The organism is Moorena bouillonii PNG (genome assembly GCF_001942495.1).
Classification (GTDB): domain Bacteria; phylum Cyanobacteriota; class Cyanobacteriia; order Cyanobacteriales; family Coleofasciculaceae; genus Moorena; species Moorena bouillonii.
The window spans coordinates 5,276,313-5,333,661 of sequence record NZ_MKZS01000001.1; the positions used below are offsets into that span (position 1 = coordinate 5,276,313).

At 43.9% G+C, this 57,349-nt stretch carries 49 protein-coding genes and 2 pseudogenes; 25 read left to right on the forward strand and 26 right to left on the reverse strand.

From position 1 onward, the window contains the following. The 3 genes from BJP37_RS41980 to BJP37_RS21480 form a co-directional block, all read left to right on the forward strand. On the forward strand, positions 1–206 hold a 206-nt coding region (locus BJP37_RS41980; protein ID WP_214607768.1), incomplete at its 5' end, for a hypothetical protein. Positions 207–236: 30 nt separating this feature from the next. After that, positions 237–1,414 (forward strand): IS630 family transposase gene (locus BJP37_RS34770; protein WP_143727726.1). Its coding sequence is split into 2 segments (ribosomal slippage): positions 237–669 and positions 669–1,414, totalling 1,179 coding nucleotides; the frame shifts between segments, so codons are not numbered across the junction. A gap of 228 nt (positions 1,415–1,642) precedes the next feature. After that, complete coding sequence (locus tag BJP37_RS21480) at positions 1,643–2,542, forward strand: glycosyltransferase family protein (RefSeq protein ID WP_081431277.1); 900 nt, start codon at positions 1,643–1,645, stop codon at positions 2,540–2,542. Positions 2,543–2,642: 100 nt separating this feature from the next. Here the strand turns inward: BJP37_RS21480 and BJP37_RS21485 are convergent, their stop codons facing one another. The 5 genes from BJP37_RS21485 to BJP37_RS39730 all read right to left on the reverse strand — a co-directional run bounded on the left by BJP37_RS21485 (position 2,643) and on the right by BJP37_RS39730 (position 8,151). Then, entirely contained in the window at positions 2,643–3,407 is a 765-nt protein-coding gene (locus tag BJP37_RS21485) for a DsbA family protein (RefSeq protein WP_075901822.1), read from the reverse strand. Positions 3,408–3,531: 124 nt separating this feature from the next. After that, positions 3,532–3,654 (reverse strand): hypothetical protein, encoded by a 123-nt coding sequence (locus tag BJP37_RS43780; protein WP_269087041.1) that lies wholly within the window; start codon positions 3,652–3,654, stop codon positions 3,532–3,534. A 181-nt stretch (positions 3,655–3,835) separates the two neighbouring features. Continuing rightward, a complete protein-coding gene (locus BJP37_RS21490) occupies positions 3,836–6,784 on the reverse strand; it encodes a zinc-dependent metalloprotease (protein WP_229415400.1) in 2,949 nt (982 codons plus the stop codon). A 718-nt stretch (positions 6,785–7,502) separates the two neighbouring features. Beyond that, on the reverse strand, positions 7,503–7,853 hold the full coding sequence (locus tag BJP37_RS21495; RefSeq protein ID WP_075901826.1) for a phage holin family protein: 351 nt from the start codon (positions 7,851–7,853) through the stop codon (positions 7,503–7,505). Positions 7,854–7,995: 142 nt separating this feature from the next. Then, positions 7,996–8,151 (reverse strand): hypothetical protein, encoded by a 156-nt coding sequence (locus BJP37_RS39730; RefSeq protein WP_158069701.1) that lies wholly within the window; start codon positions 8,149–8,151, stop codon positions 7,996–7,998. A gap of 179 nt (positions 8,152–8,330) precedes the next feature. On the opposite strand from BJP37_RS39730, the gene BJP37_RS21500 reads away from it, so the two are divergent. The 3 genes from BJP37_RS21500 (at position 8,331) to BJP37_RS21515 (ending at position 11,028) form a co-directional block, all read left to right on the forward strand. After that, a complete protein-coding gene (locus BJP37_RS21500; protein WP_158069702.1) occupies positions 8,331–8,711 on the forward strand; it encodes a pentapeptide repeat-containing protein in 381 nt (126 codons plus the stop codon). A 225-nt stretch (positions 8,712–8,936) separates the two neighbouring features. Next, complete coding sequence (locus BJP37_RS42775; RefSeq protein ID WP_229415401.1) at positions 8,937–10,259, forward strand: 5-(carboxyamino)imidazole ribonucleotide synthase; 1,323 nt, start codon at positions 8,937–8,939, stop codon at positions 10,257–10,259. 139 nt (positions 10,260–10,398) lie between these two features. Next, positions 10,399–11,028: a CAP domain-containing protein gene (locus BJP37_RS21515; protein WP_158069703.1), complete on the forward strand. Its 630-nt coding sequence runs from the start codon at positions 10,399–10,401 to the stop codon at positions 11,026–11,028. A 212-nt stretch (positions 11,029–11,240) separates the two neighbouring features. Here the strand turns inward: BJP37_RS21515 and BJP37_RS21520 are convergent, their stop codons facing one another. From BJP37_RS21520 to BJP37_RS21530, 3 genes are all read right to left on the reverse strand, one after another. Next, entirely contained in the window at positions 11,241–12,341 is a 1,101-nt protein-coding gene (locus BJP37_RS21520; protein WP_075901832.1) for an RNA-guided endonuclease InsQ/TnpB family protein, read from the reverse strand. Continuing rightward, the gene (locus tag BJP37_RS21525; protein WP_075901834.1) at positions 12,328–12,957 is read right to left on the reverse strand and encodes an IS607 family transposase; all 630 of its coding nucleotides are present in this window, start codon (positions 12,955–12,957) and stop codon (positions 12,328–12,330) included. Before BJP37_RS21525 ends, BJP37_RS21520 begins: the two co-directional genes overlap by 14 nt. Positions 12,958–13,069: 112 nt before the next feature. Then, positions 13,070–14,101, reverse strand: a complete 1,032-nt coding sequence (locus tag BJP37_RS21530) for a zinc-dependent alcohol dehydrogenase (protein ID WP_075901836.1) — start codon at positions 14,099–14,101, stop codon at positions 13,070–13,072. A gap of 189 nt (positions 14,102–14,290) precedes the next feature. On the opposite strand from BJP37_RS21530, the gene BJP37_RS37115 reads away from it, so the two are divergent. Beyond that, positions 14,291–14,491 (forward strand): hypothetical protein, encoded by a 201-nt coding sequence (locus BJP37_RS37115; protein WP_143727729.1) that lies wholly within the window; start codon positions 14,291–14,293, stop codon positions 14,489–14,491. Here BJP37_RS37115 and BJP37_RS21535 read toward each other — a convergent pair. The 4 genes from BJP37_RS21535 to BJP37_RS21550 all read right to left on the reverse strand — a co-directional run bounded on the left by BJP37_RS21535 (position 14,410) and on the right by BJP37_RS21550 (position 20,918). Next, positions 14,410–16,710, reverse strand: a complete 2,301-nt coding sequence (locus BJP37_RS21535; RefSeq protein ID WP_075901838.1) for a dynamin family protein — start codon at positions 16,708–16,710, stop codon at positions 14,410–14,412. The genes BJP37_RS37115 and BJP37_RS21535 overlap by 82 nt on opposite strands. 22 nt (positions 16,711–16,732) lie before the next feature. Further along, entirely contained in the window at positions 16,733–17,554 is an 822-nt protein-coding gene (locus BJP37_RS21540) for a hypothetical protein (RefSeq protein WP_075901840.1), read from the reverse strand. Between the two features lie 75 nt (positions 17,555–17,629). Continuing rightward, complete coding sequence (locus BJP37_RS21545) at positions 17,630–20,068, reverse strand: dynamin family protein (RefSeq protein ID WP_075901842.1); 2,439 nt, start codon at positions 20,066–20,068, stop codon at positions 17,630–17,632. A 385-nt stretch (positions 20,069–20,453) separates the two neighbouring features. Continuing rightward, positions 20,454–20,918, reverse strand: a complete 465-nt coding sequence (locus BJP37_RS21550) for an ABA4-like family protein (RefSeq protein WP_075901844.1) — start codon at positions 20,916–20,918, stop codon at positions 20,454–20,456. Between the two features lie 457 nt (positions 20,919–21,375). Here BJP37_RS21550 and BJP37_RS21555 point away from each other — a divergent pair, with 457 nt between their 5' ends. From BJP37_RS21555 to BJP37_RS21565, 4 genes and pseudogenes are all read left to right on the forward strand, one after another. Continuing rightward, complete coding sequence (locus BJP37_RS21555; RefSeq protein WP_075901846.1) at positions 21,376–22,782, forward strand: aminopeptidase P family protein; 1,407 nt, start codon at positions 21,376–21,378, stop codon at positions 22,780–22,782. Between the two features lie 515 nt (positions 22,783–23,297). Beyond that, positions 23,298–24,181 (forward strand): annotated as a pseudogene (locus BJP37_RS21560) (Rpn family recombination-promoting nuclease/putative transposase). A 99-nt stretch (positions 24,182–24,280) separates the two neighbouring features. Beyond that, the gene (locus BJP37_RS39740) at positions 24,281–24,442 is read left to right on the forward strand and encodes a hypothetical protein (protein WP_158069705.1); all 162 of its coding nucleotides are present in this window, start codon (positions 24,281–24,283) and stop codon (positions 24,440–24,442) included. Positions 24,443–24,497: 55 nt separating this feature from the next. Then, on the forward strand, positions 24,498–24,806 hold the full coding sequence (locus BJP37_RS21565; protein ID WP_075901848.1) for a hypothetical protein: 309 nt from the start codon (positions 24,498–24,500) through the stop codon (positions 24,804–24,806). 156 nt (positions 24,807–24,962) lie between these two features. On the opposite strand, the gene BJP37_RS21570 is transcribed toward BJP37_RS21565, so the two are convergent. Beyond that, on the reverse strand, positions 24,963–26,186 hold the full coding sequence (locus tag BJP37_RS21570) for a DUF3095 domain-containing protein (protein WP_075901850.1): 1,224 nt from the start codon (positions 26,184–26,186) through the stop codon (positions 24,963–24,965). A 170-nt stretch (positions 26,187–26,356) separates the two neighbouring features. On the opposite strand from BJP37_RS21570, the gene murJ reads away from it, so the two are divergent. Further along, the gene (gene murJ / locus BJP37_RS21575; protein WP_075901852.1) at positions 26,357–27,979 is read left to right on the forward strand and encodes a murein biosynthesis integral membrane protein MurJ; all 1,623 of its coding nucleotides are present in this window, start codon (positions 26,357–26,359) and stop codon (positions 27,977–27,979) included. A 131-nt stretch (positions 27,980–28,110) separates the two neighbouring features. Here the strand turns inward: murJ and BJP37_RS21580 are convergent, their stop codons facing one another. The 3 genes from BJP37_RS21580 to BJP37_RS21590 all read right to left on the reverse strand — a co-directional run bounded on the left by BJP37_RS21580 (position 28,111) and on the right by BJP37_RS21590 (position 32,888). Beyond that, positions 28,111–29,334: a glycosyltransferase family 4 protein gene (locus BJP37_RS21580; RefSeq protein WP_075901854.1), complete on the reverse strand. Its 1,224-nt coding sequence runs from the start codon at positions 29,332–29,334 to the stop codon at positions 28,111–28,113. A 102-nt stretch (positions 29,335–29,436) separates the two neighbouring features. Continuing rightward, entirely contained in the window at positions 29,437–30,924 is a 1,488-nt protein-coding gene (locus tag BJP37_RS21585; protein ID WP_075901856.1) for a M16 family metallopeptidase, read from the reverse strand. Positions 30,925–31,265: 341 nt separating this feature from the next. Continuing rightward, positions 31,266–32,888, reverse strand: coding sequence for a M16 family metallopeptidase (locus BJP37_RS21590; RefSeq protein ID WP_143727730.1), 1,623 nt, complete (start codon positions 32,886–32,888; stop codon positions 31,266–31,268). Between the two features lie 957 nt (positions 32,889–33,845). Between BJP37_RS21590 and BJP37_RS21595 the strand changes: the two genes are divergently transcribed. Next, on the forward strand, positions 33,846–34,460 hold the full coding sequence (locus tag BJP37_RS21595; RefSeq protein WP_070396818.1) for a TetR/AcrR family transcriptional regulator: 615 nt from the start codon (positions 33,846–33,848) through the stop codon (positions 34,458–34,460). Positions 34,461–34,565: 105 nt separating this feature from the next. On the opposite strand, the gene BJP37_RS21600 is transcribed toward BJP37_RS21595, so the two are convergent. Continuing rightward, positions 34,566–35,027 carry a DUF4332 domain-containing protein gene (locus BJP37_RS21600; protein ID WP_075901858.1) on the reverse strand — a complete coding sequence of 154 codons (462 nt, stop codon included), beginning with the start codon at positions 35,025–35,027 and terminating at the stop codon, positions 34,566–34,568. 155 nt (positions 35,028–35,182) lie between these two features. Between BJP37_RS21600 and BJP37_RS39745 the strand changes: the two genes are divergently transcribed. The 3 genes from BJP37_RS39745 (at position 35,183) to BJP37_RS21610 (ending at position 35,948) form a co-directional block, all read left to right on the forward strand. Then, positions 35,183–35,341 (forward strand): hypothetical protein, encoded by a 159-nt coding sequence (locus tag BJP37_RS39745; protein WP_158069706.1) that lies wholly within the window; start codon positions 35,183–35,185, stop codon positions 35,339–35,341. Further along, a complete protein-coding gene (locus BJP37_RS21605) occupies positions 35,341–35,640 on the forward strand; it encodes a hypothetical protein (protein ID WP_081431279.1) in 300 nt (99 codons plus the stop codon). Before BJP37_RS39745 ends, BJP37_RS21605 begins: the two co-directional genes overlap by 1 nt. Before the next feature lie 65 nt (positions 35,641–35,705). Next, positions 35,706–35,948: a hypothetical protein gene (locus BJP37_RS21610; protein WP_075901860.1), complete on the forward strand. Its 243-nt coding sequence runs from the start codon at positions 35,706–35,708 to the stop codon at positions 35,946–35,948. Positions 35,949–36,042: 94 nt separating this feature from the next. Here BJP37_RS21610 and glcD read toward each other — a convergent pair whose 3' ends face one another. Continuing rightward, positions 36,043–37,506 (reverse strand): glycolate oxidase subunit GlcD, encoded by a 1,464-nt coding sequence (gene glcD / locus BJP37_RS21615; RefSeq protein ID WP_075901862.1) that lies wholly within the window; start codon positions 37,504–37,506, stop codon positions 36,043–36,045. Between the two features lie 402 nt (positions 37,507–37,908). Between glcD and BJP37_RS21620 the strand changes: the two genes are divergently transcribed. Together BJP37_RS21620 and BJP37_RS21625 are read left to right on the forward strand one after the other, a co-directional pair. Continuing rightward, positions 37,909–38,568: a GNAT family N-acetyltransferase gene (locus tag BJP37_RS21620; protein ID WP_081431280.1), complete on the forward strand. Its 660-nt coding sequence runs from the start codon at positions 37,909–37,911 to the stop codon at positions 38,566–38,568. Positions 38,569–39,136: 568 nt separating this feature from the next. Beyond that, positions 39,137–39,718, forward strand: coding sequence for a hypothetical protein (locus BJP37_RS21625; RefSeq protein WP_075901864.1), 582 nt, complete (start codon positions 39,137–39,139; stop codon positions 39,716–39,718). 624 nt (positions 39,719–40,342) lie between these two features. Here the strand turns inward: BJP37_RS21625 and BJP37_RS39750 are convergent. Then, positions 40,343–40,498: a hypothetical protein gene (locus tag BJP37_RS39750; protein ID WP_158069707.1), complete on the reverse strand. Its 156-nt coding sequence runs from the start codon at positions 40,496–40,498 to the stop codon at positions 40,343–40,345. Positions 40,499–41,085: 587 nt separating this feature from the next. Between BJP37_RS39750 and BJP37_RS21630 the strand changes: the two genes are divergently transcribed. After that, positions 41,086–41,994: an H-type lectin domain-containing protein gene (locus tag BJP37_RS21630; protein WP_075901866.1), complete on the forward strand. Its 909-nt coding sequence runs from the start codon at positions 41,086–41,088 to the stop codon at positions 41,992–41,994. A gap of 203 nt (positions 41,995–42,197) precedes the next feature. Here BJP37_RS21630 and BJP37_RS21635 read toward each other — a convergent pair whose 3' ends face one another. Next, a complete protein-coding gene (locus BJP37_RS21635; protein ID WP_070394201.1) occupies positions 42,198–42,536 on the reverse strand; it encodes a DUF2973 domain-containing protein in 339 nt (112 codons plus the stop codon). A gap of 147 nt (positions 42,537–42,683) precedes the next feature. After that, positions 42,684–43,031 carry a DUF2605 domain-containing protein gene (locus tag BJP37_RS21640; protein WP_075901868.1) on the reverse strand — a complete coding sequence of 116 codons (348 nt, stop codon included), beginning with the start codon at positions 43,029–43,031 and terminating at the stop codon, positions 42,684–42,686. Positions 43,032–43,587: 556 nt separating this feature from the next. On the opposite strand from BJP37_RS21640, the gene thrS reads away from it, so the two are divergent. The 5 genes and pseudogenes from thrS (at position 43,588) to BJP37_RS21665 (ending at position 51,853) form a co-directional block, all read left to right on the forward strand. Next, positions 43,588–45,405 (forward strand): threonine--tRNA ligase, encoded by a 1,818-nt coding sequence (gene thrS / locus BJP37_RS21645; protein WP_143727731.1) that lies wholly within the window; start codon positions 43,588–43,590, stop codon positions 45,403–45,405. Positions 45,406–46,267: 862 nt separating this feature from the next. Next, positions 46,268–47,692, forward strand: a complete 1,425-nt coding sequence (locus BJP37_RS21650; protein WP_075901870.1) for a DUF11 domain-containing protein — start codon at positions 46,268–46,270, stop codon at positions 47,690–47,692. A 125-nt stretch (positions 47,693–47,817) separates the two neighbouring features. Continuing rightward, positions 47,818–47,961, forward strand: a pseudogene (locus tag BJP37_RS44680) (hypothetical protein); the annotation flags it as partial. A gap of 51 nt (positions 47,962–48,012) precedes the next feature. Then, positions 48,013–51,060, forward strand: coding sequence for an SdrD B-like domain-containing protein (locus BJP37_RS21660; protein ID WP_075901872.1), 3,048 nt, complete (start codon positions 48,013–48,015; stop codon positions 51,058–51,060). A gap of 85 nt (positions 51,061–51,145) precedes the next feature. Next, a complete protein-coding gene (locus BJP37_RS21665; RefSeq protein WP_075901874.1) occupies positions 51,146–51,853 on the forward strand; it encodes a Uma2 family endonuclease in 708 nt (235 codons plus the stop codon). A gap of 137 nt (positions 51,854–51,990) precedes the next feature. Here BJP37_RS21665 and BJP37_RS21670 read toward each other — a convergent pair whose 3' ends face one another. From BJP37_RS21670 to BJP37_RS21685, 4 genes are all read right to left on the reverse strand, one after another. Beyond that, a complete protein-coding gene (locus BJP37_RS21670; protein ID WP_075901876.1) occupies positions 51,991–52,560 on the reverse strand; it encodes a Uma2 family endonuclease in 570 nt (189 codons plus the stop codon). Positions 52,561–52,905: 345 nt separating this feature from the next. After that, the gene (locus BJP37_RS21675) at positions 52,906–53,475 is read right to left on the reverse strand and encodes a Uma2 family endonuclease (RefSeq protein WP_075901878.1); all 570 of its coding nucleotides are present in this window, start codon (positions 53,473–53,475) and stop codon (positions 52,906–52,908) included. A gap of 61 nt (positions 53,476–53,536) precedes the next feature. Next, positions 53,537–53,734: a hypothetical protein gene (locus BJP37_RS21680; protein ID WP_075901880.1), complete on the reverse strand. Its 198-nt coding sequence runs from the start codon at positions 53,732–53,734 to the stop codon at positions 53,537–53,539. A gap of 96 nt (positions 53,735–53,830) precedes the next feature. Then, entirely contained in the window at positions 53,831–54,169 is a 339-nt protein-coding gene (locus BJP37_RS21685) for a 2Fe-2S iron-sulfur cluster-binding protein (protein ID WP_075901882.1), read from the reverse strand. A 449-nt stretch (positions 54,170–54,618) separates the two neighbouring features. Here BJP37_RS21685 and cimA point away from each other — a divergent pair, with 449 nt between their 5' ends. Next, positions 54,619–56,481 (forward strand): citramalate synthase, encoded by a 1,863-nt coding sequence (gene cimA / locus BJP37_RS45145; RefSeq protein WP_075901884.1) that lies wholly within the window; start codon positions 54,619–54,621, stop codon positions 56,479–56,481. A 28-nt stretch (positions 56,482–56,509) separates the two neighbouring features. Here the strand turns inward: cimA and BJP37_RS21695 are convergent, their stop codons facing one another. After that, on the reverse strand, positions 56,510–57,082 hold the full coding sequence (locus BJP37_RS21695; protein ID WP_075901886.1) for a DUF1131 family protein: 573 nt from the start codon (positions 57,080–57,082) through the stop codon (positions 56,510–56,512). Between the last annotated feature and the right edge of the window lie 267 nt (positions 57,083–57,349).

A 57,349-nucleotide genomic window follows, 5' to 3' on the forward strand; every position in this document is an offset into this window, starting at 1 on the left:
TCACTGGTGGCAGGATGCCAAGGCTTAACAGTAACTATTTAGCCGGATTTCATATTAGCTGTGCCACGCCACTACTGTTCTTTTTGACTAAAAGCTTTTTGACGCGGTGGTGCGTTACAGGACGGAATGTGATAACACTGGCTACCGAAAAAATAAGGGATCGCCCGTCCCTAACGCACCCTACTGGCGTGGCCAGGTTAAAATAGTGCAATAGATAGTAAAAGGATTTGCCTTTTATGGGAAGAGGTCGTCGGGATAAAGTTCGTCTGAGTCAGGAACAAAGACAAAAACTCGAATCAATTAGTCGCAATGGCTATGCTCCAGCTAAAAAAATCTTGCATGCTCAAGTATTGTTGATGTGCGATGAAGCTGGGGATCGCGCTCAAAAATGGACAGATGAAGAAATTGGTGCAGCCTTAAACCTACATCGCAATACAGTTGGGCGTATTCGGAAACGATTTCTCAAAGATGGAGTTGAACCAGCTCTCAATCGTCGCCCTCGCATCGTCCCACCAAATCCACCATTACTTGATGGAAAACAAGAAGCACAACTAATTGCTCTATGTTGTTCACAGCCACCATCTGGAAGAGCACACTGGAGTTTAAGATTATTAACCAACGAATTAAAAAAACGAGGGATTGTCACAGAAATTTCTCGTGAGACAGTACGCTGCCATTTAAAAAAAACCAACTACGTCCTTGGAAAAAACAACGCTTCTGTATCCCGGAACGAGATTTAGCACGTTTTGTCGCTCAAATGGAAGTAGTTCTAGATCTTTACAGTAGTCAATATAGCGCTTCTGAACCACTTATTTGTATGGATGAAGCAGCTATACAACTAACTGGACATGTCTTAGAACCGATCGAGATGCAACCTGGTCATGATGCCAAGGAAGATTATCATTACACTCGTGAAGGAACTCAAGCTCTGTTTATGTTTTTTGACCCAATTCGTGGTTGGCGAAGAGTAACTAATCGTGACCATCGTACTAGTAGTGATTGGGCAGAAGAAATTCGTCAATTACTGGAAGTGGACTATCCTCAAGCCGACAAAATCAAATTACTATGTGATAATCTCAACATTCATGAGATTGCTTCATTGTACAAAACTTTTCCTGCTGATGAAGCTCATTCCTTGGCAAGAAGACTAGAAATTTATCATACTCCTCGCAACGGGAGTTGGCTCAATGTCGCAGAAATTGAACTAAGTGTTTTGACACAGCAATGTTTGAGACGACGTATTGCCACTCCTGAGAAACTGACATCTGAATTAGAGGCGTGGGCAAATGAGCGTAATCGCACAGCCAGCCAAGTGATCTGGCACTTTACCACTGAAGATGCTCGAGTGAAATTGAAACATCTCTATCCTGTTTTTGAGGAGTTAGATCACTCAGATTCTAATGCATCAAATTAAGCTTGCCACGCCACTACGAATTCACCTTAAATCTTACCAAGATAAGCTGCTATGAAAATAATGCACAATGGTCTCCAAGACCTACTTTTGATTAATTTTTACTCTCAGGAAATTAAGCTCGATTTTTTATCTATTGAAATTCCGATACCTGATTCCATCAAAAATTTTACTAACCTGTTTACCTATAGGATAGGCTTACACTTACGTCGGTAATATCGTCATATTGCTATGGCGATCAGGTCTTTTACGAGTAAAGAATGTAAAGACTATGATGGACTTTTTATCTTTGAAATTGATCTCCAAAATATCTATTTCCTTCTCCCTTTACTGGCATGGCATCGCAAACCTGTTTGGATTTGTCTTCACTGGAATCAACAATTAGCCATGCACAGTAACTTAAAGTTTTTTGGTTTACTGTATCTAAAGTTTTTCCTCAAGTATTTTAACCTTAAGGCAGTTTTATTTGAAATTGATGATGATGTTTTACCCAAACGGTTTAGATTACCAGCGTCTGCGAAAGTTAAAATACCGATGCCAATCCGGAGCGATGCTTACCCGAATTTAAAGCCAGGAGAAAGGCTGCCTACCGATAATAAAATTAAAATCGGTGTGGTTGGCATGATTCGTAAGGATAAGCCAATCGCTAAGATAATTGACATCTTGAAAGACTATACTAAATCTGACCAAAAATGTGAGCTAGTGCTTGGGGTTCCATTTTGGCAGAAGCCTAAGGATTTAGATAACTTGGGCGTAACGATGTATGATACAACCACTGAAAAACAATATCTTGATTTGTTAAATGAGGTAGATATTTTAGTCGCCCATTACGAAAAACATCGCTATTATTATCGTACCAGTGGTGTATTGAGTGATGCCGCTTGCTGTGGTTGCTATGTGATTACTTCTGATTATCCGGTACTCCGGCATCAAGTTAATTGGCCAGTTTCTGTAGGTTCAACCTTTAAAACTTTTGATGAAATTCCATCATTACTGGATGAAGCTATCTCTTATATTCGGGAGCATGGTCAGGATAACCAGTGGCTGTGGCGAGAAAAAAGAACAGCGGAGGAAATAGCAACTGTTTTTAGTAAAGGGAACAGGGAACAGGGAATAGGGAATAGGGAGTAGGGAGTAGGGAGTAGGGTGGGCAAAAACAATTTGGTTATTGTGAGTATTCGAGATTAGATTAGTTTGCCCACCCTACTTTATTTACTTCTATTCCCTAACTTCAAGAGTTGCGCACTCGTGCCAATATCGCTTCTATCTGTTCTAGGGGCACCGCACCAGAGAAGGATTCACCATTCATAACAAAGAATGGTGTGCCACTTAGTCCCAATAGTTGTGCTAGCTGCATGTCTTCTGCAATGGCACGATCAGCTGCGTTCCGGTCTCGGTTAAACTGCTCTAGGTCTAAATCTAGGTCTTGGGCAATGGCAAGATATAACTCTTCTCCTAATTGCTTTTGATTAGCGAATAGAGCATCATGGTACTGCCAGAATTTGCCTTGTTGAGTGGCGGCCCAAGCGGCTTGAGCAGCTGGCAGGGCTTGGGAATGAATGCGGGTCAGGGGGAAGTGTTTGTACACTAAGGTGACTTCATCACCATGGTTTGCTATAAACTCCTTGACGGTGTCGTGAGCTCTGGCACAGAAGGGACACTGAAAGTCTGAGAATTCTACTAGCACAATTTTATCTTCAATGGCGCTAGTGGTGGGGGAGGAACCAATGAAGGCTTGGGGATTGGTTTTGAAGCCCTGCAAGATTGCTTGCTGTTGCTGCTGGCTTTCCCGTTCCAGTTGCTGCTGGTATCTCTGGACCGATTCTAGGATTACTTCTGGGTGGTTGCGGATGACTTCGAGTATTTGTTGTTCTAGTTGAGGACTAATTTTGGAGGCTGCTGTGGCTGGCAGTGACCAGGTTGAGAAGGACAGGAGTAGTACTAATCCTGTGAGTGATAGGGCTTTCTGGAGAATGCTAAGGAGCTTAGTGACCATGATTGTTTTAAATTTAACCAAGGCATAGGGTATCTCAGATCAGGCAACATGGGCAACGGATCGGTAACGGATGTAACAGATGGATTAATGGCTGGGAGTTTGGTGCCTCACAGGGGTAGATTTTTTACATTTGGGTCGGGAGTCGGGAGTCGGGAATCGGGAGTCGGGAGTCGGGAATCGGGAATCGGGAGTCGGGAAGACCTGAATCCCCCGAATTCAATTCAGGGGAGTGGCTTAAGGTAAGCATATGCGCTACGCGCACCCTGCGCGAACAGCGGTCAGTGGTCAGCGGTCAGTGGTCAGCCCTCAGCCCTCAGCCCTCAGCCCTCAGCGGTTGGCCTTTGGCTGAAAGCTGATAGCTGATAGCTGAAAGCTGATAGCTGAAAGCTGATAGCTGAAAGCTGATAGCTTACGGCTCAAGTCATGATTCATTCCGATTGCAACGGTGCATCCAAGACTTTAGTAATGCGATCGCGTGCGCCTTCTAAGTGGGCTAAGCTAGCAGTATCAAGGTTTTTCCCTTGTTTGTTCAAGGTCTTTGCGATCGCATCCCGCAATTGACGGAGTTTATACCGGGCTAACACCCGAGCATCCTCGGGAGTATTAAAGGTTTGGATAGCAATAATAAATTCAGGGAAGGTGCGGGCAGTTTCTAGACTATTGGAATTGCGCAGTGCCATGTTCACTAAAAGACTCATATACTGCCGTTGCAATCCCCGACGCAAGCTAGAGATTGGCTCAATCTTAGCTTTAGTATCTAGTTTCCAGATGCTATCTTGAACAGTGTCAAACACTTCTGCCATGGTCAAGGCTTCCCCGGAACTAGTTTTGAGTTGAGCATCCCGCAAACGAGCCAACCGTTCTGATGAGAATAAATCCCCGAGCACCATAGTTTGAACTAACATCACTCGGTCATGAATGGGATAATCTAGGGGGAAAATAGTGGGAAAAGTACCCCAGTGAGTCCAGCGAGATGGGGCTAACTGGTTGAGGAGTTGGGGTGAGAAGTTAAAGGTATCTTCAGCAAACATATACTCCCCGAGCATGGCTAGAGCCTGACGCTGTTTTTCCACAGGGATGGGTTCAAAGGGAAGTGTGCCAGTCTTGCCACCAGTGTAGTTTCGATTAAAGGTTTGTCCCCCAATATAACCAGTAAGGGACATAGCGTTTTCAAAGAAATAGGAGAAGACCGTATCAAAGCGATCGCGTAAATCCCCAGCACTTTCTTCAGGAAGCAGGTAAGTGGTGTTCAAGCGTTTCCAAATTCCCTTAGCATTCTCCATTTGCCACTGAGAGTAGCGCAATGGATCGCCACTAAGGTCCCAAACTTTAGCTTCTGGGTCAATAAAATCGAAAGTATCCTCATCTGTAGCATAGGATAGTCCCATTTCGGACCCTTCAGCCGCAATTTTGCGCAGTGTGCGTAATTCTTGTTGAGGAGTCAGAGCATCAATAGGACTGTAGCCATACTTAATCACCCACTTATCATAGGGACCAACCACTGTGGAGAAATAATCTCCCTGTTCTATTCCCTCTGGCGCTAGATTAACTGGCACATAATCCATTACTGACGCCACTAGCCCTTGGTTGCGGGTAATCTCAGTATTATTCAATTCCTCCGGAGTCAACATGGTGCTGCCCCGGAAATTGTGGCGCAATCCCAGAGTATGCCCCACTTCGTGAGCCGTCAGGTAGCGCAAATACTGCTCGATGAAGGTTTTCATTTCCTCACCACTGGGCAACTCGTGGTTTACCATCGATAGAGACAATGCTCCAAACTTAGCTTGCTGAGCTGATGCCATGGCAAAACAGAACTCATGGTCTGGGACTTGGGTTAGTCCGCTCAGGAATTGCCCAGCTGGTAGGCTCAACTGAGCCGCTTTGCCAGGATTGCTCTTGAGGATTTCCTGCCATTTGAGGTAAGGAACTTTCATGCCATTACTACACAGGGAACCATTCAACGGGAATTGGGATAACCCAGATAATGCCTGGGATTGAGGCTGGGAACCAATAGCCTGGTATTCCGCTTTGATCCAGCGCACCGCATTAGCATCAATAATCACGTCTGCATCCAAGATTTCCCCAGTCAAGGGGTTTACTCGGGATGGGCCCATCGCGATAATTCCTGGGAATGACGGAAAAGAATTGGACCAGCGAATGGTGTTGTAGCGAATATCAGCCGGGTCCCAGGTGGCATCATCTGGCATTTGCCGCACTTCAATGGCATTGTCAAACCCTGCCTCCCGAAACGCTTCATTCCACATTAAAATCCCCTCCCGAATTGCATCTCGGTACTCTAGAGGTACAGTATTTTCAATCCAAAATACAATCGGTTCTTTTGGGGGGGATATAGTAGCAGTAGGGTCTTGTTTTTCTAAATGCCAGCGCCTGATATAACGGATAAAGGGCTGTTTGCGGTTTTGATTGGATAGATTTTGATAAGCACTGATGAAATAGCCTACCCGTTCATCCGCGAGTCGATGACGGTAACCATTGTTAGTCGGTAGTTGAGAAAAGCTATAGCGGACACTAAGATTAAATGCCCGTTGATCTGGGAGACTCCTTAAGGGAAAGAATAAATCTCCCCCACCAGAAAAGCCATAAACCGACTCAATCTCTACATTCAACGGAAATGCTTGAGCGTCACTGACATAGGATTTTTGAGGGTCTACTCCATAACTTCCTCCTAATATCCAAGGAAAAGCCGATGCTAGTCCAGAGAAAGACCCATCGCTGACGAGGAGTGGTGTTAAATCCACCAAGAGAGTCTTTCGTTCTGGATGAATACTGGTAATGGGCAGGGAATATAGTACCGAATCACTGAAGGAACGCTTAACAGAACGCTCTTGGGGGTCACCGGGTTGAGTACGGAAGTAGATATTTGGTATAACTAAATCTATGGTTTTCTGTCGGCGGCGGAATTGGAACAAAAAATCATTAACTGGCCAACCGGTTTGGAGCCCCAACTCCCCAATTCCCGAAGAAAGGGTGACAACACATAGGAAATTTTGATTTAGTTGATCGGGCTCAATTTCTAAATAAATTTTGTCTTTTTCTTTATTACGGTAGAGGGTGAGTAATCCTGCTAATTCTTCGGCATCTTCTACCACCTTATCAAATGGCTTTAACTTGGAATCACTACTATCTGAATCGGATAACTCCTCTGAGGGTGCCTCTGAGGGGCCTTCAGCAATTTCTGTAGTTTGAACTTGGTTATGGGCTAAGGTTAGCTGGGGCGAGTAAACAATCTGTTGATCCAACTGTTGACCCAAACTATTGCGGTTTGGAGTAGATAGAGCTATGGTTTGGAGGTACAACGGGGATAGTACCAAGACGAATGCACACAGACAGAATATCAAGAACTTTTGTCTTTTCATCGATTAATCACTAATTTTGTGTTCCCAAAAAAATATAAATTATGAATTATTATCGTTACGAATCATGAATGATTAAAACAATAAAATTAATATCATAATCACCAAATTATTGAATTTTAAAATTGATTATAGCGTTTCTTATCCTTATAATCTACTTCACTTTTATAGCAATTACTCCCTACTTTCTACTCCCTACTCCCCAAGACGAAAGTCCCTCAACCAATTGATAGCTGCTATAGTTACAATTGATTTAGTTATTGATTAGTTTAATCTTTATAGCTTCTGATTCCTAAGTATTACTTAAGGATTACTATCAATGGGAAGCACAGAGCAGAGCCATGGTTTTAGATGTTCTATTTATTTTTAGTCAAGATGGTGTGATTTTACTATAGTGGTTTTACTATAGCTTTTTTTAATTAAATAGACGAATCAATGGACTAACCCTTCAAGCACCCCGAAATTTACACACCTTGGGTTAGTCTATATCTATAGTTCCTGTACTTTGAGCCTTGGCAGTTCAAAAAAACTGTACAGTAACTTTAAGTCAAGCTATACTTTCAGCAGTCAGCTTTCAGCTATTTACTAGTCAGCCCTTGCAGCTGAAAACTTAAGCTCAGAAGTATAGTTTATTAAAAGTAGTGCCAGCTAAATTAGGTAAGCATTTAGTTAATGCGCTACGCGCACGCTGCGCATTAGCTGAATGCTGATAGCTGATAGCTTAAACTTGATTAGAAGCCAAGCTATTGATAACACTAGACACCAAAGTCAGAACGATGGCTCCGAAAAAAGCTGGCCAGAAACCGTTTACCATAAACGCCGCAGGAGTGAAATAGGATGCCAGGGATAGGGTGATAGCATTAATCACCAACAGAAATAGTCCCATGGATAAAATTGTGATGGGCAAGGTCAGAATCACTAGAATCGGTCTAATGATGGCGTTAACTAAACCAATGACTACTACCGCTACAGCAGCTGCACCAAAACCACTAATGGTAATTCCTGGTACCAGGTAAGCAGTAATCATTAGTGAGATAGCACTTAGCAGCCAAGTCAAAAATATATTAAGCATCGATCTCACAAAAATATCGCTCACTATGATTTTAGCGATTCTGGCGAGATTAGCCTGTAAGCATTCAGGCGTCAGCTATCAGCGTGTCGCGTATCAGCTATCAGCGTGTCGCGTATCAGCGTGTCGCGTATCAGCCATCAGCTTATGTGCTACAGATGGTGCTACTTGAGGTGCCATTGGCGGTAGGCCAAGCTATGGGACAGCTTTTGAATAAAATAAGTTGACCGCTGACCGCTGAGCACTGAGCACTGACCGCTGACCGCTGACCGCTGTTCGCGCAGCGTGCGCGAGCGCGCATATGCTTACCTTTGGTATAACTCAAGTGATTATGCATCACAGTATGATTGAGTTGAACGATTCCAGCAATAAATCTTTATGTTTTTCCGGCTACTGGTTACATTCTTATTTGCGTGCTCTGTTTTTTGTTATCCCTTACCTGTTCACGCCAAGAGTATAGCCTGCGATGGGAAACAACTCGTGGGAGCAGACTTATCCGGTCAAGACTTACAGGAAGTCAAAATTACCTATTGCAATTTGGACCAGGCTAACTTAGCCGATGCCAAATTGATCAAAGCATCTATCCAACATACTACCCTGAATAATGCTAATCTCCATGGAGCAGACTTTACCAACAGCGACACCTACAACATTAGCTTCAATGGTGCAGATTTAACTGATGCCATCTTTACTGGTTCCTTACTGCAACGTGCCAGTTTTGATGGGGCTAACATCACTGGTGCTGATTTTAGTAGCACCCTGATCCAACCGGTCAGACAACGGTTAAAACTCTGCGATGTAGCAACTGGCGTGAACCCTACCACTGGTGTGATGACTCGTAAGTCTTTAGGGTGTTGGTAAGGTGTTGAATGTTGACTGTTGAATGTTGACTGTTGAATGTTGACTGTTGAATGTTGAATGTTGACTGTTGAATGTTGAATGTTGACTATTTGATGGTCAACGGTTAACATTCACGATCGATGGGGCTGACTTGAGCGATGGTATGCTGGATGGTGTCCAAATTTGATAACTGTTTGCTAAGCAAGGTGCATCTGAAAACTGGTGTTGCGCTTGTGAGTCTTTGGGATGTCGATTAAACGAGTAGGTGTAATTGGTGGAGGACAACTGGCCTGGATGATGGCAATGGCTGCCAAGTCTTTGGGTATTCGGCTAGTGGTTCAAACTCCTAATATTACTGATCCAGCTGTCCGTGTTGCTGCTGAAACTATCTTTGCTGCTATTGATGATGGGATCGCTACCGAGCAAATGGCATCTCGCTGTGATGTGATTACCTTTGAGAATGAATTTATTAACCTCGATGCCCTGAAATGTCTGGCAAAGCGGGGAATTTGCTTTTACCCCCGACTAGAGGCTCTAGCGCCACTGTTGGATAAATATCACCAACGCTGCTATTTCGATCGGATTGGTTTACCCCAGCCAGAGTTCATCAGTCTGGAGGGGGAAGTGGGTAAGGAGGAATTAAAGTCCCTAGCCTCTTCTCGGGGCGTTGCTGAATTGAAGTATGAATCCGCGATCGTTTGGTTTTGGTCAAGCCCCCTAAATCCCCCAACTTTGGGGGACTTTCAGAGTTTTGTTCCCCCCAAAATTGGGGGGCTAGGGGGGCAAAATCATACCCAGAATCAGCAACGCCCTTCTCGGACCCCAATCAACCTGAGTCAGTTAGAGTTTCCTCTGGTGCTGAAAGCGCGACGCCAAGGTTATGACGGCAAGGGTACGTTTATTATTAAAGACAGTCATAGCTTACAGGAAACTTGGAAGCAGTTAGGGAATCAGCCTGTGGTGCTAGAAGAGTTTATTCCCTTTGAACGGGAGTTGGCAGTAATGGCTGCCCGTTCTGTAGATGGGCAGGTGGTGGTTTACCCGGTGGTGGAAACTCAGCAGGAAGAACAGGTCTGTCGGCGAGTGATTGCACCAGCTCAGATTAGCCCAGATACGGTGGCCGAGGTGAATGCGATCGCAAAAACTCTCCTGACTAGTTTAGACGTAGTGGGAGTCTTTGGGATTGAGTTATTCCTCACTAGCAATAACAAAGTTTTGGTTAATGAAGTGTCCCCTCGTACCCATAATTCCGGCCATTACACCATTGATGCTTGCGAAACTTCTCAATTTGAGCAGCAACTGCGAGCCGTGGTAGGTTTACCCTTAGGTAGCCCACAGATGCATTGTGCCAGTGCAGTAATGGTGAATCTTTTGGGTTATGAGTCTTCCCTGGATGATTACCAACAGAAACGGCAGACCTTAGCCAGTTTACCAGGGGCGTTTGTCCATTGGTATGGTAAGACTCAATCCCGCCCAGGACGTAAGTTAGGTCATGTCACAGTTGTTTTAAGTGATGGGAATTCCGTACAAGAGGTAATTGATAAGGTTGAATCGGTTTGGTACGATTAATATCCTGTTGAAAGTTAGCCGCTTGTTTGTCAGAATTAAGAATTAAGAATTAAGAATTAAGAATTAAGAATTGAGACTTCTACATTCTGCATTCTGCATTCTACATTCTTAATTCAAAAGATAATTAATAATGATGACTATGCTCAGAAAACTCGCGATCATCCTTGTCGGTGTATTGATCACCACTGCTGCCTTTGTATCAATACCTTCCGATCCTGCCTATGCCTCTCTATCTAGCTCTGAACAACAAGAACTATTAGATGCACATAATCAGTACCGGAGACAGGTTCAACCCACAGCATCAAATATGAGAGAGCTCAAATGGAATAATACATTGGCTGGAGTAGCGCAAAACTATGCTGATAAATGTACTTGGGGACATAACAGGAACCGTACACAACAGGTAGGAGGTGAGTTTTCTTACGTGGGGGAAAACTTGTACCTCACAACCAACCAGAATCATCAAACGACTGCTCCAGTTGATTCCTGGTATAGTGAAGTGAAAGATTATGACTATGCTACTAATAGCAGTAGCGGAGTCACAGGTCATTACACTCAAGTGGTCTGGGCTAACACTGAATACCTTGGATGCGGCAGAACAAAATGTCCTAGCTTAGTGGGTCTTAACTGGAACAATGTAGCTATAGTAGTTTGCAACTATGCTCAAGGAGGAAATTATAGGGGTCAAAAGCCTTACGTAGCTGGGACAATCGCCTCAAGTTGTCCGTCAGGTTATACTGCTAGCAACGGTCTTTGTTCAGCTAACTAATTTACTCTGCCCCACTGGTTAGTGAAGCGGGCGGGTCGCGCCCGAAAGTTCAAGCCGTAGCAGTAGTCTTAGGGTAGGATGAGCATTGATCCAGGCAGCAACTGTCTCAGTATTCTCACCCGGTAAGGCTTTGGCAGTGGAGGTAAAGAGAAGAAAGCAAAAAGGAAACAGTAAAAAATACTTGGCTTGTGCAACATTTAACCTGTGCAAACCTACTTATCAGCAGGAATGACCTGTATAGCACCAGGTGAAAACCTGGTGGTTGTTGCCGACAAAGCACGAATCATTATGTTCCGTGCGCCATTCCAATCCCGTGGTAATGAGAAACCACATTTTGGGCATTGGAATTTTCTATTACCGCCTAATTTTTCGTGAATATGACCGCACTCCGGACAAGTCTTGCTCGTGTAAGATTCATTAACTAATACCACCCTTACATCATGCCGATCTGCCATTTGTATCAAATGTTGACGAAATTTGTAATGACTCCAGGTGAGCAGATTGCGAGCTGTCTTCTTGTTCAACTTCCTAGCTGACTTTACCACCATCAAAGATGTCTCAAACCTTGGTAAAAAGATCAGCTTGTAGTTACTAACGAGAAAGGAGGCCGACTTGTTGTGGGTGTCCTTGATCAAGTCTTGAATCTTTTGGCGTAAACGATGAGCGGCTTTCCTCATTCCTCGTCTCTGACGTTTGGCAGAGCTTAAGTCAATACGACTCATCAACCGATCTAATTGTTGACAAAGTCTTTGGATTCTACCAATATCGCTCTTACCTATTTCGATATAATTTCTGCCATCAAAACCAGTAAGGAATGTCCTAACACCTGGGTCTAAGGCTATTACTCGTTCCTCTTCAGTAGGAGTGGGCTCAATGTACTCAGGAAAAATCCCGTACCATTTTCCTTTGATCCACACTAATTGAGTTCCGTAGATACATTCGCTAGGGAAGTCTTGAGGTGAGCGGAAAGACAATCCTTTTACTTTTGTTGGGTACCAGAAACCCTTCTTGAAGTTTCCTGCTTTGAACTTGATCACCTGCGAAGTCTGACGACAGGACTTAAACTTAGCAAAACCTCCGTTAGCTTTCGCCTGCTTAACTGCATCGATCCCATCTGCCACGGCTTCTTGTAGTTGGTGGCCTGGTAATGTCTTTACCCACTCTGGTCTATCCGCACTTCTTGCTAATTTCTGTAAATCGTAAGCACTACCTTGATAGCCATTCTTGATAGTAGCTATTGACCAGTTATAAACCCACCGATAAGCGTTGAGCCAAGTTTTCCAAACTTTATGAAGTTCTTTAGACGGAAACACCCTGATCTTTGAGACACTGTTGGGTGTCAACTTCACCGTCTGATTCCGAGGTTTTTTCTTGTACCGCTTTCGTGACTTGTTTTTGGTATTTTCGGAGTCCGTAAAGCCTAGCAGAGAAACAGTGGAGGATGGACAAGATATCTTCGACGAGTTCTTGCTCTGGGGATAATTTACGTTCATGGAGAACCAAGAGTTTAACTCCACTTTTTTGGCACAACCATTCAAGTAACGGAAATCCAAATCGGACTGCTCTATCTGGGTATGCAATGACAAATGCCGAGATATCAGAGCTGTATATTCGTTCCAATATTTTGAGAAACTTTCGCCGTTTAAAATTGAGTCCCGATCCAACTTCTGAAATAACTTCAGCGTTTGGGTATTTTGACCGTAAAAATTCAGCTTGTCTATCAAGGTCGTCTCGTTGGGAGTGTGTAGAGACTCTTGCATAAGCGACAATGGGCTTACTCTGCGGGTCTTGTCCTTCAACACAAAACCTTCTTTGATTCCCTTGAGTCCTGATGCTGTCAAGTCTTCCGTCTTTATCCCATCTCCTGAGTGTTGTAATGGAGACACCGTAATATTCGGCTGCCTCTTTTGGGGTGACATATTTTTTCATAACGGCTTAACCTCTACAAATCTATACTAACATCTTTGTAGAGATATGAAAAGGTTTGATGAGATTAAATGCTCATAGTTACACCTCTTTGTTGTCTATTGTTAATCTTTTACTACCCTGGTTCAATTGCGACTTTGATGGCCTGACGATTCTTCATGTTTTCAAACACCTGCTCTAAATCTTTTAGGGGACGATAGTAACTTATAAGTAGTTCAAAAGGTATAACTCGACTCGCTAACAGAGATAGAGCCTCTCGCACAAAGGTTGGTGTGTTGTGAAAGACCCCTTTGAGGGTCAGGGAATTGTAATGTAGTTGTTCGGTACTGACGGTAATTGTGGTATCCCGAGGACAGCCGCCAAATAAGTTAATAGTGGCACCAGGACGTCCACAAGCGATCGCAGTTTCCCAAACAGTAGGTATACCAGTTGCTTCAATTACTATATCTGCCCCCCAACCATCAGTTAAGTCTCGCACCGATGCTGGTACATCACTTAAATTATGATAGTTAAAAGTTCGAGATGCTCCTAATTTTTCCCCAATTTGCAGCCGTTGATCATGACCCCCAAAGAGAAACACCTCTGCTGCTGATTGCTGAGCTATTACTGCTGTGAACATCAAACCAATTGCACCATCTCCTATAACTACTACCCGGTCAGCAGGTTGAATATTAGAACATGCTACCCCATGCAACACACAAGCAAGGGGTTCTGTCATGGATGCGAGAGCATTATCTAAATCATCAGGTACAGCTAAGAGGTTGTGTTTTACAATTGGTGATGGTATTTTAAGGTATTCAGCGAAAGCACCATAGTTGAAGACTAAATTGGGACACAGGGAATACTCCCGGCGGTGGCAGAAAAAACAGTTCATACAGGGGGCAGAGTTGTTGGCCACTACGCGATCGCCAATTTTCCAGCCTGTAACTCCCTCTCCTAGGGAGACAATTTCACCGACAGCTTCGTGACCCTGCAATATGGGAGGTTGTGGCATTTTCGGATGACCACCACGAAGCCATATTTTGAGATCCGTACCACAGGTTGTTGCCGTCCCAACTTTAATCACAATCTCACCAGCGGCAGCTGTGGGGAAAGGGACTTCTTCCAAGCGCAAATTTTCTTGACCGTAGAGTAATGCTGCTAGCAATATGAATTACCTCTGACCATAGTATTTTTTGGATAGTAACTCAAATTTACTTCTATTACCTACATTGCGCAGGTTGGAGGGGAGAGGTGAGTCCTGGATAATAATTTCCCCGACATAGTTGACATTTAAGCAGTAGGGTAGGCAAAGTAATCTAATCTAGAATTATCAAAAGAACCAAACTGTGTCTTGATGCAGTCGCTCATGGGGGAAACCACGGCAGTTGCTCATGGGGGAGACCCCCAAGACCGCACTGCCTCCCCAAGACCGCGCTGCATCGCTTTTTGCCCACCCTACAAATTCCCTACTCCCTACTCCCTACTCCCTACTCCCTTTGCTAAAGCAGTAGATAACTGGCGTAAGCGATCGCTAACTTCTAAATTCACTTCATGAGCCTTTAAATGATCGGGCATTTCAGCCATGAGTAAGGGATTTTCTTCTAACCATTCATTCTGGGCTACTCCTCGCCACACAGCTTCATATCGAATAAAGCGATCGCGCAATTCATCCAGTTCTTGTAGGCAAAATTGTTCAAACCCTGCGGCTTCAAAAATAGCCGAACGCAAATAGGTTTCAAAGGCTTTGAGATCAGTTTCAAGTTCCAAGATCACCTCCTCCGCTGAATTGGTAGGTTTTGGTGGGGCATCCCCAGAGACTTCACGAATACCTAATAGCTCATGGCGAAGCTTGGGATCATAGAGCAACTTTGACCCACGATTTACATATCGTTTTAGGACACTGAAAGCCTTTTCTTCCCCACTGTAGTAATTATCGACTAGTTCGATATCCGCTCCCAGTCTTTTCACAATACGCTGACGAGTTTCACTACCTAAAGGTCCAGGAATTAAGGAGTCAGCAACCGGACGGGCAAAGCGAAGAAATAACGCCGTCAAACTTCGATTTAAAACTTCCACAAACTGCTCTGGATTACCAATCAATCGCTGCTCTAATTCCTTAGTTTTCCATAGTAACGTAGTCAGATAGTCAACTAACTTTAATGCTTCTTCCTTGATTTCTAGGGCAAGGTGATGAGCAATATCTACTAACAGGCTGCTAATGGTACCAGAAAGTTCTTTCCGCCAGTCATAGTCAGTTACTTTAGCATCAAATACACCAATATCAGTTTCTTTAAATATTCGCTGTTTTGTTTGCTCATTCTTGGTTCTGATTTCTTCAATTTTATTATCAATATCCTGGAGGTATCGAGACCTAAATTTTTCGACAATATCTGAAGTGAGAGATTCTTCCCCTGCTGCCGTAGACTTGCGAATATTATCATTATAATAGTCGCTGAGGTCTGCTTTAATCTTTCTCCACTTTTCTTCCCACCACTGGGAAAACTCAATCCGACGTTGATTTTCTTGTAATCGCTTGGCTTCCGCTGGATTCTCTGAATATCGCTTACTAACGATTTCAAAAATTTCTTTTGATGTTGTTAGTATGTTGGTGATTAAAGCGTCACAACGTTTTTCTAAAACAGTAACCCGTTCATTATTAATATAGTCAGTAATGCGAGCCTTGATTTCCTGGATACCAGTCGCTTCGTGTCTTAAGGCTTCCTCGTCTTCGATACCTGTCAGAGAGTTAAGCTTATTTAAAATTTCTTCAGGACTGCCAACTGATTCCACGGTTTGTTGATTAGCCAAACCATTTAAGACTAAATAAGCTCCCGCTGAACCGTGGACAATTCGCTCAGGAGGTAATTGTGCGCGTCGATCCCAATCGTTTGATGCTACATCCAGATGGTCTTGAAGAGCTGCTGGACTAGCAAACTGATCAATCCGACTCAAGAAAACGAAAAGTTTATCTGCAACTGTCACATTCTTGTCACCCTGCTCAGTAAACTCAACAATTTGAAGTTCTGCACCCCGAATACTAGAAAATTGCTGCACCACAATCACAGCATCACAATCTGAGAGCATTTCTCTAGATTCCTCTATATGCTTGGCTAAACCTGAGTCTAATCCAGGCACATCATAGAAAACAATACCTTCAGCTTGGGCTAGTTTATTGGTATACAGTCTAGCTTCTAATACTGCATGGGCGTATTGCTCATCAGCAACATACTTGTTAAGGTCTTTGTTAATGTCTTCAAGGCGAGTAAATGGGATAGTTTTCCGACCTTCGCTACGAACTTGTCTTAAGGTGTCTTGATAGTTTCGGATTGTCTCTAAATCTTGTTTTGCTCCATCTCTATGCTTAGAATTACTCTTAGACTCTGACTCCAGTTCATCCAACAGACGGGTAAATTCTTCTTCAGTTTTAGGCTCAACTTCTAGCCTTTGCTGAGAATCTTGTTCAACGGAATAAATTTGTGTAGTTGTAAAAGTACAACGTCCAGCTTTTGCTGGCAGTAAATCACAATCTAACCAGGCATTAACAAAGGTACTTTTTCCCGCCTTTTCCAAGCCCACAACAGCAATCCGAAATTCTCGCTTCTTCAAGCGTTCAAGCTGACGACGAGCGGGTTTTTCTTCTTCTAAAAGAACCTCTTTGAGGTGAGCAGGAACTCCTGCTTGAGGAAGCTTGGCTAAATCAACGGCGTGGCGCAGCACAGTTAAGGCGTCACCCAAACGAGTTTCATAATAGGATGAAGCAGTTTTCCAATCCATTTTTCCAATCCATTTTAATTCCTTAAGCGCAGATGAAATTTTCTAAACCATCTAGATTAATAAGACGTGCAATTTTATCGATTTTAGCCTCACCATCAGGTAAATTCTTTCTAAGCTCGAACTTGGTTTTTTGACCAATTATCTTCTCACCTCCAGGAATTATCAGCTGGATATAGGCATCTTCATCACTCGAATAATTAATACTATCCAGACTGAGATTGAGGTTTACTGTTTGGTCAATAGCTTGGTCTGAACCATCACATAAAAAATAAGAAGCAGAGGATATAAGTTCTTTAACAAGATTTGAGGGAATCGGATAATCTTGATTCAAGCCACTTAATTGACGAGAAGGAACAACTAAGCACAAAATAGAGTATTGTAGTGGAGGTGGCGATGGTTTTGGAGGTGAATCTAGTTCTTTTTTTGTTTTTTTAACAATCACTGATTTCAGAAAAACGTAGGAGCCAATAACTATAAGAGAGATGAAAAGTATAAAGGTTACTTTCAACCAAGGCTCAGGAGTAACTCGTAAAAACTTCGTAAACAGATCCTCTTTCGCAAACCGATTCTCTAATGCTTCTAATTTCCCTAATACTTCTAATAATGTCTTCATAGTCTTACTCCACTGATTGTCATCATCGTCAAGGTAATAGTTTTTAAAAAACTGCAAGTCTTCGTTGATAGTCGAATCCTTACTTATATTGAAATAACCACAGATTTCTTGGTAGTTGTCTGGAGACAGCTTGCTGATTGCTGTATACATACAACCCTTGGCTTTTGATTTGTAGCATTTCTCAATTTCACTATAAACTTCGTCGAAGCGACTTCGAGATTCTTTATCCATTTGGTTATCATACTCTTTTAAGGAAAATTGGAATATTGATCAAGTTGCTCCACTAGCTTACAGAATAGAGGGAAACTACCTCAGCACTTTTCCAGCTTTCTTAATATTTTCCTTAAGTTGTTTAGCTTCCTGGTGTAGCGGATTCCATATCGATAAGTCTTTTTGTAAAGATAGTTGAGCTTGATCATAGGCTTTATCTAGCCGCTCTTGATAACGGTCTACAATTTCTTTTTGAGAAGACTCAACCTTTTTTATAAACTTATTGATTTGACAGATAAACCAATCCGCAACCTGACTATAAATTTCTATTTCTGCCTGATTTTTTTGCCATAGCCAGTCTTTATTGATGTCTTCTATTTTTGGTAACTGAGCATTATCACTAGAGCGTATTTCTTGTTTAATCTTCTTTACTTTTCTTTTAAAGAAAAATAAAGTTCGCTTGAGTTCCGTAACTTCAACGTCTTCTAGCCATGTGCCTTCTATAATTGCGAATCCAGCTTCAAACTTAAATTTTGGCTCAGGTATACTATCAATTATCTCAAGTTCTGATCTGGAAAAGCTAATGGCTAAATTGGGGGCAATATTCCCCATTCCTTCCTCAAGAAGAGACAGGTAATAATCCAATAAAGTCTTCAAGGCATCAACTACCCCTCTCATCTCTCGATCTAATATTTGTTTGACAGCTTCATTCATCAGACCCTTCAATGCACTAGTCAATTGATTTAGTTTATCATTAAGCTTCCTTAAATCTTTTTTCTCTTGCTCAGTACGTGCTTCGATCTTCTTCCCATTTTTAGTAGGATATTCTAAATCAATTAAATCTCTAATTACTCCTTCTAAAAGATTCAACTTGTCCGGATCAGCTTCTTGAAGCACTTTGCTATATAAACATATTTTTCCTGTATCCAAAGACTCAACCGTTGGCGTCAATATTTCCTTTACTACTGCTTGCTCTACTCCTCTTCTCCATCGATAGAGCGATATTAAACTGTTTGCGCGCTCTTGGTAGTCTCCTTGCCTGAGTTCTTCAATGATACTTTCGACAATTTGCTCCAACTCATTCCTAGGATCTGAAGTAGTATCTGAAGAGTTATTATCCTCGGAAAAACTTTGACCGCTCTCTTCCATGAAACCCTTTAGAGCATTTTCAATTTTTTCAAAAGGGTCTCTTAGTTCTTGAGCTTTTTGTGAAATAAACTGACTGATGTCTTGCCGAATTTGGGCGATATTATCAGATTCTTTTTGGTAGTCTTCTTCTGAGCTATTAATGAAAGCATAAGTGGTTTGTACAGCCCACTCTGCTACTGCATTACCTGCTTTAGCTTTAAAGCGGTCTACAATTTGTGGAATAACTAATTGTGGAAAATTTTCATCGATAGTCTGTTTAAGATATTTGTGAAATTCCTCTGCGTAAGAGGCTTCCCAAACCTTCTCGGCAACACGGTGGCGCTCATGGTGTTCCCATCGCTCTACTTTTCTGGGTAAATCTTCTATAATCTCTTTGGGAATTAAGAATTTAAAGAAATCGTCTATTTTCTCAGATGCTTGAGTACTTTGTTGCTGATTATAACTCTTCATTTGTATCGATAATAGAGCTGGCAATGCACTCATTTTGATGACTTGTAAAGCACTAATATCTTCTTGATACTCTTCCAGCTCCTTGGTTAACTTCTGTTTGATATCGTGAACAGTTTTTTTGAAAAACTCTCTTTCACTATCCGGCCAATTTTGGTCTTTACGAAACTCATCAATTCGATTCAGAACAAAGAGCATCCGGGCTGGTGAGCCTCCTAGTTCTTTGACCTGATCAACCACTTCTTGAAGTAAGTTACTAACTTTTTGTCTATCGGTTTCTGTACTATCATAAGTAACTATACATAATGCTTCTTTACATTTTCTAATCACAGAAGCATTCCCTTCATCACCCACATGAGCTAAACCGGGAAGATCCATGATTCGCACTTTGGTTTTTTCAGGCAAATCAAGCAGGTTAGGATCGGCTACAAGGCGGAAAGGGTAATATATCGTTGCTTGTGGACAAGCAACACTGGTTTGTCCATCTCGATTAGCTTGAAGATAGGACTTCATGACTTGGTCTAAACGGTCATAAATGTCTTGGTCTGTAAGATTTGGCCATTCTCCACATTCCCAAAGTGCGCCTGGGGTTTGATCAATTTTCAGAGATTTCGTTTCACTGTATTCTATAATCACAACTCCTGCACTCATTTCCTGTACGGCAACTGGAACAATTTCTGTGCCACACAAGAAGTTGACAAGAGTACTTTTACCACTGCTAGTTGTCCCGGTTGTCGCTAAGGTAAGAACAGGTTCACTAAGTTCTTTAACTAATTCACTTACCGCCACCTGGAATTGGCTGTTTAAATCTTCGAGTTCAGTGTAGTATTCTGGGGGGAGCTGCTCACGAATCTGCTCATGAAAACTACCCCATTCCTTGTAAACATTCCCGATTGATTCTTCAACAGCTTCAAACGTCTTTTTGATGTTGTTTCTCATTATGATCAAAGCCTTTAGTGTTGAGTTGGAACGATGGTAGAGCAACCTAGAGGTCGTATTTCTTTTTCCTTAAGCCTTTAGTCAACGTTTAAATACCTCTTTCTGTAAAGAATAGCTTAACTTAACACAAAACCGTCAAGGTTACTGGCAAATTGAAATATTTCTTAATCTAGGGAAGGAGAATGAAGAAATCACCAGTGGATTATTGCTGAAGATCGAGTATAGAGTTTATAAATGAGATGTAAATCTAGAATGTCATTTTTTATTGTTAAACAAAACTTTACCCAGCCGTAACCCCTCATGATAGAGGTTACGGCTGGGTTACTATTGCCTATTGCCTTTTTTTACAATACCTGTGTTTACAACTCAAATAAAAAAGCGCTGATTATGTCTGTGATGGACTCGTAGTTTCAGAGTCTAAGGGAGTATCTGAAGTGGATTTCTTGGTAACCCAAGCGGTAATAATATGAGAAAGTAGTCCGATTGGTCCGGCAAATAAGCACAGCACTAGGGAGTGAATAGTCCAAATACCAGCCTGTTGCCCTTGCCAATAAATCCAACGCCCTACAAACAAGTCCAAAACTAGGAAGTGTATCCAGCCAGTAGCAGCAACGGTTTCGTCACTAAAGAAGTGGGCAATATCGGCTAACTGAGGATTGGATAAGGCTTGGGCGGATTCTGGTGTAATGCTATTAATAAATAGGTAAATATACAAACCTGCTAGAGCGACGAAGGGAAGATAGGATTCCATTACTCGCCTGGTAATGCCCCAATTTGGCAATAAAATCATTAGGAGCCAAAAGGGCAAAACGAAGATATTCGCAATATTAAACAGTTGAGTGATAAGCATATTTCTGTGTTTAAGATTTCAACTATTTAATATAGCAATTATAAATTGGGTGAAGTTTTTCTGGGTTTTAGGGAATAGGGAGCAGGGAGTAGGGAGTAGGGAGTAGGGAGTAGGGAGCAGGGAAAAAATTTTGTGTACCTCATAGGTATGATAACTGCTATCAGTGTTAGCCAGAGCATTGGAGATTAATGCCATCCCATAGCGTCGGCTTTGCCGAATCGCATTAATCTGTGGTGTTAATCTGTGGTGTTAATCTGTTCTGGTTCATTTTCCACAGTTGGATGTTGGTTAGACCAAGAACATTGTCATTGCTCGTCCGAAACCCAATCACTGGGGAGAGTTTAATCTCAGGTTGCTCCTGGGGATAATTTTAAACAAATTCCACAAGACCTGTGGAATTTACGGTATAACTATTCAACGGTGAAGGTTAAACACTTAATAAATTATTATAAATCCGATGATTAACAACCATGACGGCTCTCTAGCCACTACACTAAAGCAACGGCGTCAAAAACTGGCTCAGCTGGTGGATTTTCCAGTAATTCTCTGGTCTGGACATCCTAGTCCTCGGAATTTCCGAGCCAATTCGTTCCCGTTTCGGGCTAGCAGTCACTTCTTGTATTTTGCTGGTTTACCCCTAACTAATGCGGTCATTTGCCTCAATGATGGCAAACTGGATTTATTCATGGATAAGCCAGCCCCTGGTAGTGCGTTGTGGCACGGAGAAACGCCTTCACCTGAGGAAATTGCTGAGATGATTGGGGCTAATCGGGTTTTTCCCTTTTCAGAATTGCGTTCGCATAGCGTCGGCTTTGCCGAATCGCATTCTCAGGGAGCAGCAACCATTGCTGTTCAAAATCCCACTACTTACAGCCAACAAGGGGAAGTATTAGGTCGTCCTGTGGGAGCCGCTGATGCTCCAGAAGGGATTGACTTGGATTTAGCGAAAGCAATAATATCCCTACGGTTATACCATGACGAAGGGGCATTATCGGAGTTGCGCCAAGCCGCTGAAGTTTCGATAGCTGCTCATAAAGCGGGAATGGCAGCTACTCCCAAGGCTAAACGGGAAGCGGACGTGCGGGGAGCGATGGAATCGGTAATTATTGCCCATAATATGACCCGTGCTTACACAAGTATTGTTACGGTTCATGGGGAAGTGCTGCACAATGGTGAGTATCATCATTCCCTGCAACCGGGAGAGTTACTGCTGGCGGATGTAGGAGCAGAAACGGCTATGGGTTGGGCGGCGGATATTACCCGCACTTGGCCGGTGACTGGTAAATTTTCCCCTACTCAGCGGGATATATATAATGTGGTCAAAGAAGCCCATGATTTCTGTATCAAGAATCTTTACCCTGGGGTGGAATATCGAGAGATTCATATGACAGCAGCAGGGGTGATGGCTGAGGGATTGATAGATTTGGGGATTCTGCGAGGAGACATCTCGGATTTAGTAGCAATGGATGCCCATGCTTTGTTCTTTCCCCATGGTGTTGGTCATTTGCTGGGATTAGATGTCCATGATATGGAAGATTTAGGGGATTTGGCAGGCTATGCACCAGGACGGGAAAGAAGCGATCGCTTTGGCTTGGGCTTCCTGCGACTAGACCGACTGTTGGAACCAGGAATGTTGGTGACAATTGAACCAGGATTTTATCAAGTTCCAGGGATTTTGAATGACCCGGAGCGACGGTCAACCTACAAAGATGTGGTGGATTGGGATAGATTGGCAAAATTTGATGATGTGCGGGGGATTCGGATTGAAGATGATGTGTTGATTACCGAGACAGGAGCAGAGGTTTTGACCGCTGGCTTACCAACTAATCTAGAGGCAGTTGAGGATTTGGTTACGGGAGAATAAGTTTTCGGGTGTGGGTGAACGGGTTAATGGTGCTCTTACAGCGGTTTGCAATTCAGTTAGGTACAAAGTTCTGGGTTTTTAGGGAGCAGGGAGCAGGGAGCAGGGAGTAGGGAAGAGGAACCCACCCCTAACCCCTCCCAGGAGGGGAAGTCAGAAGTGGGAAAACAATCCTGTGTACCTGAGGTGCGACCCGTGGCGAATTTAATTCTTAATACAGAAAGCGCACCTGATAGTTATGCAAACCGCCGTAAGTTGACAGAAATAATTTTGAGAAGACCTAATCTCATCAGGTCTTCTCTAGATTTTAAGTGCGTTTATTGCTTTTATGAGGTAGGCTTCTCAACCTCAAAGTCCCCCTTGATAAGGGGGACCAACGGGGGATCGAATTGCTATATCAAAATCAAAAGTGCTCGTATATCATAACTTGAATCAATAAACAAGATCCGGGTGCGATCACTTTTTTAGCTCAGATTCACTACAGTATCTGAAATAGTCTTAAATTTAAACAATTTGCCTTGGCGTACGACAATATTTGTAAATACTTAGCCGAAGAATACCCATCGGAGTTTTTTCATTGGCTATTGGGTGAAGAACCTCGGGATATTCAGGTACTTAAAAGCGATGCAGCGCGGTCTTGGGGGTTTCCCCCACTCGCGCTTTGCATCAAGACACGGAATTAAGTGCTGAACCAATTCAAGCTGATGCTCTGAGTTTACTCCAAAGTACTAACCAAATTCTGCACCTAGAATTTCAAACCTTACCCCCATCCGAGCCACCATTACCATTTCGGATGTTGGACTATTGGGTCAGATTACAACGAAAGTACCGATGTCCGATTGAGCAGGTGGTTATTTTTCTAAAGTCTACGACCTCACAGATGGTATTCAATAACGAATTTAGGGATATTAATACCTGGCATCGTTATAGAATTATTCGTCTGTGGGAGCAAGACCCTCAACCACTGTTGGCCAATCGGGCTTTGTTACCCTTGGCAACTTTAGCTAGGAGTAATCGGCCTAATCTATTGTTAGAGCAAGTGGTTGCTGAAGTCGATAGAATTGAAGAACAAGGTCAACTCCGAACCCTAGCGGCCTGTGTGGATGTACTGGCTGGTTTGCGGTTTGACAAAGATTTAGTCCGTCGATTGTTGAGGGAGGAAGTTATGGAAGAATCAGTTACCTATCAAGATATTATCCAAAAGGGACGCCAGCGCGGCAAGCAGGAGGAAGCGGTATTAATTGTGATGCGTTTGCTAACCCTGAGGTTAGGTTTACTTGACCCTGTGCTCCAACAGCAGATTGAGGGATTATCGATTACTCGATTGGAGGAATTGAGTGAAGCGTTGTTGAATTTTGAGACAGCAACGGATTTAGCGGTTTGGTTGGATCAGGAGCAGTAGTGCGTTAACAAATGATGAATTTAGGAAGCTAACTATCAATCATGCCATCTAAAACTCCTTGGGGACACCTTACATACTTACTTAGAGCAACTGGAAAAATTGGCATTGACGTGGAAAGAAAAGTCTCTGACTCAAGAACAAGTGCTTGCCAACTATTCCCAAATCCCTGCTGCTTATAATAATTATAAGCAGCAGGGATTATACAAAGATAATCTCGAAACAGCTTATAAGCAATTTACCGCTTTGCCAGCTTTGGAATAGCCCACCCCGCAACGCACCACCCAAACAGCAAAATCGCTATGAGAAACGCTATATCATGCCTAATCAAGAAGAAGACCCATTAAAAAGCAAGCTAGAGAAAAACTTACAAGAGTCCCAATGGCTACAGAAATTTAAACAACTGAGTCAAGGACTAAGCCAAATTAAGACAGAAATTCCTCTAACTCAACTCTGTAAGCTAGAGTGGGTTACTGCTACTGACAGCTTAGTCATTCACTGTCCAAATCCAGAAGTAAGGCATGGATTATGTAAGCTTTCATCCCAGATTGCCCAAATCACTATTGGCGCAAAATGCTTTATTCTTAGACATCCCGACTATCAAGACATTACTATTAAGCCAGTGTAATTATTCGCTATAGCAAAGGGAACAGGGAACAGGGAACAGGGAACAGGGAACAGGGAGTAGGGAGTAGGGAGTAGGGAGTAGGGAACTAGCGCAGCGCTATAGCTATTGCCTTATGCTAGTCTGATTTATCTGATTTATCCTAACTTGTATTGATGGCTAGTCATCTGGATTAACGGGTGTTCTAAAAGCGGATTTGCTATCAGTAGCATTCTCCTTAAGTCTATCCTTCATATCCTTGGCAGCTACCGCGTAGCCTCCGTCTGCACCATCCACAAAATGTACTTGGCGTCCATGGCGCTCAAATACCAGACAGGTCATCAGTGCTCGGTCTGAAATATGGAGACCATACACTAACTTACCTTGTTTATAATTATTTTCCAAATAGTCTGTTAATTGTTTTCGTTGTGCTTCATTGCCAGCAATCACCATGCGTAACAGATCATCAAACTTTCTGTAATCCGTTGCTGCGATCGCATTTCGTTTATAGGCTCCCCAGTCTCCATCTGGAAATTTCACCTTCAACGTCATCAACAACCAGCCCAAAAGATTTTCAAACCAGATTTTCGAAAAATAGAGCATCCTATGGCTTAGCTTACTCGACTGGGCGCACAGCCGAGTTTCAGCACTTAAGTTATGATAACTAAACCCTAGATTTAAATACTTTTCATCAACGGGATTTAAAAGCTCTTCACTTCCATATATAGTGTCAATTTTTTCAATAATTTTTCGATAAGTTAAATTAGCTAAATCAGCTTGATTAGACGTTGCTTTCACAATCAAGCTGATCGTTTCACCATATTTACTTGGAATGTCTTGCCAGCGACACTCTAAATTAGACAAATCAGCTTTAGCATTATCAGTAGGGTTTTGGTAAAGGTAGAGGTTACTCGTATTTGGATGTTTAATCAATTCAGTAGCATAACTCAAACCATCTCCAGTAAATATAGCCTGATAATAATTTTCAGATACCTTGAGCTTAGCTAATTTAACATCATAATCATTTACTCTGACATCAGACATAGGTACTGCACCCACCCGCAATTCCATCCCAAATTCTTCCTTGGCTAGCTTACTAGTGGCTAACAAGGCTTCCCGAGTAGGGGCAAACAGAGAAGGAGGAATCAACAGAGTTGCTCCATCTCCCCCAAATACAAAAGGAATGTCCAAATTACCTGCTATATTTAAAACAGCGACAATGGAGCAGGCTCCTAATAGATTAACCTCTTTGTAGCATCCTGATTCGATAGCTTGAGTCGAACCAATAATATCGCTAATCACAATATACCAATCCCTGGGAACCGATTGAAAATTCTGGGAGTCAGTAATATCGATGAAGTTTTCTAAAAGAGGTAAATTAGCATAAAAAAAGTCTGTAGTCATGGTTTAATCTAAAGGAATAACAAACCTTTTTACTAGGGTGATAACACCCTGAAAGGCACTTAGATAAAACCAAGCTAGCTGCTACACCCTACCAACCGTCAACTGTCAAGGGTCAACAACAAGGGTTCCCTTAAAATAAGCACGTTAACTATTGATTCGATTAAGGATTTGTGTCTGAAAACCAGAAAACTACTCGTTCCCTAGCTGGCATTGCCGGGATTGTCGCAGTAGCCACCATTATTAGTAAAGTATTTGGCTTAGTCCGCCAACAAGCCATGGCAGCAGCCTTTGGAGTTGGTCCGGTTATCAACGCCTACAGCTATGCTTACGTGATCCCTGGGTTTTTATTAATCCTCCTCGGTGGCATTAACGGACCGTTTCATAGCGCCTTAGTTAGTGTTCTCTCTAAACGCGATAAATCAGAAGCCCCACGGCTGGTGGAAACAGTAACTACCTTAGTTGCTTGCATCCTGTTACTGGTAACCATTGGTCTAGTGCTATTTGCTCCAGTCTTCATTGATGTTCTAGCACCAGGGTTTCAGGATACCCCAGAAGGGTTACAAGTAAGAGCGATCGCAATCCGGCAATTACAGATTATGGCACCCATGGCAGTGCTAGCCGGATTAATTGGCATTGGCTTTGGTACCCTCAATGCTAGCGATCAATACTGGCTACCCGCCGTCAGTCCCTTATTTTCCAGCATCACCGTCATTGTTGGCTTAGGAATATTAGCCCTACAGTTGGGTAAACAAATTAGTAGTCCCGAATTTGCCATGATCGGTGGGATTGTCTTAGCTGGGGGTACCCTTGCTGGAGCAACTCTTCAATGGGTAGTGCAGCAAATCGCTCAGTGGCGCAGTGGTCTAGGTAAAATACGCCTACGATTTAACTGGGGTATCCCTGGAGTCAAAGACGTGATGCAGGTCATGGCTCCAGCAACCTTTTCCTCTGGGATGCTACATATTAATGTCTACACCGACTTATTCTTTGCCTCTTTTCTGCCCCAAGCCGATGCCGCTGCTGCTAGCTTAAACTATGCCAATCTTTTAGTGAATACCCCTCTAGGCATTATTTCTAATGTCATTCTAGTTCCCCTACTGCCAGTATTTTCCCGACTAGCTGCTCCTGAAAATTGGCCAGAACTCAAGCAACGGATTCGCCAGGGAATTCTGCTCACTGCCTTGACAATGTTACCTTTAAGTGCATTGATGGTGACCTTAGCCATGCCCATCGTGCAGGTAGTGTATCAGCGTCAAGCCTTTGATGCTAATGCCTCTCGGTTAGTCGCATCAGTGCTCATGGCTTATGGGATGGGCATGTTTGTCTACTTGGGACGGGATGTGCTAGTGCGGGTATTTTATGGTTTAGGAGATGGACAGACACCCTTTCGTCTGAGTGTGATTAATATTATTCTCAATGCTGTACTAGATTATTTTCTAATCGATGCCTTTGGTACACCCGGTATTGTATTTGCCACCATTGGTGTGAATGCCTTTTCCATGGTAGTGCTGTTATGGCTATTAAACCGCAGGCTAAATGGCTTACCTTGGCAAGAGTGGATCTTGCCAATTCTAGGTTTAGCTGTCAGTAGTGTAATAGCTGGTGCCGTAAGTTGGGGAGTCAGTTGGGGGTGTGAGCAAGTATTAGAAACTAGTATTATTTGGGTGCAGTTGCTGCAATTGAGTTTAGCTGGATTGGTAGGCTTAGGCGTGTTTGGTTTGTTAGCAACTCAGTTGAAGTTACCAGAAGTCGATATGTTTGTAGCTCGTGTGCGGCAGAAGCTGGGTCGTTGAGAGTCTTCAACCTTCTAACCTTAAACCTTCTAACCTTAAACCTTCTAACCTTAAACCTTCTAACCTTAAACCTTCTAACCTTCAACCTTCTAAACTTAAACCTTAAACCTTCAACCTTAAACCTTCAACCTTCAACCTTCAACCTTCAACCCACTTTCTCGTATCCACTGCAAATGCTGGGATAATAACTGATTTAAATCATAACCCTGTTGAATGGTTTCCCTGGCCTTAGCGCGAATACCAGCCATCTGTTCTGGATGGTCGAGAGCTTCCTCAACCCGATCGGCGATTTCCTCTGGCGAGAAAAAGTCTACTAACAAACCATTAATCCCATCTTCAATCACCTCTGTCACTGGGGGAGTATCAGACGCTACTACCAAACAACCTGTAGAAAGGGATTCTAGCATCGACCAAGACAGAACAAAAGGACGGGTGAGATAAACATGAACAGAGGAAGCTTGAAGGACTTGTAAGTATTCTGAGTAAGGAAGTAAACCAGTAAAGTGGACTCTGTCTAGGTCAAGGGGTACTTTTTCTAACATCAAGTCTTTGTAAGTTTTACCATCAGGTAGGGTTTTACCATAAGCCACCCGATTTTCCCCGACAATCACAGCATGACACTTAGGACGTCGCTGCTGAAGGATACCGATTGCTTCGATCAATTGGGGAAAACCTCGATAAGGTTCCATTCCTCGTGCCACATAGGTGACTAGTTCTTCCACCTCAGACAAGTCTAAGTTGATCCGTTTTAGTACTAACTTTGCCCCTGGGTTGGGTTTAAAGAACTCGGTATCCACCCCATCATGACGCACGGTAATTCTGTTGTGGAAGTCGGCTGGAAATTGCTGGCGCTGCCAGTAAGTGGGAGATAATCCGCGATCGCAACTGGCTAGGTCTAACAGAATCGGGGCATTTTTCATCCGAATCCGGGCTTCATCGTCAGCGTTTAGGGGCTCGGATGGATCAAAATCAGCATCTGTGCCATGGGCATGATAAAACCACTCGAAGTAGCACAGTAATCTGGCTTGGGGGAAAGCGTCTTTGATAAATAACGTTGGTCCCCAACCCGAATGACCATAGACCACATCAGGAACAAATCCCTTAGCCTTGAGCTGATTGGCTAAGCGATATACGCCTTGACCCTGAAGTACGGCATTTTCTAAGGGTCTAACATAGTGGTGAGTTTCTGGACGTGCTTCCCTAGAGGGATTGTAAAGAGCTTTGAGCACTCCAGGGAGTTGCCCTTCCTTGCGCCTGGTACCAAACACAACCTGGTTGCGGTTATCTTTAGCTAAAGCAGTTGCTATGTGGCGAAACTGGGCAGGGAAATTGGGATGTAGGAATAGAATACGCATTGAGAATAGCAAAGGGCAAATTGTATGTGGCAAATGGTGAATCGATTTTTTCGGATTTTTTCTTAATTAACCATTAACCATTAACAATTTGCCATTGATTAACTAACTGTTTTTTGGTTTTGGAATCGTAATATCTAAGACGGTGATGTCCTGGGAAAGGCTAGTCAGGGCTGGTTCGATTTGGGAAGCATTGCCCACAACTACGGTAACAATCTGATCAGGTTTGAGATACTTTTCCGCCACCCGCTGTACATCCTCAATCGTAGTAGCTGTGACTGCCTTTTGATAACGGAAGATGAAATCCTCTGGGTAGCCATAGTATTCATAGCGCATCAGCCGAGATAGGGTTTGCTCTGGCTTCTGGAAGTTGAACACAAAGGAGTTGAGAACACTTTCTTTTGCCTTAGCCAATTCTTCTGAGCTAATCGGACTAGTGCGAAGTTTCTGGATTTCATCTAGAACGGATTTAATAAAGGGTACCGTGGTTTCAGAGCGAGTTTGTCCCCCAGCAATAAACAAACCTGGATAGTCATAGCGAACACTCCAAACCCCGTAGACCGAGTAAGCTAGACCTTGACGCGATCGCACTTCGTTAAATAGTCTGCCCCCAAATCCATTCATCACCTCATTTAACACAGAAAGGGCGGCGTAGTCAGGGCTATTGAGTTTGCCCCCGATATGTCCCATTTGAATATTACTTTGGGTCAGTTGAGGTTGATCCACAAAAAATATACCCCCTAACTGAGCCTGGGATGCGTCTGGCACCTTTGGCTGTGCTGGCGCAGAGGCAGATTTCCAACTCCCAAATTTCTCCTCAATTAGCGATCGCATTTTTTCGGAATCAAAATCCCCCACAATACCCAGTATCATATTTTCTGGATACACATACTTCTGTGAGAAAGTGATTAAATCATTACGAGAGATATTGTCTAGATGCTCATACTCTATCGTGCGGGCATAGGGGCTAGTGTCACCGTAGATCAGTTTCCTAAATTCACGAGAAGCAATATCACCGGGATCATCATTGCGGCGGGCAATTTGTCCCGCTAGTTGCTGTTTAGCTAGGGCCAGCTTAGCTCGTGCAAAGGCGGGCTTTTGAATAACTTCAGCAAACAAATCAAAGACCAAGTCCAAATCTTCGCTCAAAGCACTAAAACTCGCACTGCCAGAACTAGTATCAATACTAGTTTCCACCGAAGCTGCCTTTTCTTCTAAAAGCACATTTAACTCATTGCCTGAGTGTTCAGTGGTACCCCCAGTACGCATCACTTCTCCAGCCATAGTCGCTAAGCCAATTTTGTCAGCAGGCTCAAGGCGATCCCCCGTGCGAATCATTGCTGTACCACTCACCAAAGGCAATTCATGGTCTTCCATCAAATAGACCACCATCCCATTATCTAACTGATACCGAGTGTAGTCCGGTAGCTGAATTGCTGGTAACGGGTCAAAGTCTAATTCATCGTAATGGCGTGGGGTATCAGCTATTGCTGGTAGACGAGAAACAAGCACTACCACTAGCATTGTCACCACTAGTAGCCCGATCCATTTCAGGTATTTGGGATTTTGGCTTTTCGATTTTAGATTGGTCATTGGTCATTCGTGATGGGTAATTGGATCAGTAGTTGTTGGTTACCAGGTTTAAGGTTAGGAGGTTGAAGGTTAGGAGGTTGAAGGTTGAAGGTTAGGAGGTTGAAGGTTGAAGATTAGGAGGTTGAAGGTTGAAAGTTAACCAGTTGTTCGCGTAGCGTGGCCAATAGGCCAAGGTTAAGCGGTTGCCGGTTGCCGATTATACACTTTACCCTTCAACCAAACCACCTACCCTACATCAGATCCCTGGGCATGAACAACCAAACAACATTCAACCTTCAACCTTCTAACCTTCAACCTTCTAACCTTCAACCTTCAACTGAGAGCAACCTTGAACCGTTGAGTTACTGACTTGGTAAAATCCGTCCAATCGTGCGATTTTCTGGTCGAAAGGTTGCCTGAGCCACCCGCTGAATGTCTTCTGCACTCACTTTCTCTATATCTTCTATTTCCTTAAACAAGTTACGCCAATCACCGGTTTGGACCTCATAGGTTGCCAAATTTCTGGCCATACCCATATTGGAATCAAGCGATCGCAATAGGCTAGCCCTTGCCTGAGTTTTTACCCGTTCCAATTCTTGGGGTGAAACTAGTTCAGTTTTGAGCTTTTCAATGTCTTCTTCCAATGCACTTGCCACCTCTTCTACCGTGTGTCCCGGTGCAGTTAGGGCATAGAACAACATTAAATTAGGATATTTATCACCAGGAAAGCCACTAAAACCTGCCGCCGATAGGGCTACTTGTTTCCCTTCTACCAGAGACTTATATAGGCGAGAGGTTCGACCATCACTGAGCAAATTGCCCATAATTTCATAAACCACATGGTCAGGATGGGTAATCCCTGGTCGATGGTATCCTTCCAAATACCAGGGTTGCGAGGGTAATTTCAAGGTAACTTCCTTGGTTTCGGCCTGTGGTGGTTCTACCGTAGTGACTTGAGGGATTTCGCTTTGATGGTTGTAGCGTCCAAAGTAGACTTTAGCTAGGCGTTTCACCTGCTTTGGGTCCACATCTCCGGCAATAGCTACAGTTAAGTTATTCGGACTATAGTAAGTGTCAAAAAACTCCTGGACATCTTGGCGAGTGAGATTGCGAATGTCTTTGTTGTAGCCAATCACCGGACGCCGATAAGGGTGCTTGGTATAGGCAGTATCCAAGAACGCCTCAATCATTTGACCGATCGGAGAGTTATCAGTGCGCAGACGACGCTCTTCGAGGATTACCTCTTGTTCCTTATAAAATTCTCGAAATACTGGCTCAAGGAAACGTTCCGACTCTAGGGACATCCACAGCTCTAATTTGTTCGATGGCAAGCTGTAGAAGTACACCGTATAATCCGTAGACGTTGCCGCATTCAAGCCCACGCCTCCTGATTGCTCAATAATTTGACCCAACTCATTCTGCTGGACATACTTAGCCGCCTCAGCTTCGACTTCGGCAAACTCTTCCTGTAACTTAGCCACCTCTGCCTCATTCCCAGTGGCTTGATACTCTTTAATTTGTTTCTTCAATTCGTCCAACTTGTCCAGCAGACTTTTTTCTGCCTCATAGTTGGTAGTACCAATCCGGGTGGTACCTTTAAACGCTAAATGTTCTAAGAAGTGAGCCACACCGGTTTTGCCATCCGGTTCATCCACACCACCTACATCGGCATAGGTAAGAAGAGAAACTACTGGTGCTTCGTGGTTTTCCAGGACAATGAACTTCATGCCATTATCCAGGGTAAACTCAGTTACCCGTTGGATCACCCGGTCTAGATAGGGTTGGATTGAGGTTGAGGGTGATGCTGGGGTTTCAGTACGGGCTAATGCAATAGTCGAGAATGTTCCCCAGATTAGGATTGCTGCCCCCAGATAAGATAAAATCGATAGGGACTTGATAGATCCTGTCTTGAATAAGCACCGAAGTGGTCTTAAGTGATCAGCAACACGCTGGAGAAACACGACCAATCCATTCTGTTTAGTCATACAAGGGTGGCAGTAACGAACTTACAGAACTCTCCCACAACGCCCACCGCTTTCTAGGGTGGGATGTAGTGGTACCGCCTAGAGGCGGCGTGAGGTTAACAACTAATAAGCTAGCGTCTCTTCATCAAGTGTTTGACACTCCCCGCCGAAGTAAGAACGGGGATTCTTAGTTCTACGACACGCCTTAAAATTAGCTATCCTGAAAGGCAATATTCAAGCCAAATACCCGTTCAATCAGCAACCAAGCATCAAGCCTAACTTAACTAATCCCAGTGGGCTTATCTCCCTAAGCGCTAGGTACTAGGAGTGTCTAATATAACTGTTTCTCCCTTCCCTCGTTCCCGTGTGCCGGAGACGAAACCTTAGAAGAGTGGAGCCTTTATGGTTAGTCGGCTATGAGTAAAAGGGTTAAAACTTTTTGATTAAGGCTCCACTCTTCTTACGGTAACTTCTAACCCCACGGTACGTTATATATTTTGAATTTGCTACTTTACTGGTTTTCGGTATCCGTTAAGACCCATGCGTTTTAGCGGTGCGACCCGTGGCGAATTTAATTAGCCGAACGCGCCCCGCGTCTCCTACGGAGAACGGAAAGCGCACCGGCGAGGTTTTTCGCGCCTCGTGTACTAGCATCGCTTTACGTCGTTATTGAATCAGGTAGTACCGACGAATCCTACCTGTGCGCTTTCTACACAATTATTGTATTATAAACCTTTGCCTTGACAAATTCCGGAAAAATCGCCCGTTTATGGGCACCTCAAGTAGCGTGGCCAAACGCGCCCCGCGTGGCCTTTTGGCCAAGGCCAGCTTGAAACCCAAATTTTTGGTCACAATCAAGGCATGATTACCATCACCTACTACTAGAAGCTCAAGCCAACTCTGTCTCAAATTTGACAATTATGGGGTGAAGTGTTGGACAATTTGGATAATAGCGCTACAAGTTTCATTTTGACACCCATGGGAATAATAAATCAGCCAACTCAGTCAGAGACAGAGACCAGGCAACGTATCCTGACAGCAGCACGACGTTTGTTTGCCAGTCGAGGTTATAACGGGACAACCACCAGGGAGTTAGCCAGTACTGCTGGGGTCGCTGAAGGTACCCTATTTCGTCATTTTGAAAACAAAAAGGCCATCCTGATTGAAGTCGCCACCCAGGGTTGGGTAGACATTCTCACCGATTTGCTCACAGAACTCAGTGAAATGGGCAGCTATAAAGCAGTAGCACAGATGATGCGGCGGCGAATGATGCGTATGGGTGAGAATGCGGATCTGATGCGAGTATGCTTTATGGAAGCCCAATTCCACCCAGAATTGCGCGATCGCATTCAGTCAGAAGTGATTATTAAAATGACCGATGTGGCTGAAGCCTTTTTTGAAACCGCCATTGAGCGAGGCATTTATCGCCCTATGAACCCCAAGATTTTGGCTCAGGTGTTCTTAGGCATGTTTGCCGTTGCTGGTTTCAGTCACAATACCATCCTCGATTCAGATGCCTCCCCCAAAGAGATTCAAGAAATGGCAGAAGGCATTGCTGATATTTTCCTCAATGGAGTGTTGGTTAAGGAATAAAGCAGGAGTGCCTAAATATGCCAAATAACAATTAACAATCAACAAATCACCAATGATGATAGAGTACCTAAATGAATTGTGATAATTTTCGTTCCCTGTTCCCTTTTACCTATTCCCTGTTCCCTTTGCTATAGCTAAATCTCGTGCTTGTTTAGTCCATCGTGCCACCTGATCAACACCAGGACAAAGGTCTCGGCGCTTCATGGTTGCTACCTGTAGGCGTAAAATATTTTGGTGCAAGCGGTGAGGGGGAGTCTGAGCTAGTTGGGTTAAAGAGCATATTCCTGCATGTAACACTAGTCCACAATATTGGCAGCCAATGCTAGGGATACGAGCTAAATCGGCTAGGGCGACCCATTTATTGACGTACTGAGTCTTAACCTTTAACTGGTTAGCTAGCGCTTGTTTAGCTTGGCCTGTGCTTGCCTTGTCGAGCAACTGCCTAGTGGTGGTAATGCCCAATTCTTTTAGTTTTGATTGATCTTGAATACTTAATCCGGGCAACTGCTCAATTGACCAGTCACTGACTTGGGTAGTTCTCGGATGAATTTTGGATTTAGTAGACATCTAGACTACCGGGAAATGATGCTTCTACATTAATCTAGCCTACACCGAACCGCAACAGGGCATCATACCTGATAGCAGTTCTCTATTGGGTGAGATACCTCCGCCTTGGGGTTGGGAGTAGGGCAAGGGGAGATAGAGTGTGGGGAGATGGGGAAATGGGGAGATGGGGAGTCAGATCAGCAACTGGGGCGGAAACCACGCTCAAACTTCAACAAACCACCATACATCAGTATCCGGATCTCGGTTCCGTGGAAATGAATACTGGCTTAGTGTCAAAACCGGCCAGATCACATTTGTGCTTCCAAGAAATCTAATGCAACATATATGGACTTCTGTGGATAAGCTTGGTAAAGCTTTACTAGGGGATATGTGGAGAAGTGTATACCTGAGCCTTCAGGATGCGATCGCTCTGCTTGTAATCCTCTACATTCCTAGTTTAATCGGGCAGTTAATTCTCTCCAACAGCTTCTTAGATTTTAGTGTTTGTATGGAGAGTGCCATTGGTGTCCAATTTTATGCCAGCTTAATCATCGGTGCCGCTAATTTTTTGCTCTGGATCCTGATTGCTGGTCGCATAATTGGTCGTTTATGGGCACATTTCAATAATTTCTAATCTCATTCAACTTTTAATTATAACAGTTTTCAATCGGTTGAGGTATTTTCCTTCTTGGTTTTAGAATGAAGTTAAGCCGTAACAAAATTACTTTGGAGCAGGAAGCCAAAGCTGGATTGAATTCCCTACTCCAGCAAACAGCTCAAGTGGGTAGTTTTTTTTTCGTATTGCTGTTACTTAGTCTTGGTAATCCCTCAGAATTAGTTGTCAGTTTGAGTTTTTTGTGGGGAATTGGTTTTGTGGCTTGGCAAGAAAAGCAGCGACTGACTGGGAACGGCAAAAGGCAAAAGGTAATAGGGAAAAGGTAATAGGGAAAGGAAATTTCTTTCCCTAATCTCAACCTAACTCAAAGCTCTTGAATCCTGGATAACGAAGGCTCATGTCTAACTCACAAAACTTGGTTTAAAAACGCTCGATAGACTCAAATTCCTTGGTTTTTCTGGCATTTGCTGCCTCTCCACAAGTTCGGGGTGTCGGAAATACCTTACCTGGATTGGCTAAACCCTTGGGATTGAATACCTGATTAACCCATTTCATCGTTTCCAAGTCCGTATACGTGAACATATCTGGCATAAAACAGTTCTTATCCGCACCAATCCCATGTTCCCCAGATATACTCCCCCCTGCTTTCACACAGAGTTTGAGGATTTCGCCACCAACATTTTCTACCTCTTCTAATGCCCCAGGCACCTTTTCATCGTACAAGATTAGGGGGTGTAGATTTCCATCACCGGCGTGGAATACGTTGGCTATTGTGTACCCAGATTTCTCGCTTAATGCCTCAATCTCCCTCAAAACCCCGGCTAACTCCGTGCGAGGAATCACCCCATCTTGGACGAAATAATTGGGGCTGATCTTCCCTGCGGCAGCAAAAGCTGCTTTGCGACCTTTCCATAATTTCAGGCGGGTTTCTTCGTCACTAGCCGTGGTGATATTTCTTGCCCCATTCTGTTTACACAGTTGGGCAACCCGCTGTTTATTAGTGTCCACTTCTACCTTTAAGCCATCCAGTTCTACCAGCAATATTGCTCCAGCATCCCTCGGATAACAACCTGTTGCCACTATGTCCTCTACCGCATTGATGCTGAGATTATCCATCATTTCCATACCCGCAGGAATGATTCCAGCACCAATAATGTCAGTAACCGCAGTACCAGCAGTTTCAATGCTAGTAAAGTCTGCTAGGAGGACACAAATTGATTCTGGTCTCTTGAGGATGCGCAGGGTAATTTCTGTAGCGATCCCCAAGGTGCCTTCGGAACCAACAAATAAGCCAGTTAGGTCGTAACCTGGCATTTCTTGAACTGATCCCCCTACATCCACGATTGAACCATCAGGAAGAACCAATTTTAACCCCATGACGTGATTAGTGGTCACCCCATATTTTAGGCTATGGACACCACCAGAGTTTTCAGCCACATTGCCACCAATGGAACAAATAATTTGACTGGAGGGATCAGGGGCATAATAGAAACCCGCACCACTTACCGCTTGGGTCACCCAGTTGTTGATTAAGCCCGGTTGTACTACGATTCTTTGATTTTCCAGGTCAATGTCCAGGATCCCCTTCATTAGGGCAGTGACAATCAACACACCATCTTCTATAGGTAGAGCACCACCGGATAATCCTGTTCCAGCACCCCGTGCCACCCAAGGGATAGAATAGCGATCGCATATCTTAAGCACCTCTGAGACTTGTTCGGTAGTGCGTGGTAGCACTACTACCGCTGGTCGTTGGCGATAGCTGGCCAGACCATCACATTCATAGGTCAGCAATTCTTCACGACGTTGAACCACACCATTTTTGCCTACTATCGCAACAAATTTCTTAATGATTGGGGTCCAGTCAGTCTTATGATTCCTCATATTTCAATAGCGATAGAATAATGTGAACTACCTGACGTTGAAGACTTTCTAGTTTAAGGTGTGTGAACTACCTGACGTTGAAGACTTTCTAGTTTAAGGTGGTCGGGAATCACGCTTTGCTAATCCCGTCAGCGGATTTTACTCAAACTGGTCAAAAAGGTATTAATTATGAAGTATAACGTTTAATGTCTCCTATTTACCTTAATATTTACCTGGCCTGAAATTGGGTAATTAGTTTCGAGCTCAATTGCTCATACCTCCTTGCTGAGTTCTTAGCCATATACCAACTGGTTCCTTGAACCTACGGGAAGCTAGGGGGGGGGAACTTAGAACCCCTTCGGCGTATAGTCTACATACTTTAGTTAGAGTTTACCATTCCCAAATAATTTTAATTTTGTAGTTGTGGATTCCTGCTTTTCTTTCTTAACCCTTCATAAATCTGTCCCTACTGGTCAAGATACCTTGGCTGGTGGTATATCTCAAGTCACTATACGTGCTGCTCAATCTGAGGATATTAGCACCTTAGCAGATATTCTTGCAGATAGCTTTCACCCTCAAAAAGGGCTGATCAGCTGGGTTCACCCTCTATTAAGACTGGGTATTTACGAAGATTTGCGCCACAGACTGCGATCTAGTTTACCCCATTACCTGTGTTTAGTCGCCGTCACTACCGTTCCCGATTCTGCTGCTACCAGTCAGCTGCTAGCTGGGACTGTAGAGCTAACACTCCGTTCTCGCTATTGTTGGCCAAAGCCTAACTGCCAACATCTTTACATCTCCAATCTGGCTGTCAGAAAGTCTTGTCGGCGGCAAGGAGTCGGGGAAAATTTGCTATTGGCTTGTGAGCAAACTGCCCTAGAATGGGGCTTTCAAGACCTCTACTTGCATGTTTTGGAAAACAATTATCAGGCCAGGCAACTTTATCTCAAGAGGGGATATGAACTGCATCGGGTAGAACCAAGCTATACCGGAGGATTGCTTAGGCTTCCCAAACGCCTGCTCTTACACAAGCAGATTAATCCTGCTGGTCTTAGTTTACAGGGTCAGAGTCTGTCTCAGTAGGCTGAATTTCGTCATAATGGAGTTATCAAGCTGACGAATAACAGATATATTTTACATTTGGTGATTTATCACATTGACAAAAAAAACCAAATATGTTTTAATTACTTATTTATTTTTGCTCAGACTATCTGTAGCAGAGTATCGTTTTTGATAACAGATCAAAAAGGGGGTTATTGATAAAGCTTTCAAGAAAATTAGTGTTTGAAGACCTCGCTGGTGGAGAAATTTAGTTGATTTGTGCTACGGTCTACTTGTAAATCCCATCAGATCTACCGTACTAAACCACAAAAGTGCTTTATACCGATAAATTGTAGCTATTGATACCAATAATCTATAATCTAGTATCTAGCAATACAAAGTTTTGGTGTCTTGAAGCCATTTAGAGGTGTTTTTTGATAACTATAAACTTAGGTTAAACCCAAGTTTATAGTTGGAAATGGTAGTTAAACAAGACTTGACTCTCCGTTTTGTGTATTTTCAAAAACTTACAGTTATTTAAGGAAAGTGGATCGGGGCTTTTAGCTTGGGTGCTTACCTGCTCGCTCGATATTACGCCATATAGTTTGAGATGGAGAGTAAATACCAACACTATTACCAGATAGCTTTTTACCCAAAGGAGGTGGTTGCTCACAACCAGGGTCTCGCCAATCCTCAACCCCTAAGTGGCATGAACCAGGAAAGCCTGAACCCCTGCAAGAACAAGATGAGAGACTCACAGCCATCAGAAATTCTCTCGCAATTTCGGGATAAACAATTGTTAATTGTTAATAGTAGGCGTCGCAATGGCCTAATCATATATAAACACTACCATGCAGAATTTGCAGGACCAGGTTCGGCTGTAGGAGGAATATTTGATCTTGATTGTCAGGGAGTAGTGCCAGTGGGCAATCTATCATTGATTTCTCCAGAATCAGCTGAGGAGCGACGGCGTGCTTATTTGATTCGGCGGCAATGGATTCGACTGACTAAACAAATTACAGAATATCCAAGTCCTATACAACGAACCCAACAAATTCTTGAACAGTTTGAGGGATTTGGTTTTGATGCCAACACTATTGCCCAACTGCCAGATGAAGCCTTTGCTCTGCTGGTAGGGGTTTTGCCCTATACAATCAGGAAGGTACGTAATGCCCCTGACCATGAGCATTAAGTCTGGAATCCTTTCGCTGATGCTGATCGTCTCAATTGATTAGACAATTTAGGCTCTTCCGTACTTGTTATGCTAAATCAACACTTTGGCAAAGGGAGCCTCGGAGCAGGGAGCCTCGGAGCAGGGGGAAGAGGCAGTATTCAGAAAATTTTATTAGTTAAATAGCCTCATAACCCTTACACAGTAAGCTTTATGAGGCTATTTAACTGGAAATTTAGCATAGCAGGTACTGAAGAACCAAAATTTATTAGAAAACCATTAACTGAAAACTCCGCATCTTTAGAGCCCAGATGAAAGTGACTAGCGACTAAAGTCGCCTAAAAAAAACTTTTAGCAAAAACTTGACGCTTATCTAGCGCCAGAGTATACTAAAAGTATAGGGTACAGGTTGAAAAACCGAGGCGCAACCGGGAGAGAAGTCCGCCACTGCTTGACCTTAAAACAGTAATGCCCAGAGGGTAGGGAAAATCCTCTTTAAAAACCCAATCGTTAATTAACAGTTAACGTGTGAACCCAGAAAAATCACACTTTGAGAATAAAACGGTACGGTGGGGCACACCGAAACCAGGCGAAAAGGAAGAGAAACGGACTCTATAAGGCACTTCCAACTAAGTAACCAAACGCCTAGGGAGAATCGCCCTCTGGGTCTGTCGTAAATTGACTAAAAACTTGGTCTTGACGGGTTTTTTGGTTAAGTACTGTCCTGTTTTTGGCGGCGTCAAAGATAGGAATACGGCGGTTTAAGGCGGCTCGTTGATCTAGGAATCCCCGCGTATGCAAGGCCGGGGAGTGTCAATTAACAGAGTTCAATGATTAGAGCAACTACCGCTATAGTAGGTAATGGGTAATGGGTAATGGGTAATGAGTAATATCAAGTCTGGTTGAATACCCATAATTAATGGAGAGTGTGGGAAGTGTGGCGAGATGGATAGATGGGGAGATGGGGAGATGGGGAGATGGGGGAGATTTTTATTAAGCGATGCAGCGCGGTCTTGGGGGTTTCCCCCATGAGCGACTGCATCAAGACAGGGTTATTATCCTGACATGATATAAGAGATAATTTTGCCAAACCCCTACCTATCACCATTTACTGTTCACCATGGATTATCCTGGCTGCGATCAGATCAGCCTCTGTAGTTGGCGAATCAAGCAATTTCAGCTATAACAGCCCATAGCGATGCAGCGCCTTCATGCGGGGGTTTCCCCCACTCGCGCTTTGCATCAAGACAGGGTATTTGGCGGGCTTGTCGAAATAGCGATGCAGCGCCTTCATGCGGGGGTTTCCCCCACTCGCGCTTTGCATGGCTGACAATGGAGAGACTTGATTACTATCTATGGAATTGTCGGTATTTAGCTAGTTGGTTACTATGAATGATTTTGACATACTTAAAAAAACTATCGATCGCCTAAGAAGCGAACGAGATGATCTCAAGAAAGAACTAGATACCTACCGAAGTTATCTGGATAAGCGCTCTACAGATATCAGAGCTTTAATTTATACAGAATTACAACTATTTTCACCCAAAATAGCTGAGGAACTAAGGAAGGAATTCAGAACACAATTTCACCTAGTGATTGGCTTGTTGCTTTTCACTACCCTATTGACCACAGTCAGTGGTTTTGTAGTTATGTCTAGTCTTGTTGATAGTTCGGTAAAAGGACATATCAAAGATCAACAAAAACAACTTGATAAACTCAACAAACGTATAAATAACTCTCTATTTGATAACCGAGTTGATCTGCAAGTTCTTCAGCAACAAACTCAAACTATCAAAACCCAAACTCAAGACTATCAAAAACAAGCTAACTATCTAAATAGTAAAGTGCAAAGCTTAGATATCAACGCTTCTACTATAGAGAAAAAACTTAATGCTCTTATAGAATCAGACCCAGTCGCCTTGGGAGATATAGTTGAACGGATCAATAACTTAACTCAAGATAGTAATCAGTTGATTACTATCTCTAGAAGTATCGAAGAAGTGGCTAGTTCACAGATTAAACTGGAGAGTGGAGAAATTTCTGTTAGGGAAGGGAATTTATCAAAAGGTGATGGCAGACGAAGAATATCAGGTGAGCAAAAGTTTAATACGAACTTTTCTTCCGATCCTGTGGTTTATATTGCTTTAAACGATATCGATAGTGATAATGATGAAAATCTCCGATTAAAAGTTGATGTAACTCATGTCAATCGAGAGGGGTTTCATTATGTATTGGAAACCTGGGGAGACACGCGGGTTTACAGCGCTAATGCAAGTTGGTTTGCCTATGGCAAATAAATCAGATCGATTTCAGTTGAATACTTATAATTGAATGCTGTCTGTCAAGGAAAATCGATTCAGCGCTGCATCGCTATACCCTATACCCTATTCCCTATTCCCGGCTTGCAGCGCTATAGTTTGTCGAGCAACGAATTCGGTCAGGGGAAATAGTTTTGCTTATCCCCTTTCCCTTTGTCTAGCCTTAACCTGAAATCAATAGACTATTGGTTTTCTTCTGTCTTCCCCTTGCTGTTACCGGGAGAAGAATTGTATATAGCGTCTAACTGTTGGCGAGCGTCTTCAACGGTCATTGACCGCATCACTAACAGGGGTTCATTAATAGGGTTGCCACTATCATCAAGCAGTTCCGGGTGCGGTACTGACTTAGCAGGAGATGGATTGGCATTCACTTGATTCCGTCCCCATTGGGTGGGTGATTTTCCCGATGCTGAGAAAGAACGCTGGGAATCAAAACTCAAACTTAATAGGTTGCGAATTAAATTTCCAATTGCTAAAAATGCTAGAACAGTAAAGGCAACTAGATAAATTAGGTGTAACATCGTATTGTCCTCCCGACCGAATAGTTGGTCTTTAACTCCTTGTCTTGCTCAGGGATAAAAAACGGCTTTTTATAGGTGCTTAGTTAACTTTAACAAACGGTAGTCCACTATATCCTCAATCATTTCCTTAATCTAGGTGCGCCAAGATTAGTCATTCCCTGAGGCCGCTGACTCGGAGGCACCGGATGCCAATGATCGCCACCGGATTGCCACTCCCCAACATTCTCTCACTAATTGGTGCCATGGCATCATGGTAGAAAGTTCAACTCCTACTTGACCATCGGTAGCATTAAAAAGCATTTTAGCTGTATTTACCTCCTGCTGGGCTTGCTTTACCCGCTTTAGTAGGTCAGATTGTTCCTCTGTGCTCAAAAAGGTGATATCTTCAGTTTCTAACAACGAAAGCGATCGCTCAAACCAGTAGTCAAAATCTACTAGTAGCGGTTCCAATATGGTTTTGAGTAACTCCGGTGTTGATGGCTGGGGTTGATCCATGATATTAAAACTGTTTATTTTTTCATAGTCTACCTTAATTATATTTACATTTTTTTACAATTTATCACATAACCCTTAACACTTGTGGGAGACTACTACTGCCTCAATATTGAATTGAGGGGTAAGATCAAGTGCGGTTTAATACCCATCATCAAGACGATTGATGGTCAGATGGGGCAGATTGTGATCAAGGGGAATTATCTGGAGATGATCTAAAATGGACCTTGGCCAATTAGGCACCCTTGTACTATGCATCTGTGCTATCCATTAAGTACCAAAACCATTAAGCCAACCCGTAACCCCTAACCCCTTGCCCTAACCCTCAACACTAAATTGATAGAGTACTACACCAGAAACATGTACTGCCCCAAAAACTAGCGATGCAGCGCGGTCTTGGGAAGGCAGCGCCGACCTGGGGGGGTTCCCCCCATGAGCGACTGCCGTGGTTTCCCCCACTCGCGCTTTGCATGGCTGACAAGGTTTGTATCATAGAGGAATAGCACAAAATTGGTGTTACGGTCATAGCGCGTTACTCAATTCCATAGAACAGTCACCGATGGTTAACTCAGAACCCTCCGAACAGCCTGAAAAAATTCATTTGCCCCGTACTAGCGAATCCGAAACCCTAAAAAGGCTCCGTCATACGACTTCCCATGTGATGGCAATGGCCGTGCAGAAGCTATTTCCGAAGGCTCAGGTGACTATCGGTCCTTGGATTGAAAATGGTTTTTATTATGATTTCGACCAGCCAGAACCGTTTACTGAGCAAGACCTGAAGAAAATCCAAAAGGAAATGGTCAAAATCATTAAGCGGAAGCTTCCGGTAATTCGGGAAGAGGTGCCACGGGAAGAAGCTCAACAGCGGATCAAGGAACTGGGTGAACCCTATAAACTGGAAATTTTGGCAGATTTAGAAGACCCGATCTCGATTTACCACCTGGGGGATCAGTGGTGGGATTTGTGTGCTGGCCCCCATGTGGAAAACACTAGTGAAATCAACCCGAAGGCAATTCAATTGGAAAGTGTTGCTGGGGCTTACTGGCGAGGGGATGCGAGTAATGCTCAACTCCAGCGCATTTATGGTACAGCTTGGGAAAATCCAGAGCAACTACAGGAATATAAGCGCCGTAAGCAAGAAGCCCTGAAACGGGATCACCGTAAGCTGGGTAAGGAACTGGGACTGTTTATCTTTTCTGACCCGGTTGGACCAGGATTACCCCTGTGGACCCCGAAAGGAACAGTTTTGCGTACGCTTTTGGAAGATTTCCTCAAGCAAGAACAGGTTAAACGAGGTTATCTACCAGTGGTGACACCCCATATTGGTCGAGTAGACTTGTTTAAGGTATCCGGTCACTGGCAGAACTATAAAGAGGATATGTTCCCGATGATGGCTGAGGATGAGGAAGCAGCAGCCGCAGAACAAGGATTTGTCCTAAAGCCGATGAATTGCCCCTTCCATATCCAAATTTATAAGAGTGAATTGCGCTCCTACCGGGAATTGCCCATGCGCTTGGCAGAATTTGGTACAGTATATCGCTATGAGCAATCTGGGGAACTGGGGGGGTTGACCAGGGTGCGCGGTTTCACGGTGGATGATTCTCACCTATTTGTGATGCCGGATCAGTTGGATGGGGAATTCATCAGTGTGGTGGATTTAATCCTGTCAGTGTTCAAAAGTCTGCAACTTAAGAACTTTAAAGCACGGTTGAGTTTCCGTGACCCGGCCTCGGATAAGTATATTGGTTCCGATCAGGCTTGGGAAAAAGCCCAAGCAGCAATTCGCCGTGCTGTGGATACCTTGGGCATGGAATCCTTTGAAGCACCAGGGGAAGCGGCATTTTATGGCCCGAAACTGGACTTTATCTTCCAGGATATCCTCGACAGAGAATGGCAGTTAGGAACGGTACAGGTGGATTACAACTTGCCAGAACGATTTGATTTGGAGTATGTGGCAGAAGATGGTACTCGCCAACGCCCGATTATGATTCACCGTGCCCCGTTTGGGTCCCTGGAGCGGCTAACTGGGATATTGATTGAAGAATATGGGGGAGACTTCCCCTTCTGGTTAGCACCAGTACAAGCACGATTGTTGCCAGTCGGGGACGTACAGTTGCCTTTTGCTCAGGAAGTGGCAACAAAAATGCGATCGCATGGCATTCGAGCAGAAGTCGATACCAGTGGGGAAAGGCTTGGTAAAGCAATTCGTAATGCCGAAAAGGCTAAAATCCCGGTGATGAGTGTGATTGGTGCCAAGGAAGTCGAAGCAAACAGTTTAAATATTCGTACCCGTGCCGCTGGGGAATTGGGAATGATGCCCATAGACCTGGTTGTAGAAAAGATGGAGCAGGCAAATCGGAATCGGGAGAATTTTTAGACTCTAAAGGAAATAGGGAGTAGGGAGTAGCGATGCACCGCGTTTTGACTCGGTGCATCTTTTTGTTGTTAATCTATAACGAGGGCGATGCATCCCTTCTGCCTTCTGCCTTGCTGTTATGCATTAAAAATGCCTAACAGCTGATCACCACAGGTATGGGAGAGCCTATGTTTTTAGCAATTTTTCGGTTTCTAGAAGTCCTATAACTATTTATATTAAGTTTTGTGAAGCCACTCAACACTTCTGCTTCTCCATCCTCCCGATCTTGCCTCTTTTATCCCGATCTTAAGTTTTTTCCAACTTTTAAGTCAATCCTATTCCAGTTAAGAAGCTGCTTCCGTAAACATGATGATGTGTAATTCACGGATATCACCAATTTAAAATTTTTAAATTTCAGGTGAAATTTCAGTAATTATCTCTAGGCAAAAGCAGCTTAAATGAAGCAATCCTAGATTAGGACAATAACAATAGTTTAACTAGAAGAGTTAAAACCAGCGAAAAATTAGGGTGCGATCGCTTTAATCTGTTTTAGGCAAAGCTTAAAAGCGATGCAGTGGCCTCATGGGGGTTTAACCCATGAGCCACTGTATCAAGACAAGGTCTGCTCGCACAAAAAATAGCACTACTAATTAAGGAAAAAGCCGTGTTCTCACTAGGGAGATTTACTGACTAACTATGGGGGGTTATCACTTGCATAAAGCACAATCAATTGGGCACACACCGTGCGCCCATAAAGTTTATTTGTGTTTCCGTTTATTTGTGTTTTAATTCCTATCCTTTGAGTAATCTCTCGATACCGGATTTGTCTATAAAAACGTCTTTAGTTTAATTTCTCAATTCTCATTATTCATCGCGGCCAGTCATGAAATCTTTATTGAACTATCTCCAAGCGATCGCACCCGATTTGGGTTCAAAAAGCCTACCCTATCCTCTTTGGAAAATTTTTCCTTGCCAGTTTCCTGGCCATACACTGATTGGCAGTGTGATGTTAGTCAGTACGATCGCAGGTTACGCTACTCCAGTATGGGCTGATGCCCAACTCCAGTTGGTGAAAGTGGCTAATGATGCGGATGGTAATATCATTACGGAAGTTCCATCAGGACAAGAATTTATCTACACCATCCGGGTCTCCTGTAGTGGGGATGAGGACTGCCAGGATGTGGTGATTACTGACCAACTCCCTCCTGAGATTGATTGGTCTTCTAACAATGTCAGCATCCTTCCTGGACGTCCTGCTACTGTCAGCTATGACGAGGATACAGGACTGGCTACCGTTGAGTATAATTCACCCATTCCAGCAGGTTCCCCTGTCAACTTGGAGATTCGAGTCCAGTTTCCCCCCGGTACGACTGTAAACGATATAGAACCAACTAACCTAGCCGAAGGGACAAGTTCTAATACCGAGAATGCCACCTCCAATGCTCTAAACATTAACTCTGATATCGATTCAAACGCTGCGTTAAACAAGTGGACATTGGAGAAAAATCGGGTGATTCCTAGCAATGGTGATCCGGCTCTTGATTCACCAGTGACCTATGAGATTAAGCTTTGCCACGACCAGAATCTTGAGGGTGGTCTAAACCTAGAAAATGTCGTTGTTCAAGATACTCTTCCGGTTGGGTCAAGTTTTCTTAGTGCTACCAATGAGGGTACCCATAACTCAGGGGTTGTCACTTGGAATGTCGGTAACCTCAGTATTCAGAGTGGCAGAAATTGTTTCAACGCACAAGTCTCTGTTGAGTATCCTAGTGCTACCTTCAACACTAGTGGTGCCAATAGTACTGTGATTAACCCAGCTGCCGCAACAGGAGAACTGATTGATGGCACCCCGTTGAACTTAAATGGTGAGGCTGAACATGGTTTTGCAGACCCGAACTATCAAGGCACATTGAATTCTAAATCATTCTCGGGTCAGGTGGCTATTGGCAATGAATTTGAGTTTCGGCTTGACCCAAGAAATACCGGTAATGTACCGATTACTACTCTAACAGTCACTGACGACCTAGATCAAGTCAATGAGGATGGGATTAACCTCTTAGATCAGGTGCGAGTCACTAAAATTAGCACAGGCAGATACAACAATTACACCGGGGATGTGATTGTCCGCTACAAAACTAATCTCAACCCCTTGACAGCCGGTACCTCACACCCTCAGAACACCACCCTCACCATTGGGACGGACATCACCTTAGGAGCAGGGGAATACATTACAGGGGTTGAGTTCGAGTACACCAATGTACCGGTTTTCAAGCTACAGGAGGCAGTAATAGACCAAAACTGTTTGTAGAGGTTCAGCCTGACCGCGAGATTGGGGAGACGATCAAAAACTGTGCCCAACTGACTTGGACGCCCAATTCACCAACAGACCCCCTGGAACAGTGCCAAGAGACAGAAATCTCGGCATTACAAGCCATCGTAAATCCAAACAAAAGAGACGAAACTAGTAGTGGACCCTATGCTCCTGGTGACACCATAGAATTTCGGCTACAGTTTCGCAACGAGTCGAGCGCTACCGCAGATTATGTCAATCCCATTATTGCCGATTTACTGCCAGCAGGGCTTGAGTATGGGGGTGCCTGGAGGTTTACCAATGGGGGATCGAGTAGTTTGCCCGCTGACCCTCCCATCAACTTCGAGGCCATTCCAAACTACAACGGCACCGGTCGCACGTTGCTGCGTTGGGAAATTACAGGAACCCAAATACCAGAGAATAGGTGGCTGAGAATCTATGTCGATACAGTGGTTGAGCAGGGCGTGAGTACAGGTTCGTTGACTAATGAATTATTCATCATGTCCAACGATAGTGTGTTCGATTGCAACAATAATAACCGCAGAACTCAGGATACGGTTGATGTGGATGGGGATGGCATCACCGATGAGACGATTTGTCGCAGAACAGCAAACGTTGAAATAGCTGGCATCGCAACCCTCGATTCACAAAAGGTAGTTCAGGGTGAGGTCGATACCAGTTTCTCCACTAGTGGCACCACGGTTCCGGGGGGACAGGTAGATTACCAGCTCACGATCACCAATCAAGGCACGGTGCCGATGACTAATATACTTGTAGTCGATATGTTGCCTGCCATCGGTGATACTCAAGTGCTCAATACTAGTACAGCCAGGGGTTCCCAATGGCGTCCTAATCTCGCTGGTCCGGTTACCGTGGCAATTCCTGGTGTTACGGTTGAATACACCACCAACTCCAATCCTTGCCGTCCCAATCCTAGTGATGGTCAAGACCTTAATTGGCCTAGTGGCTGCGTCAATGACTGGAGTACTACCTTTCCCAGTGACCCCAGTGCGGTCACCGCTCTGAGGTTTAACTTGGGCAACCTAGTTCTCGACCCCCTAGAGTCGGTGGTCCTCAACTGGCCAATGCGAGCACCGGCTGGAGCACCAACCAACGGCGAGATTGCCTGGAATTCCTTTGCTTTCGTCTCGACACGAACGGATCAATCCGGTGCCGCAGCTACCCTGTTACCCGCAGAACCCCCCAAAGTCGGCATTGTGATTCAACCCCCCACCCCTGCCATCATTGGAGACTTAGTCTGGGATGACCAAAACGGTAATGGGATTCAAGATAATAGTGAACTGGGTATCAATGGGGTGCGGGTTGAGTTGTGGCAAGATGGAGGTGATGGTCAACCTGGTACCAGTGACGATAGTTTCTATGGGTTTACCTTAACTGCTCCCGATGGTACCGGTAATGATGGGGTTTACCTTTTCTCGAACGTGCCAGCGGGAGATTACTTTCTGAAATTCATTCCCCCAGACAACCTCAATCTCTCTCCTCAAGACCAGGGTGGTGATGAGACCGCTGACTCCGATGCGGATCCCAATACTGGACAGACAAATGTTTTTAGTGTTAACCAGACTACAGACACGAGTGATTTCGATGCTGGACTAACTTCTGTAGACCCAGCTACCGCTAGTTTAGGTGATTTCGTTTGGTTGGATACGGATGGCAATGGTAGTCAAGATGGGGGTGAAGTTGGTGTCAATGGCGTCACTGTTGAACTTTATGATACTGCTAACACTCTGATCGACTCGACCCAAACCAGTAATGACTTCAATGATAATCCTGGTTTCTATCGCTTCCGGGACTTGACACCAGGCACCTATTATGTAAAATTCATAGCGCCCCCTAGTCATGCTTTCTCTCCCCAAGACCAGGGTGATGACACTCTAGACTCGGATGCTGATGCTACTGGACAAACGGGTAATATTACCTTGAATGCTGGAGACAGTAACCAGGATGTAGATGCAGGAATAGTACCTCAGCCGATCTTAGGTGATTTTGTCTGGATTGATAATAATGGTGATGGACTCCAAAACATTGGTGAATTGGGTTTCAATGGTGTGACGGTCAACATTTATAACCCTGGTGGAGATGGTCAGCCTGGTGGCGGGGATGATAGTCTAGTTGCCACTACAGTGACTAGCAACGATGTGGCTGGTAATCCTGGTTTCTACTCCTTCTCTGGCTTAGCAGCAGGAAACTATTTCTTAGAGTTTATTGCCCCATCTGACTATGAAATTGGTTTCCAAAATGTGGGCAATGATGACACGATTGATTCTGATGCTGATCCAACTACGGGATATACCGAAGTGTTTGCTCTGGGTGCATCGGAAGACAATCGAGACCTCGATGTGGGGATGATTGCTATTCCGGTTACATCTACTGGTGAAATATCCGGTACTCTCTACCAAGACGACAATCCCCAAAACGATACTTTCGACAATGGTGAATCTACCTTACCTGCCAACATTACGGTAGTACTATACCAAGACGTTAACAGTAATGATGTTATCGATGCTGGTGATACCCAACAAGCCACTACTGATACTGATAATAGTGGCAATTACAGCTTCACCAGCTTAGAGCCAGGGAAATACATTGTGCAAGTCGATACCAACGATACTGAGATCCCGGATGGGTTGATGTTAGGAACCTCTAATGATATACCGATTGAGGTGAGTACTACTGCTGTTACTGACATTAACTTTGGGTTTGATGTTGAAAGCCTCCCCAACGTGATCCTGGTCAAACGTATTACCGCTATCAAGCGCAAAGACAGTAATGTTTGGGAATCTTTACCCACATCTGGCTCACCTTTTGTTGATGGTATTGATAGTCCTGGTACTGACAATCACGTCGGAAGCGATCGCGCTCCTGACGATAATGATCCTAACTGGCCCAATCCCAATATTTATCTGCGGGGATTAATTAACTCTGGCACAGTGATGCCAGGGGATGAGTTGGAATATACTGTGTACTTCCTTTCCAATGGCAGCAATTACGCCAAGAGCCTGCGTATCTGTGACCGAGTTCCAGCAGAAACTACTTTTATTCCGGATGCCTTCAACCAAACTGCTGGTTTCCCAGCTAGTGATGTCGGGATTGCCTTGTTCGAGAGTACCGATCCTTTACCCAGCAGTGGTTTAGCTGAACCGAACATCTATCTGACTAATATCCCCGATAGCGATCGCGGTCGCTATTACTCACCAGGGACCTCAGTGCCAGCGGGATGTAATGTACCTGTCAACCAAAATGGAGTTGTGGTTGTCGAAGTCGGAGATGTGCCCGAAGCTACTGCACCAGGAGAACCGCCAAATTCCTATGGGTTTATCCGATTCCGGGCTCTAGTGAAGTAAACTGTTACCCCGTCAGTTCTCTGGAATTCCCTAACTATGATAATAAGAGCAGATAATAAGAGCAGGCTCGCAGAGGAACTAAATTATGATAGCTAGTACAGCTACTTACGAAGTTACCTGGGAAAAGTTACCTGATGATTTCGTTCTTGATGACGAACCAGTGGATAATATCAATCAACCAGCCCTGGCTGCTGCTCTGACAGAAAGTTTGGAAATTGCTGGCAAACTACCAGTTAATGCCCTGACTACTACCAATTATGGCATCTGTGCCACTTTGAATGGCAAAATCGTGGTCAAAGCCCCAGATTGGGGATATGTCCCATCGATTCGAGTACCCAGAGAAGAAGTCAAACGTAGTTATACCCCAAGACTTCAAGGGGACATTCCTGCTATTGTCATGGAATTTCTATCAGATACTGAAGCTGGGGAGTATTCCAACAAGCCAACCTATCCTCCGGGCAAGTGGTTTTACTACGAGCAAGTGTTACAGGTTCCCAACTATGTCATTTTTGAGCCAGACACTGGCGAAATAGAAGTCTATCGGTTAGATGATTCAGGACGTTATCAACTCCAACCACCCGATGGTAATAACCGTTACTGGATTGATGAAATCAGCTTATTTCTGGGTATCTGGCAAGGAACTAGGGAAAACCGAACTGGTTACTGGTTACGTTGGTGGGATCAGCAAGGAGAACTGTTGCTGTGGGGTTCGGAGTTGGTCATCCAGGAACGGCAGCGAGCCGAGAAATTGGCAGCGCAGCTAAGAGCAGCAGGCATCGAGCCACAGGGATAATTGCTCAACTGGGATATCATATCGATTCCGGTAGCATTGCTCTTTTCAAGCTTGGGTAATTGGTCATTGGTCATTGTGATTACTCTCAATCCATGACTTATGGCCGATAAATAGAAAAAATAAACGCCAACCGACAATTATTGAACACTTAACCAACTAAACATTTCGGCAACGGATAATTGCCAATCTTTAAGACTCTCTAAGACAGGTAAAATTTCTTCATCTGATTTAATCTCTGGCAATTGATTCGGTTTAAATATCATCACTGATTCATCTTCAGGATCAATTAACCAGCCTAATTCTGTTCCCTGGTTCAGACAAAACAGAATTTTTTTGATCACTTTATTAGCAGATTGCTCAGGAGAAAGAATTTCGATTACCCAATCAGGATAAAGCTCAAATTTATTGGCAATTCTTCCTTTTTCTGTTTTCGGAATACGATTCCAACTAAATACTGTAATATCTGGAACAATAGAACGTCCCCCAAAAGTACATCTTAATTCAGGGAAAGCATGGGCGATTTTTTTCGGTAAAACAACGTCATTTATCGCTGTACCAAGACGAATTTGTAAGGTACTATGTTCTCCTTGGGGCATAGGTTTTTGTTCAATTTGTCCATTGACATATTCACTAGCAGGTTTCGTGTCAGGACGTTCTAAAAATTCCGCCAGGGTCAACGTTTGTCTAATTTGATTTACAGCAACCATTTATGACCTCCTGTTTCTTAGATTTTAAGTAAGCATTCAGCGGTCAGCCGTCAGCCGTGAGCCGAAGGCTCACGCTTCGCGAACAGCTTATTTTATTCAAAAGCTGTTGCTGTAGCGTGTGCTATGGACATAAACTTTTCCCGTAGCGTGGCCACAGGCCTTTGGCTGATAGCTGTTGCCGTAGCGTTCGCGTAGCGCATTAGCTGATAGCTGTTCACGTAGTGTGCGCGTAGCGCATTAGCTGATAGCTGAATGCTTAAGATTTTAACTGTTGCTGGATTCAGTTCCAGTCATGCCCACCAGAAAAGCGATGCTCGGTACGAGCCGCTACGCGAACGCATCCTATTACTCTTTCAACCAATCAAATATCTCACCCACCTTAAGCTGCACTGCTTCGGCAAACTCTGGCACGGGCAACACCACCTCTAAGTTCTCAAACAGTTGCAGGGATTTATCGGCACTATAGACAAATATTAAGGACTCTTCCGGATCCAATAACCACCCCATGTTAGTACCGTTGTCGAGACAATGGAGAATGTTGCGAATAACTTTGGTTTGGCTCTGGTTGGGGGATAAGATCTCGATGGTCCAATCTGGATGTAGATTGAACGAATTGGCCACTTGGCCATCATGATCACGAGGAATCCGTTCTGTACGAAAGACGGCAACGTCTGGGACAATTGATCGGCCACCAAAGGTACACCGCAGTTCGGGGAATGCCTGGGCAGTTCGCTCTGGCTTTAAGGCGAGTGTTAAAGCAAAACTCAATTCCCGTTGAAGGATGCTGTGCTTTCCTTGAGGCATAGGTTTTTGTTGAATTTGTCCATTGACATATTCACTAGCAGGTTTGGTTTCAGGAAGTTCTAAAAATTCCGCTAGGGTTAACGTTTGTCTAATTTGATTAACAGCAACCATTTATGACCTCCTGTTTCTTAGATTTTAACTGTTGCTGGATTCAGTGAAGTAGTGAAATGCTTTAAATTTCCTGGCACTTTCCCTCTTTGAATTCTTGCCTTGCTTGTTTAATTAGATGATCTAGCTTGCCAGATTCAAAGTCTTCCTCAATTTGCTTATCCCATAGAGATTCATAGAATTCATCAAGCCATTTAACCAGATATGTTAACTCTCCCGTAGAGAGTTTCATTACTGCTTCTTTGATTTCTGCAACACTCATAAAATGCCATCGCCTTTATCTACTGCATCACTAATTATAATAACGACAGGCTCTAGGTTTTAACTACATCCGAGGTTCCAGTCACCATAGGCAACTTCATGATTCTGGAGTCCAGACAGTTTGATTTCCTTGCCCCCAAAAGCCATCATATTTGGTAACACAAACATCACCTAAAACCTTAGTCTGACAGGCTAAGCGGCGATTTGCCGTCGGAGAATGGGGCGGAAGCGATCGCCTACCTTTATCTTTCCAATTTGGCTCGGATACTTCCCCGTCTATCTCAACCGCACAGGTACCACAGCTTCCTAATCCTCTACAGTTAATTAGTTTAGCGTTGCCGTTGTATAGGGCAACCCCATGGTCTAGTAACACCTTGCGCAGATTACTGCCCTGGTCACATTCAAAGCTTTTTCCTTGTGCTGTTACTTTAGGCATTATTCAAGATTACTCCTTATCTGTAGCTTATTTTTTAATACAATTAGATGCAGCTATGTTTAATGTTGTGAACAGAGCCAATCTGGCAATACACCAAGGTGCTCTTATTGTTTGATGGTTCTAGATAAGCTGCGTTTATAAATATCTAGAGATAGTTTGGTCTAGTCCTCTGTCTTGATGCAAAGCGCGAGTGGCGCATGGGTCTGTGTGCGGAACCTGCGTCCGCACCTTGTAAGCCCCGTGGAAACCCCCGCAGGTCGGCGCTGCATCTCTTAAGCCTTGATCTATCAAGGCTTAAGAGATGGGTAACCTTCCTACACTGCTAAGCGCGGGTAAATGTCGGAAGGTTATCTGTGTGCCTTGCCTTTGACTAAGCTTTAGGCCATCAAAGCTTACCCTTAACTACAATTTACATTTCTTTACCATAAACTCAACTATTCTAACTGCCCATGACTTCAACAGCTTCTCACCCCATCTGGATTTACGATACAACGCTGCGGGATGGTGCCCAGCGTGAAGGAATCTCATTGTCTCTAGAAGATAAGTTACGCATTGCTCGACAACTGGATGAATTGGGTATTCCCTTCATTGAAGGAGGATGGCCAGGGGCAAATCCGAAAGATGTGCAATTTTTCTGGAAGCTCAAAGAAGAACCTCTCAAACAAGCAGAAGTAGTAGCCTTTTGCTCAACTCGACGCCCAAACATGTCCGCTGCAGAAGACCGGATGCTGCAAGCTATTTTAGCTGCAGGAACGCGCTGGGTGACTATTTTTGGTAAATCCTGGGATCTTCATGTCACAGAAGGGCTGAAAACTAGCCTAGACGAAAACCTAGCCATGATTCGGGATACCATAGAATACCTCCGTAGTCAAGGGCGTCGGGTTATTTACGATGCAGAACACTGGTTTGATGGCTATAAAGCCAATCAAGAGTATGCCCTCAAAACCCTGAGAGCTGCTAAAGATGCGGGTGCAGAATGGCTAGTACTATGTGACACCAACGGTGGTACCCTACCCGATCAAGTTAGTCAAATTGTTAGAGATGTAGCTAAAGAGTTGAATGTTAAAAGGTTGAATGTTGAAAGTGAGTTGAACGTTAGAAGGTTGAATGTTGAAAATCAGTTGAAGGTTGGAAGGTTGAATGTTGAAGGTTCTAATCTTGAACCGGCTAACCTGCAACCGGCTAACCTTGAACCGGCTAACCTTGAACCGGCTAACCTTGAACCGGCTAACCTGCAACCGGCTAACCTTCAACCTGCAACCGACACTAACCTTGAACCGGCTAACCTCCAACCCATGTTAGGAATCCATACCCATAATGATTCCGATACAGCCGTTGCTAATGCCTTAGCTGCGGTATCTGAGGGAGCCTGTATGGTTCAGGGAACGATTAATGGTTATGGTGAACGTTGTGGTAATGCTAATCTCTGTTCTGTGATTCCTAACTTACAGTTGAAGCTAGGATTACGCTGTATTGAGGATAATCAGCTGGCCAGACTGACCCAAGCTAGTCGTTTAATTAGCGAGATTGTTAATCTTGCTCCCAATGACCATGCTGCCTTTGTGGGTCGTTCAGCCTTTGCTCACAAAGGTGGCATCCATGTTTCAGCGGTGGCAAAGAATCCTCTGACCTATGAACATATTCAGCCAGAACAGATTGGTAACCAGCGTCGGATCGTAATTTCTGACCAGTCGGGATTGAGCAATGTATTAGCAAAAGCCCGTAGTTTCGGTCATGAGCTGGATAAAAAAGACCCCGCCTGTCGCGAAATCCTGGAACGCCTCAAAGATCTGGAAAATGAAGGGTATCAATTTGAAGCAGCGGAAGCCAGTTTTGATTTGTTGATGCGGGATGCTTTAGGATATCGAGAACATCCCTTTGAACTCAAAGGCTGTCAGATACATTGCGATATGCTACAAGGGGTCAGTAAACCCTACAGTAATTCTGTGGCAACCATTAAAGTATCTGTTAACAACCAGGAGATTTTGGAAGTAGCAGAAGGCAATGGACCAGTTTCAGCCCTTGATGCAGCCTTGCGCAAAGCCTTGGTGAAGTTTTACCCAGAGATTGCTGATTTTCATCTAACTGACTACAAAGTGCGGATTCTGGATGGTGCTGCTGGCACATCGGCTAAGACAAGGGTGCTAGTGGAATCGAGCAATGGAGAAGAACGCTGGACAACTGTGGGGGTTTCCAGTAATATTCTTGAAGCGTCCTATGAAGCTGTGGTGGAAGGCATTGAGTATGGTTTGCTGTTGGAATCTTCAGCAAAAACACCATTGAGCAATTCCCCAGCCCTGAAAGAGCGGTAATTAGTAATTAATTTTTGCTATTTGCGCACTAAGGTGATACCCAACGTAGACTATCTAGCTTAGCCTTGGTCAGAACCTCTTGGGGAGGTAACTTATGATAAGGTCCTTCCCACTTAACCGGTTGGTATACGTATAGGATTGAGGCATTTTCCTCAAACCTACAAATCACTTTCCCCGTGGACCCTTCCTCACCTGGAAAGCAGTCTAGTTTCTCTTGTCCAGGAGTGGCTGAGTAGGCTATTCCTACCTTCACATCCTTTGGACCAGGGATGCGATCGCTTAGTATTGCCATCCTGCCGATTTTCTGCTGGGAGATGTCGGCATCGATTTCCACTACCGGGCTATCTTGCCAGTAGGCTCTGAAAATATCGTAAGTTTCCCCTTCCGCAGAGGTGGTTTCTTTTTTTACGGTATAACTGGGCAAAGCACTCTTAATGGTATCAGCATCAAAGTTGCTAGTTTTGTTGAGTGTACCCAAACCTTCCGGAGTCAGCCTGAGACTGGACTGAGTATCAGGGGGGGAAGGTTCCTTGGCGCAAGCGCCCAGGATACTCGTGACTAGGACTATGCTGGTGAGGGTAAACAGTGTTTTTCTATACAATCTTCTTAAAGAGTTTATGTCAACTAGTAATTACATTAGTAAAGATTAAGGATGAAGGAAGAATGTCTTCACAAAATTTTACAGTTTTATATAAAAAATCTTTAATTTTTATTGTGATGAAGAACTGTCAGTGATCACTATTCCAAGAGCCTCATGTAAATTATAGCAGAAGTCAGAAGTCAGAAGTCAGAAGTCAGAAGTCAAACTCTTGCGCTTACTTAGGTTTGAGACTTTTGTCATGTCCTAACTGCCCTGGCGACTGCTATA

What these genes read in the sequence shown, in the direction of transcription:
- BJP37_RS21480 (WP_081431277.1), top strand. Translation starts at nt 1,643, where the DNA reads ATGGCGATCAGGTCTTTTACGAGTAAAGAATGTAAAGACTATGATGGA.
- BJP37_RS21485 (WP_075901822.1), bottom strand. Translation starts at nt 3,407, where the DNA reads ATGGTCACTAAGCTCCTTAGCATTCTCCAGAAAGCCCTATCACTCACA.
- BJP37_RS43780 (WP_269087041.1), bottom strand. Translation starts at nt 3,654, where the DNA reads ATGCTTACCTTAAGCCACTCCCCTGAATTGAATTCGGGGGATTCAGGT.
- BJP37_RS21490 (WP_229415400.1), bottom strand. Translation starts at nt 6,784, where the DNA reads ATGAAAAGACAAAAGTTCTTGATATTCTGTCTGTGTGCATTCGTCTTG.
- BJP37_RS21495 (WP_075901826.1), bottom strand. Translation starts at nt 7,853, where the DNA reads ATGCTTAATATATTTTTGACTTGGCTGCTAAGTGCTATCTCACTAATG.
- BJP37_RS39730 (WP_158069701.1), bottom strand. Translation starts at nt 8,151, where the DNA reads ATGCGCGCTCGCGCACGCTGCGCGAACAGCGGTCAGCGGTCAGCGGTC.
- BJP37_RS42775 (WP_229415401.1), top strand. Translation starts at nt 8,937, where the DNA reads ATGTCGATTAAACGAGTAGGTGTAATTGGTGGAGGACAACTGGCCTGG.
- BJP37_RS21515 (WP_158069703.1), top strand. Translation starts at nt 10,399, where the DNA reads ATGCTCAGAAAACTCGCGATCATCCTTGTCGGTGTATTGATCACCACT.
- BJP37_RS21525 (WP_075901834.1), bottom strand. Translation starts at nt 12,957, where the DNA reads ATGAAAAAATATGTCACCCCAAAAGAGGCAGCCGAATATTACGGTGTC.
- BJP37_RS37115 (WP_143727729.1), top strand. Translation starts at nt 14,291, where the DNA reads ATGCAGTCGCTCATGGGGGAAACCACGGCAGTTGCTCATGGGGGAGAC.
- BJP37_RS21535 (WP_075901838.1), bottom strand. Translation starts at nt 16,710, where the DNA reads ATGGATTGGAAAACTGCTTCATCCTATTATGAAACTCGTTTGGGTGAC.
- BJP37_RS21540 (WP_075901840.1), bottom strand. Translation starts at nt 17,554, where the DNA reads ATGGATAAAGAATCTCGAAGTCGCTTCGACGAAGTTTATAGTGAAATT.
- BJP37_RS21545 (WP_075901842.1), bottom strand. Translation starts at nt 20,068, where the DNA reads ATGAGAAACAACATCAAAAAGACGTTTGAAGCTGTTGAAGAATCAATC.
- BJP37_RS21550 (WP_075901844.1), bottom strand. Translation starts at nt 20,918, where the DNA reads ATGCTTATCACTCAACTGTTTAATATTGCGAATATCTTCGTTTTGCCC.
- BJP37_RS21555 (WP_075901846.1), top strand. Translation starts at nt 21,376, where the DNA reads ATGATTAACAACCATGACGGCTCTCTAGCCACTACACTAAAGCAACGG.
- BJP37_RS21565 (WP_075901848.1), top strand. Translation starts at nt 24,498, where the DNA reads ATGCCTAATCAAGAAGAAGACCCATTAAAAAGCAAGCTAGAGAAAAAC.
- BJP37_RS21570 (WP_075901850.1), bottom strand. Translation starts at nt 26,186, where the DNA reads ATGACTACAGACTTTTTTTATGCTAATTTACCTCTTTTAGAAAACTTC.
- BJP37_RS21580 (WP_075901854.1), bottom strand. Translation starts at nt 29,334, where the DNA reads ATGCGTATTCTATTCCTACATCCCAATTTCCCTGCCCAGTTTCGCCAC.
- BJP37_RS21585 (WP_075901856.1), bottom strand. Translation starts at nt 30,924, where the DNA reads ATGACCAATCTAAAATCGAAAAGCCAAAATCCCAAATACCTGAAATGG.
- BJP37_RS21590 (WP_143727730.1), bottom strand. Translation starts at nt 32,888, where the DNA reads ATGACTAAACAGAATGGATTGGTCGTGTTTCTCCAGCGTGTTGCTGAT.
- BJP37_RS21595 (WP_070396818.1), top strand. Translation starts at nt 33,846, where the DNA reads ATGGGAATAATAAATCAGCCAACTCAGTCAGAGACAGAGACCAGGCAA.
- BJP37_RS21600 (WP_075901858.1), bottom strand. Translation starts at nt 35,027, where the DNA reads ATGTCTACTAAATCCAAAATTCATCCGAGAACTACCCAAGTCAGTGAC.
- BJP37_RS39745 (WP_158069706.1), top strand. Translation starts at nt 35,183, where the DNA reads ATGGGGAGATGGGGAGTCAGATCAGCAACTGGGGCGGAAACCACGCTC.
- BJP37_RS21605 (WP_081431279.1), top strand. Translation starts at nt 35,341, where the DNA reads ATGCAACATATATGGACTTCTGTGGATAAGCTTGGTAAAGCTTTACTA.
- BJP37_RS21610 (WP_075901860.1), top strand. Translation starts at nt 35,706, where the DNA reads ATGAAGTTAAGCCGTAACAAAATTACTTTGGAGCAGGAAGCCAAAGCT.
- glcD (WP_075901862.1), bottom strand. Translation starts at nt 37,506, where the DNA reads ATGAGGAATCATAAGACTGACTGGACCCCAATCATTAAGAAATTTGTT.
- BJP37_RS21625 (WP_075901864.1), top strand. Translation starts at nt 39,137, where the DNA reads ATGGAGAGTAAATACCAACACTATTACCAGATAGCTTTTTACCCAAAG.
- BJP37_RS21630 (WP_075901866.1), top strand. Translation starts at nt 41,086, where the DNA reads ATGAATGATTTTGACATACTTAAAAAAACTATCGATCGCCTAAGAAGC.
- BJP37_RS21635 (WP_070394201.1), bottom strand. Translation starts at nt 42,536, where the DNA reads ATGTTACACCTAATTTATCTAGTTGCCTTTACTGTTCTAGCATTTTTA.
- BJP37_RS21640 (WP_075901868.1), bottom strand. Translation starts at nt 43,031, where the DNA reads ATGGATCAACCCCAGCCATCAACACCGGAGTTACTCAAAACCATATTG.
- thrS (WP_143727731.1), top strand. Translation starts at nt 43,588, where the DNA reads ATGGTTAACTCAGAACCCTCCGAACAGCCTGAAAAAATTCATTTGCCC.
- BJP37_RS21650 (WP_075901870.1), top strand. Translation starts at nt 46,268, where the DNA reads ATGAAATCTTTATTGAACTATCTCCAAGCGATCGCACCCGATTTGGGT.
- BJP37_RS21665 (WP_075901874.1), top strand. Translation starts at nt 51,146, where the DNA reads ATGATAGCTAGTACAGCTACTTACGAAGTTACCTGGGAAAAGTTACCT.
- BJP37_RS21670 (WP_075901876.1), bottom strand. Translation starts at nt 52,560, where the DNA reads ATGGTTGCTGTAAATCAAATTAGACAAACGTTGACCCTGGCGGAATTT.
- BJP37_RS21675 (WP_075901878.1), bottom strand. Translation starts at nt 53,475, where the DNA reads ATGGTTGCTGTTAATCAAATTAGACAAACGTTAACCCTAGCGGAATTT.
- BJP37_RS21680 (WP_075901880.1), bottom strand. Translation starts at nt 53,734, where the DNA reads ATGAGTGTTGCAGAAATCAAAGAAGCAGTAATGAAACTCTCTACGGGA.
- BJP37_RS21685 (WP_075901882.1), bottom strand. Translation starts at nt 54,169, where the DNA reads ATGCCTAAAGTAACAGCACAAGGAAAAAGCTTTGAATGTGACCAGGGC.
- cimA (WP_075901884.1), top strand. Translation starts at nt 54,619, where the DNA reads ATGACTTCAACAGCTTCTCACCCCATCTGGATTTACGATACAACGCTG.